This is a genomic window from Arthrobacter sp. NPDC057009 (assembly GCF_042673905.1).
Taxonomy (GTDB): Bacteria; Actinomycetota; Actinomycetes; order Actinomycetales; family Micrococcaceae; genus Arthrobacter.
Window position 1 is genome coordinate 1 of the sequence record NZ_JBHUSB010000009.1, and the last position, 55,775, is coordinate 55,775.

Annotated in this window: 54 protein-coding genes (1 of these 54 running past the window's edge); 28 read left to right on the top strand and 26 right to left on the bottom strand. The window is 66.7% G+C overall.

Annotated elements, in window-relative coordinates; all coding sequences use genetic code 11:
* On the top strand, positions 1-452 hold a 452-nt coding region (locus ACFTR6_RS11110), incomplete at its 5' end, for a DUF5134 domain-containing protein (protein WP_377957961.1).
* 179 nt (positions 453-631) lie between these two features.
* Here ACFTR6_RS11110 and ACFTR6_RS11115 read toward each other — a convergent pair.
* The gene (locus ACFTR6_RS11115) at positions 632-1,900 is read right to left on the bottom strand and encodes a response regulator transcription factor family protein (protein ID WP_076799332.1); all 1,269 of its coding nucleotides are present in this window, start codon (positions 1,898-1,900) and stop codon (positions 632-634) included.
* 192 nt (positions 1,901-2,092) lie between these two features.
* On the opposite strand from ACFTR6_RS11115, the gene tkt reads away from it, so the two are divergent.
* The 6 genes from tkt to ACFTR6_RS11145 all read left to right on the top strand — a co-directional run bounded on the left by tkt (position 2,093) and on the right by ACFTR6_RS11145 (position 8,462).
* Positions 2,093-4,249 (top strand): transketolase, encoded by a 2,157-nt coding sequence (tkt, locus tag ACFTR6_RS11120; protein WP_377957962.1) that lies wholly within the window; start codon positions 2,093-2,095, stop codon positions 4,247-4,249.
* A gap of 102 nt (positions 4,250-4,351) precedes the next feature.
* Complete coding sequence (gene tal, locus ACFTR6_RS11125) at positions 4,352-5,473, top strand: transaldolase (RefSeq protein WP_377957963.1); 1,122 nt, start codon at positions 4,352-4,354, stop codon at positions 5,471-5,473.
* A 123-nt stretch (positions 5,474-5,596) separates the two neighbouring features.
* Positions 5,597-6,316 (top strand): ribulose-phosphate 3-epimerase, encoded by a 720-nt coding sequence (rpe, locus tag ACFTR6_RS11130; protein WP_377957964.1) that lies wholly within the window; start codon positions 5,597-5,599, stop codon positions 6,314-6,316.
* Positions 6,317-6,325: 9 nt separating this feature from the next.
* The gene (locus tag ACFTR6_RS11135) at positions 6,326-6,799 is read left to right on the top strand and encodes a ribose-5-phosphate isomerase (RefSeq protein ID WP_377957965.1); all 474 of its coding nucleotides are present in this window, start codon (positions 6,326-6,328) and stop codon (positions 6,797-6,799) included.
* A gap of 1 nt (position 6,800) precedes the next feature.
* Positions 6,801-7,820, top strand: a complete 1,020-nt coding sequence (gene fbaA / locus ACFTR6_RS11140; RefSeq protein WP_377957966.1) for a class II fructose-bisphosphate aldolase — start codon at positions 6,801-6,803, stop codon at positions 7,818-7,820.
* A gap of 45 nt (positions 7,821-7,865) precedes the next feature.
* Complete coding sequence (locus ACFTR6_RS11145) at positions 7,866-8,462, top strand: ribose-5-phosphate isomerase (protein WP_377957967.1); 597 nt, start codon at positions 7,866-7,868, stop codon at positions 8,460-8,462.
* Here ACFTR6_RS11145 and ACFTR6_RS11150 read toward each other — a convergent pair.
* From ACFTR6_RS11150 to ACFTR6_RS11195, 10 genes are read right to left on the bottom strand one after another with little or no spacing between them, the layout of a single operon-like run.
* Positions 8,451-9,509 carry a proline racemase family protein gene (locus tag ACFTR6_RS11150; RefSeq protein ID WP_377957968.1) on the bottom strand — a complete coding sequence of 353 codons (1,059 nt, stop codon included), beginning with the start codon at positions 9,507-9,509 and terminating at the stop codon, positions 8,451-8,453. The genes ACFTR6_RS11145 and ACFTR6_RS11150 overlap by 12 nt on opposite strands.
* 20 nt (positions 9,510-9,529) lie before the next feature.
* Positions 9,530-10,291: an SDR family NAD(P)-dependent oxidoreductase gene (locus ACFTR6_RS11155; RefSeq protein WP_377957969.1), complete on the bottom strand. Its 762-nt coding sequence runs from the start codon at positions 10,289-10,291 to the stop codon at positions 9,530-9,532.
* Positions 10,288-11,061, bottom strand: a complete 774-nt coding sequence (locus ACFTR6_RS11160; RefSeq protein WP_377957970.1) for an SDR family NAD(P)-dependent oxidoreductase — start codon at positions 11,059-11,061, stop codon at positions 10,288-10,290. Before ACFTR6_RS11160 ends, ACFTR6_RS11155 begins: the two co-directional genes overlap by 4 nt.
* A 4-nt stretch (positions 11,062-11,065) precedes the next feature.
* On the bottom strand, positions 11,066-12,553 hold the full coding sequence (locus ACFTR6_RS11165; protein ID WP_377957971.1) for a gamma-aminobutyraldehyde dehydrogenase: 1,488 nt from the start codon (positions 12,551-12,553) through the stop codon (positions 11,066-11,068).
* Positions 12,554-12,597: 44 nt separating this feature from the next.
* Positions 12,598-13,674 carry a proline racemase family protein gene (locus ACFTR6_RS11170; protein WP_377957972.1) on the bottom strand — a complete coding sequence of 359 codons (1,077 nt, stop codon included), beginning with the start codon at positions 13,672-13,674 and terminating at the stop codon, positions 12,598-12,600.
* On the bottom strand, positions 13,671-14,585 hold the full coding sequence (locus tag ACFTR6_RS11175) for a dihydrodipicolinate synthase family protein (RefSeq protein ID WP_076799323.1): 915 nt from the start codon (positions 14,583-14,585) through the stop codon (positions 13,671-13,673). Before ACFTR6_RS11175 ends, ACFTR6_RS11170 begins: the two co-directional genes overlap by 4 nt.
* Before the next feature lie 59 nt (positions 14,586-14,644).
* Complete coding sequence (locus ACFTR6_RS11180; RefSeq protein ID WP_377957973.1) at positions 14,645-15,910, bottom strand: NAD(P)/FAD-dependent oxidoreductase; 1,266 nt, start codon at positions 15,908-15,910, stop codon at positions 14,645-14,647.
* A gap of 39 nt (positions 15,911-15,949) precedes the next feature.
* Positions 15,950-16,831 carry an amino acid ABC transporter ATP-binding protein gene (locus tag ACFTR6_RS11185; protein WP_377957974.1) on the bottom strand — a complete coding sequence of 294 codons (882 nt, stop codon included), beginning with the start codon at positions 16,829-16,831 and terminating at the stop codon, positions 15,950-15,952.
* Positions 16,828-17,625, bottom strand: coding sequence for an amino acid ABC transporter permease (locus tag ACFTR6_RS11190; RefSeq protein WP_377957975.1), 798 nt, complete (start codon positions 17,623-17,625; stop codon positions 16,828-16,830). Before ACFTR6_RS11190 ends, ACFTR6_RS11185 begins: the two co-directional genes overlap by 4 nt.
* 49 nt (positions 17,626-17,674) lie before the next feature.
* Positions 17,675-18,523: an ABC transporter substrate-binding protein gene (locus ACFTR6_RS11195; RefSeq protein ID WP_087873161.1), complete on the bottom strand. Its 849-nt coding sequence runs from the start codon at positions 18,521-18,523 to the stop codon at positions 17,675-17,677.
* A gap of 806 nt (positions 18,524-19,329) precedes the next feature.
* Here ACFTR6_RS11195 and ACFTR6_RS11200 point away from each other — a divergent pair.
* Positions 19,330-20,436 carry a DUF222 domain-containing protein gene (locus tag ACFTR6_RS11200; RefSeq protein ID WP_377957976.1) on the top strand — a complete coding sequence of 369 codons (1,107 nt, stop codon included), beginning with the start codon at positions 19,330-19,332 and terminating at the stop codon, positions 20,434-20,436.
* A gap of 84 nt (positions 20,437-20,520) precedes the next feature.
* On the opposite strand, the gene ACFTR6_RS11205 is transcribed toward ACFTR6_RS11200, so the two are convergent.
* The 3 genes from ACFTR6_RS11205 to ACFTR6_RS11215 all read right to left on the bottom strand — a co-directional run bounded on the left by ACFTR6_RS11205 (position 20,521) and on the right by ACFTR6_RS11215 (position 22,188).
* Positions 20,521-21,114, bottom strand: a complete 594-nt coding sequence (locus ACFTR6_RS11205; RefSeq protein WP_377957977.1) for a short chain dehydrogenase — start codon at positions 21,112-21,114, stop codon at positions 20,521-20,523.
* A gap of 6 nt (positions 21,115-21,120) precedes the next feature.
* Positions 21,121-21,789, bottom strand: a complete 669-nt coding sequence (locus ACFTR6_RS11210; RefSeq protein ID WP_377958084.1) for a GntR family transcriptional regulator — start codon at positions 21,787-21,789, stop codon at positions 21,121-21,123.
* A 192-nt stretch (positions 21,790-21,981) separates the two neighbouring features.
* Entirely contained in the window at positions 21,982-22,188 is a 207-nt protein-coding gene (locus tag ACFTR6_RS11215) for a hypothetical protein (protein WP_377957978.1), read from the bottom strand.
* 193 nt (positions 22,189-22,381) lie between these two features.
* Between ACFTR6_RS11215 and ACFTR6_RS11220 the strand changes: the two genes are divergently transcribed.
* Entirely contained in the window at positions 22,382-23,902 is a 1,521-nt protein-coding gene (locus ACFTR6_RS11220) for a CoA-acylating methylmalonate-semialdehyde dehydrogenase (RefSeq protein ID WP_377957979.1), read from the top strand.
* Between the two features lie 135 nt (positions 23,903-24,037).
* Here ACFTR6_RS11220 and ACFTR6_RS11225 read toward each other — a convergent pair whose 3' ends face one another.
* The gene (locus ACFTR6_RS11225; protein ID WP_377957980.1) at positions 24,038-25,585 is read right to left on the bottom strand and encodes a PucR family transcriptional regulator; all 1,548 of its coding nucleotides are present in this window, start codon (positions 25,583-25,585) and stop codon (positions 24,038-24,040) included.
* A 128-nt stretch (positions 25,586-25,713) separates the two neighbouring features.
* Here ACFTR6_RS11225 and ACFTR6_RS11230 point away from each other — a divergent pair, with 128 nt between their 5' ends.
* The gene (locus tag ACFTR6_RS11230) at positions 25,714-27,090 is read left to right on the top strand and encodes an aspartate aminotransferase family protein (RefSeq protein ID WP_377957981.1); all 1,377 of its coding nucleotides are present in this window, start codon (positions 25,714-25,716) and stop codon (positions 27,088-27,090) included.
* Between the two features lie 70 nt (positions 27,091-27,160).
* On the opposite strand, the gene ACFTR6_RS11235 is transcribed toward ACFTR6_RS11230, so the two are convergent.
* The 5 genes from ACFTR6_RS11235 to ACFTR6_RS11255 all read right to left on the bottom strand — a co-directional run bounded on the left by ACFTR6_RS11235 (position 27,161) and on the right by ACFTR6_RS11255 (position 29,718).
* Complete coding sequence (locus tag ACFTR6_RS11235) at positions 27,161-27,379, bottom strand: hypothetical protein (protein WP_076803631.1); 219 nt, start codon at positions 27,377-27,379, stop codon at positions 27,161-27,163.
* Between the two features lie 57 nt (positions 27,380-27,436).
* Positions 27,437-27,931, bottom strand: coding sequence for a MarR family winged helix-turn-helix transcriptional regulator (locus ACFTR6_RS11240; protein ID WP_377957982.1), 495 nt, complete (start codon positions 27,929-27,931; stop codon positions 27,437-27,439).
* Between the two features lie 30 nt (positions 27,932-27,961).
* Positions 27,962-29,050 carry a calcium:proton antiporter gene (locus ACFTR6_RS11245; protein ID WP_377957983.1) on the bottom strand — a complete coding sequence of 363 codons (1,089 nt, stop codon included), beginning with the start codon at positions 29,048-29,050 and terminating at the stop codon, positions 27,962-27,964.
* Positions 29,051-29,096: 46 nt separating this feature from the next.
* Positions 29,097-29,399 (bottom strand): DUF4193 domain-containing protein, encoded by a 303-nt coding sequence (locus ACFTR6_RS11250; RefSeq protein ID WP_076799312.1) that lies wholly within the window; start codon positions 29,397-29,399, stop codon positions 29,097-29,099.
* 109 nt (positions 29,400-29,508) lie between these two features.
* Positions 29,509-29,718, bottom strand: a complete 210-nt coding sequence (locus tag ACFTR6_RS11255; RefSeq protein WP_076799311.1) for a hypothetical protein — start codon at positions 29,716-29,718, stop codon at positions 29,509-29,511.
* Between the two features lie 276 nt (positions 29,719-29,994).
* Between ACFTR6_RS11255 and ACFTR6_RS11260 the strand changes: the two genes are divergently transcribed.
* A complete protein-coding gene (locus ACFTR6_RS11260; RefSeq protein WP_377957984.1) occupies positions 29,995-30,762 on the top strand; it encodes a lytic transglycosylase domain-containing protein in 768 nt (255 codons plus the stop codon).
* A gap of 46 nt (positions 30,763-30,808) precedes the next feature.
* Here the strand turns inward: ACFTR6_RS11260 and ACFTR6_RS11265 are convergent, their stop codons facing one another.
* Positions 30,809-32,098 carry an ammonium transporter gene (locus tag ACFTR6_RS11265; RefSeq protein WP_377957985.1) on the bottom strand — a complete coding sequence of 430 codons (1,290 nt, stop codon included), beginning with the start codon at positions 32,096-32,098 and terminating at the stop codon, positions 30,809-30,811.
* 273 nt (positions 32,099-32,371) lie between these two features.
* Between ACFTR6_RS11265 and glnT the strand changes: the two genes are divergently transcribed.
* From glnT to ACFTR6_RS11295, 6 genes are read left to right on the top strand one after another with little or no spacing between them, the layout of a single operon-like run.
* The gene (gene glnT, locus ACFTR6_RS11270) at positions 32,372-33,745 is read left to right on the top strand and encodes a type III glutamate--ammonia ligase (protein WP_377957986.1); all 1,374 of its coding nucleotides are present in this window, start codon (positions 32,372-32,374) and stop codon (positions 33,743-33,745) included.
* Between the two features lie 43 nt (positions 33,746-33,788).
* Complete coding sequence (locus ACFTR6_RS11275) at positions 33,789-34,697, top strand: glutamine amidotransferase (protein WP_377957987.1); 909 nt, start codon at positions 33,789-33,791, stop codon at positions 34,695-34,697.
* Entirely contained in the window at positions 34,685-35,416 is a 732-nt protein-coding gene (locus ACFTR6_RS11280; RefSeq protein WP_377957988.1) for a protein glxC, read from the top strand. Before ACFTR6_RS11275 ends, ACFTR6_RS11280 begins: the two co-directional genes overlap by 13 nt.
* Before the next feature lie 12 nt (positions 35,417-35,428).
* The gene (locus ACFTR6_RS11285) at positions 35,429-36,787 is read left to right on the top strand and encodes an FMN-binding glutamate synthase family protein (RefSeq protein ID WP_377957989.1); all 1,359 of its coding nucleotides are present in this window, start codon (positions 35,429-35,431) and stop codon (positions 36,785-36,787) included.
* Positions 36,787-38,106 (top strand): allantoate amidohydrolase, encoded by a 1,320-nt coding sequence (locus tag ACFTR6_RS11290; protein ID WP_377957990.1) that lies wholly within the window; start codon positions 36,787-36,789, stop codon positions 38,104-38,106. Before ACFTR6_RS11285 ends, ACFTR6_RS11290 begins: the two co-directional genes overlap by 1 nt.
* The gene (locus ACFTR6_RS11295; protein WP_377957991.1) at positions 38,106-38,726 is read left to right on the top strand and encodes a helix-turn-helix domain-containing protein; all 621 of its coding nucleotides are present in this window, start codon (positions 38,106-38,108) and stop codon (positions 38,724-38,726) included. The genes ACFTR6_RS11290 and ACFTR6_RS11295 overlap by 1 nt, the downstream gene beginning before the upstream one ends.
* An 11-nt stretch (positions 38,727-38,737) precedes the next feature.
* Here the strand turns inward: ACFTR6_RS11295 and ACFTR6_RS11300 are convergent, their stop codons facing one another.
* Complete coding sequence (locus ACFTR6_RS11300; protein WP_216639996.1) at positions 38,738-39,382, bottom strand: DNA alkylation repair protein; 645 nt, start codon at positions 39,380-39,382, stop codon at positions 38,738-38,740.
* Positions 39,383-39,569: 187 nt separating this feature from the next.
* Here ACFTR6_RS11300 and ACFTR6_RS11305 point away from each other — a divergent pair, with 187 nt between their 5' ends.
* The 4 genes from ACFTR6_RS11305 (at position 39,570) to ACFTR6_RS11320 (ending at position 44,092) form a co-directional block, all read left to right on the top strand.
* A complete protein-coding gene (locus ACFTR6_RS11305) occupies positions 39,570-40,328 on the top strand; it encodes an SDR family NAD(P)-dependent oxidoreductase (RefSeq protein WP_377957992.1) in 759 nt (252 codons plus the stop codon).
* 128 nt (positions 40,329-40,456) lie between these two features.
* Positions 40,457-41,548, top strand: coding sequence for an MFS transporter (locus ACFTR6_RS11310; protein ID WP_377957993.1), 1,092 nt, complete (start codon positions 40,457-40,459; stop codon positions 41,546-41,548).
* Between the two features lie 146 nt (positions 41,549-41,694).
* Complete coding sequence (locus ACFTR6_RS11315; protein WP_377957994.1) at positions 41,695-43,056, top strand: hemolysin family protein; 1,362 nt, start codon at positions 41,695-41,697, stop codon at positions 43,054-43,056.
* Entirely contained in the window at positions 43,049-44,092 is a 1,044-nt protein-coding gene (locus ACFTR6_RS11320; protein ID WP_076799298.1) for a hemolysin family protein, read from the top strand. Before ACFTR6_RS11315 ends, ACFTR6_RS11320 begins: the two co-directional genes overlap by 8 nt.
* 79 nt (positions 44,093-44,171) lie before the next feature.
* Here ACFTR6_RS11320 and ACFTR6_RS11325 read toward each other — a convergent pair whose 3' ends face one another.
* Positions 44,172-46,349 carry a fibronectin type III domain-containing protein gene (locus ACFTR6_RS11325; RefSeq protein WP_377957995.1) on the bottom strand — a complete coding sequence of 726 codons (2,178 nt, stop codon included), beginning with the start codon at positions 46,347-46,349 and terminating at the stop codon, positions 44,172-44,174.
* A 445-nt stretch (positions 46,350-46,794) separates the two neighbouring features.
* Positions 46,795-47,193: a DUF5997 family protein gene (locus tag ACFTR6_RS11330; protein ID WP_076799296.1), complete on the bottom strand. Its 399-nt coding sequence runs from the start codon at positions 47,191-47,193 to the stop codon at positions 46,795-46,797.
* Positions 47,194-47,256: 63 nt separating this feature from the next.
* Between ACFTR6_RS11330 and ACFTR6_RS11335 the strand changes: the two genes are divergently transcribed.
* A complete protein-coding gene (locus tag ACFTR6_RS11335; protein ID WP_377957996.1) occupies positions 47,257-48,000 on the top strand; it encodes a LysR family transcriptional regulator substrate-binding protein in 744 nt (247 codons plus the stop codon).
* Positions 48,001-48,112: 112 nt separating this feature from the next.
* Entirely contained in the window at positions 48,113-49,567 is a 1,455-nt protein-coding gene (locus ACFTR6_RS11340; protein WP_377957997.1) for an APC family permease, read from the top strand.
* A 2-nt stretch (positions 49,568-49,569) separates the two neighbouring features.
* Here the strand turns inward: ACFTR6_RS11340 and ACFTR6_RS11345 are convergent, their stop codons facing one another.
* The gene (locus ACFTR6_RS11345; protein ID WP_076799295.1) at positions 49,570-49,788 is read right to left on the bottom strand and encodes a hypothetical protein; all 219 of its coding nucleotides are present in this window, start codon (positions 49,786-49,788) and stop codon (positions 49,570-49,572) included.
* 295 nt (positions 49,789-50,083) lie between these two features.
* Here ACFTR6_RS11345 and ACFTR6_RS11350 point away from each other — a divergent pair, with 295 nt between their 5' ends.
* From ACFTR6_RS11350 to ACFTR6_RS11370, 5 genes are all read left to right on the top strand, one after another.
* Positions 50,084-50,587, top strand: a complete 504-nt coding sequence (locus tag ACFTR6_RS11350) for a LacI family DNA-binding transcriptional regulator (protein WP_076799294.1) — start codon at positions 50,084-50,086, stop codon at positions 50,585-50,587.
* 330 nt (positions 50,588-50,917) lie between these two features.
* Positions 50,918-51,826 carry an ABC transporter ATP-binding protein gene (locus ACFTR6_RS11355; protein WP_076803627.1) on the top strand — a complete coding sequence of 303 codons (909 nt, stop codon included), beginning with the start codon at positions 50,918-50,920 and terminating at the stop codon, positions 51,824-51,826.
* Positions 51,826-52,743, top strand: a complete 918-nt coding sequence (locus ACFTR6_RS11360) for an ABC transporter permease (RefSeq protein ID WP_377957998.1) — start codon at positions 51,826-51,828, stop codon at positions 52,741-52,743. The genes ACFTR6_RS11355 and ACFTR6_RS11360 overlap by 1 nt, the downstream gene beginning before the upstream one ends.
* A 28-nt stretch (positions 52,744-52,771) precedes the next feature.
* Positions 52,772-54,112 carry an LLM class flavin-dependent oxidoreductase gene (locus ACFTR6_RS11365; RefSeq protein ID WP_377957999.1) on the top strand — a complete coding sequence of 447 codons (1,341 nt, stop codon included), beginning with the start codon at positions 52,772-52,774 and terminating at the stop codon, positions 54,110-54,112.
* Positions 54,113-54,213: 101 nt separating this feature from the next.
* Positions 54,214-55,353 (top strand): GGDEF domain-containing protein, encoded by a 1,140-nt coding sequence (locus tag ACFTR6_RS11370; RefSeq protein WP_087873188.1) that lies wholly within the window; start codon positions 54,214-54,216, stop codon positions 55,351-55,353.
* Positions 55,354-55,585: 232 nt separating this feature from the next.
* On the opposite strand, the gene ACFTR6_RS11375 is transcribed toward ACFTR6_RS11370, so the two are convergent.
* Positions 55,586-55,775, bottom strand: the final stretch of a protein-coding gene (locus ACFTR6_RS11375) for an NlpC/P60 family protein (RefSeq protein WP_377958000.1). The gene runs 527 nt beyond the window's last position; the window shows 190 of its 717 coding nt (coding positions 528-717); its start codon lies off the right edge, out of view; its stop codon occupies positions 55,586-55,588.

Here is a 55,775-nt window from a genome sequence, read left to right on the forward strand (position 1 = left end):
CCGCCGCGCTCTGGTTCACCCTCCAGGCCGTCGCCCGCCCCGAATTCAAACTCCTCTGCGCCGGCAACCAAGGCAGACTCAAATGCGCCTACCACTCCCTCACCATGGCCGCCGCCGCCACCATGATCGCCCTCATGACCACCCACACCCCCACCACGGCAACCCCAACCGCAACCGGGACCACCGCGGCCAGCACCCACGCCACCCACAGCGCACATCACGGCACCGCCGACACCGCAACAACAACAACCGCCGCCCTGGGCAACACCCCCGCCATCGCCTTCACCCTCGTCTTCGCCGCCGCCGCAACCACCTTCCTCATCCTCATCCTCCGCCACCGCACCACCACAACCACCCACCACGGCCGCAAACACTCCACCCGCACCGAACACGCCCTCGAAGCCCTCGGCGCCACCACCATGGCCCTCATGTTCGCCACCATGACCACCTAACCCCACCACCACCTACCCAAAAGGGTCGTTTCCGGCCCAACGTCCAGCAGCAGTACGCGAAAGAGTTCCACCATGCACAACGCACTGACCGGCCAGCGGCAACGGCGCCAAACGCAGAAGTGCCCGGTCTCCCTTACGGAGCCGGGCACTTCAGCCGGGGGAGCGGACTTCCTGTCCGATCACCGGAATCCGTGGCTGTGCGCCAGCGCAATCGCCTCGGTGCGTGAACCGACGTCGAGCTTCCGGAACAGGTTCCGAACGTGGAACTTGACCGTGTTCTCGCTGATGCCCATGGTGGACGCGATGGTGCGGTTGCGGTGCCCGGCGGCCAGGTGCTGGAGCACTTCAAGTTCCCGGGCGGCGAGGTTCCATCCCGCGGCATCCCCGGCCGGGCGGGCCGGCAGGTCCAGCGGGAGCGAAACGAAGATGTCGGCACCCCAGCCCGGCATGACGTCCATCCGCAGATGTCCGTTGAGCGCCTGGACCCGGCGGTCCAGACGGCTGATGCTCGAGTCCTGGGTGGTGAGGGCGCCGCCGCCGTCGTCACGTACGTTGATCAGCAGGTTCTCGCCGTCGCAGTCCCAATGCGTCCGGATCCTGCTGACCTCGGGCTGTTCCATCATGGCCAGCACCAACCCGCGGACCACAGCGCGCGCCGCGTGGGCTACTTCGCCGGGAAGGGCCCGTCCGTTCAGCGGCGGTTCGATGAACTGGACCTCAGTTCCGCTGAAGCTGGTGAGCGGCCGCAGGTCCTCCCGCAGCCGTTCAAAGGCTTTAGCCACGGGCTCTTCCACAAGGTCCGTGGTGCGGTCGCTGAGGGTGCGGAGCCCCACCAGCGCCTTGGCCGTGAGGTCGGTGACCGTCGCGCGGGCGGCGCCGTCCGCCAGGGAGGACGAGCGCAGGGCCGCCAGCAGGGTCTCCAACGTGGTGGAGTGCAGGTCAGTCAGTTCTGCCGTCACGCGCACGCGTTCAGCCGAGGCCGCCCGCGATTCCGCCAGGTACGACGGCGACGCATCGGCCACCTTTTCCTGGATCCGGCGGGCCGTAATGCCCCACAGGTACGTCAGCAGTTCCAGCCCGGGGTTGTCCAGTGGATCTTCCGGGCGGGGATCGGTGAGGACCAGGATGGCCTGGCTGGGGCCGTGTTTCATGGCCAGTGCGGGCCGGGGCCGGCCAGCGAGCACGGCTTCGCCGAACCACGGCGTCTCATCCGAAAGGCCGGCGCGAAGCTCGTCGAGCTCCGCGATGGACACCTTGGAGATGATGTCTTCCTGGCCTGCCTTCTTCTGCGGGCGGCCCGTGCAGTCTTCGGTGAAGATGACCAGCGCGCTGCATCCCAGATGCGGCAGCGCCGCGTCGCGCAGGCGTTCCGCAATCTGGGCGAGGGGGGCATCAGCCAATGCTGCCACGGATTGCAGAAGAGGCCACGGCAGGTCTGAAAGGGACATAGTGAATTCCTTCTGGACTGGTGAGCGGCCGCGCTTCCTCGCACAGCCACCGGGCGAAACATCCGCCCATCCGAAAGTATAGCCAAAAACCGTCAGAAAACAGTGTTACCCCTACCCATTTGTTTCGGAATTATGGGTAGCAACCAGAGACCGGCCGCTATTGGCCGATGACCGTATCAAAGGAGATATACCGTGAATCCGACTGCAACCGCGACACGTATCGCTGAGAGCACCATTGATTCAACACTCGACTGGACGGCCGAGGACCAGCGTGCGGTGGACACCGCCCGGGTTCTGGCCGCGGACGCCGTGGAGAAGGTCGGCAACGGTCACCCCGGCACGGCGATGAGCCTGGCTCCGGCCGCGTACCTGCTGTTCCAGAAGCTGATGCGGCATGACCCGCGCGACGCCGACTGGATCGGCCGTGACCGCTTCATCCTGTCCCCCGGCCACTCCTCGCTGACCCTGTACGTCCAGTTGTTCCTCTCCGGCTATGGCCTGGAACTGAAGGACCTGGAAGCGTTGCGCACCTGGGGTTCGCTGACCCCGGGCCACCCGGAATACAAGCACACCGCCGGGGTTGAAATCACCACCGGCCCGCTGGGCCAGGGCCTGGCCTCCTCGGTCGGTTTCGCCTACTCCCAGCGCCGCCAGCGCGGCCTGTTCGACGCCGATGCTCCCGCCGGCGAGAGCCCGTTCGACCACACCATCTGGGTCATCGCCTCCGACGGCGACATCCAGGAAGGCGTCACCTCCGAGGCTTCCTCCCTGGCCGGGCACCAGGAACTGGGCAACCTCGTGGTCATCTACGACGAGAACCACATCTCCATCGAGGACGACACCGACATCGCCTTCACTGAAGACGTCCTGAAGCGCTACGAGTCCTACGGCTGGCACACCCAGCGCGTTGACTGGACCAGGACCGGCGAATACGTCGAAGACATCCAGGCGCTCTACTCCGCGCTGTTGGCTGCCAAGGCTGAGACCTCCAGGCCGTCCATCATCTCGCTGCGTACCATCATCGGCTACCCGGCCCCCAAGAAGCAGAACACCGGCAAGATCCACGGCTCCGCCCTCGGCGGCGACGAAGTTGCAGCCCTGAAGGAAGTCCTCGGCTTCGACCCTGCCAAGTCCTTCGAGGTTGACCAGGAAGTCCTGGCCCACGCCCGCCAGGTGGTGGAGCGCGGCGCAGCCGCCCGCTCGGAATGGGAAGAGTCGTTCGCGGCCTGGCAGTCCGCCAACCCGGAGGCTGCGGCCCTGCTCGAGCGCGTCGAAGCCCGTGAACTCCCGGCCGGACTCGAAGCCGTCCTGCCGGCCTTCGAGGCCGGCAAGGACGTCTCCACCCGTGCCGCCTCCGGCAAGGTCCTGAACGCCATCGGCCCGGTCATGCCGGAACTCTGGGGCGGCTCCTGCGACCTCGCCGAGTCGAACAACACCACGATCGAGGGTTCGCCGTCGTTCATCCCGGCCTCCCGCTCCACGGAAGCCTGGAAGGGCAACCCGTACGGCCGGGTCCTGCACTTCGGTATCCGTGAGCACGCAGCCGCGTCGATCGTGAACGGCATCAGCCTGCACGGCAAGACCCGTGCGTTCTCCGGCACGTTCCTGATCTTCAGCGATTACCAGAAGCCGGCCATCCGCCTCTCTGCACTCATGGGTGTCCCGTCCATCTATGTGTGGTCGCACGACTCCATCGGCCTCGGCGAGGACGGCCCCACCCACCAGCCGGTGGAACAGCTCGCCACTCTGCGTGCGATTCCGGGTCTGGACGTCGTCCGCCCGGCCGACGCCAACGAGGTTGGCATCGCGTGGAAGACCATCCTGGAGAACACTGAAAACCCGGCCGGCATCGTCCTGACCCGCCAGAACGTTCCGGTCTTCGCCCGCGGCGAGGGCGCTGCCGAGGGTGACACCTTCGCATCGACCGCCGGCGTCGCCAAGGGCGGTTACGTGCTGGCCGAGGCAGCCAGGGACGGCAAAACCGTTGACCCGCAGGTCATCCTGATCGCCACCGGTTCCGAGGTCGCACTCGCCGTCCAGGCCCGCGAGACGCTGCAGGCCGAAGGCATCGCCGCCCGTGTGGTCTCCATGCCGTGCGTTGAGTGGTTCAACAAGCAGGATGCTGAGTACCGCGAGGCTGTCCTGCCCGCAGCGGTCACCGCCCGTGTCTCCGTTGAGGCCGGCCTTGCGCTTGGCTGGAAGGAGTTCGTCGGCGACGCCGGCCGCTCCATCAGCCTCGAGCACTTCGGCGCCTCGGCCGACTACAAGCGGCTGTTCCAGGAGTTCGGCATCACGGCAGAAGCTGTTACTGCCGCCGCCAAGGAATCCCTCGCCGCCGCGGCCAACTAACCGCGCCTGTGGCCGTCGCTGCGGAACACCCCTCCCTTTCCCCGGGGTGTTCCGCGGCGCCGGCTGCGGACCCTGATCATTTTTCGAAGGAAGAAACAAGCCATGACCAACGCAACACCCACCGCACAGCTTTCCGAGGCAGGCCTGTCCATCTGGCTCGATGACCTATCCCGCGAGCGGCTCGCCAGCGGCAGCCTGCAGAAGCTCATCGACCAGAAGAACGTGGTCGGCGTAACCACCAACCCGTCCATCTTCCAGGCCGCGATCACCTCCGGCACGGACTACGACGCCAAGATCGCCGAACTTGCCGCGCAGGGCGCCGGCGTGGAGGAGACGATCTTCGAAATCACGACGACGGATGTCGCCGACGCGTGCGACCTCTTCGCCCCGATCGCCGCCGCCACCAACGGCGTCGACGGCCGCGTCTCCATCGAGGTGGATCCCCGCCTGGCCTGGGACACCGAAGGCACCATCGCCGAAGCCAAGAACCTCTTCAAGAAGGTCGACAAGGACAACGTCCTGATCAAGATCCCGGCCACCCTTGAGGGCCTGGACGCCATTACGGCGGTGCTGGCCGAGGGCATCAGCGTCAACGTGACCCTGATCTTCTCCCTCGACCGCTACCGGGCTGTCATCAACGCCTTCCAGTCCGGTCTGGAGCAGGCCAAGGAAAACGGCCACGACCTGTCCAAGATCCACTCCGTCGCCTCGTTCTTCGTCTCCCGCGTGGACACCGAAATCGACAAGCGCCTCGACGTGATCGGCACCCCCGCGGCCAAGGCACTCAAGGGCAAGGCCGGCGTCGCCAACGCCCGTCTGGCCTACCAGGTCTACGAAAAGCTGTTCTCCACGGACCGCTGGGCAGTCCTTGCCGAAGCCGGCGCCCGCCCCCAGCGCCCGCTCTGGGCCTCCACCGGTGTGAAGGACCCGGCCTACCCGGACACCCTCTACGTCACCGAGCTCGTGGCCGCCGGCGTCGTGAACACCATGCCGGAGAAGACCCTGGACGCCACCTTCGACCACGGCGTGGTGACCGGCGACACCTTGACCGGTACGTACTCCGAAGCGAACACAGTCCTCACGGCCCTTGAGCACCTCGGCGTGTCCTACAACAACGTCGTTGCGCTGCTCGAGTCCGAGGGCCTGGAAAAGTTCGTGGCCAGCTGGAAGGAACTCCTGGCCGACGTCGAAGGCGCCCTCGCCGCCGCACGGACGGCTTCCTAGCCGCCGCACGGCATCCCAGCCGCCGGCTGACCGCCATCCGTTTCGAGGGCGTGGGGACCCGATGGGTCCCCACGCCCTCGTCACCCTGCTCACTGACAGCCTGACCACCGAAAGGCAGACATCATGTCCACCTCACCCCTGAATTGCTGCATCAACCCCAGCATCCTCTCCGCGGACTTCGTTAACCTCGAAGCCGAGCTGGCCCGCATCAGCAACGCCGACGCCGTGCACGTGGATGTCATGGACAACCACTTCGTGCCCAACCTGACCATTGGCCTGCCCGTGGTGGAACGGATCCAGAAGGTCAGTCCCGTGCCGCTGGACGCCCACCTGATGATTTCCAATGTGGACCGCTGGGCACCGCAGTTCGCCGACGCCGGCCTGGCCTCCGTGACTTTCCACGTCGAGGCGTCCGACGCCCCCATCAAACTGGCCCGCGAACTCCGCGCCCGCGGGTCCAAGGCCGGCATGGCACTGCGCCCCGCCACCCCCGTGGAGCCCTACCTGGACATGCTCCCGGAACTGGACATGCTGCTGATCATGACCGTCGAACCCGGCTTCGGCGGCCAGGCATTCCTGGACGTCACCCTGCCCAAGATCCGCCGCGCCCGGGCCGCCGTCGACGGCTCCGGCGTGAACGTCGCCATCCAGGTCGACGGCGGCATCACCGAAGAAACCATCGTCCGCGCCGCTGAGGCCGGCGCCAACGTCTTCGTCGCCGGATCGTCCGTGTACGGCAAGCCGTCACCGGCCGACGCCATCGAATCCCTCCGCACCAACGGCCAGCTCGCCTTCGCCCCGGCAGGACAGCGCGCCAACGACGTCGTATTCCAACAAGCCTAAGGACCACTCATGCGCGTTCACATCGCAACCGACCACGCCGGCATGGAGCTCAGCTCCCACCTCATCACCGCGCTGTCAGCCAGCGGCTACGAGATGGTGGACCATGGTCCCGCCGTCTACGACGCCGAGGACGACTACCCGTCATTCTGCATCAACGCCGCCTCCGCCGTCGTGGCCGACCAGGCTGCCGGCGTGGACGCCCTGGGCATTGTGCTGGGCGGCTCGGGCAACGGCGAGCAGATCGCCGCGAACAAGGTCAAGGGCGTGCGCGCAGCGCTGGCATGGAACCTGGACACGGCCAAACTGGCCCGCCAGCACAACAACGCCAACGTGGTCGCCGTGGGCGGGCGCCAGCACACCGTTGAGGAAGCCACCGAACTGATCGAGGCCTTCCTGGCCGAACCGTTCACCAAGGAAGTGCGCCATGAACGCCGCATCGGCAAGATCGCCACCTTCGAAACCAGCGGCGAGGTCGTCGAGTAACATGCCCATTGCAACCCCAGAGATCTATGCCGACATGATCGACCGTGCCAAGAAGGGCGGCTTCGCGTTCCCGGCGGTCAACGTCACTTCTTCCCAGACCCTGAACGCTGCCCTGCGCGGGTTCGCTGAGGCCGAGTCGGACGGCATCGTGCAGGTCTCCACCGGCGGCGCCGCGTACTGGTCCGGTGCGTCCACGAAGGACATGGTGGCCGGTTCGCTGGGCTTCGCCGCGTTCGCCCGCGAGGTGGCCAAGAACTACAACGTCAACATCGCCCTGCACACCGACCACTGCCCGAAGGACAAGCTGGACGGGTTCGTGCTGCCGGTGCTGGCCGCCTCTGAGGCCGAGGTCAAGGCCGGCCGCAACCCGCTTTTCAACTCCCACATGTGGGACGGCTCCGCCGAGACGCTGCAGGAGAACCTGCGCATCGCCCGTGAACTGCTGGACCGGACCGCCGCAGCCAAGATCATCCTCGAGGTGGAGATCGGCACCGTCGGCGGCGAGGAAGACGGCGTTGAGAATGAGATCAACGAGAAGCTCTACACCACGGTGGAAGACGCCCTGGCCACCGTCGACGCCCTGGGTGCGGGGGAGAACGGCCGGTACATCACGGCCCTGACCTTCGGCAACGTGCATGGTGTGTACAAGCCGGGCGGGGTGAAGCTGCGTCCGGAGATCCTGAAGGACATCCAGGCCCAGGTCGGCGCCAAGATCGGCAAGGAGAACCCGTTCGACCTCGTCTTCCACGGCGGATCGGGTTCCTCGGACCAGGAGATCGCGGACGCCGTGTCCTACGGCACCATCAAGATGAACATCGACACCGACACCCAGTACGCGTACACCCGTCCGGTGGCGGACCACATGTTCCGCAACTACGACGGCGTCCTCAAGGTCGACGGCGAGGTAGGCAACAAGAAGACCTACGACCCCCGCGTCTGGGGCGCCTCCGCCGAAGCCGGCCTCGCCGCCCGCATCGTCGAAGCAACCCAGCAGCTCGGCTCCGCCGGCCAGAGCTTCTAAAGGCCACAGCTTCTAAATTTACGAGAACAGTTTGAAGGCGATCACATGACCAACGAACCATCATCAACGATTGAACGCGGAGCCGGGACGACCTACCGGGTCCACATCGGTACCGATCACGCAGGCCTCGAACTGAGCCGCTCGTTGCAGCAGGAACTGGCCAGCCTGGGGTTTGACGTGGTGGACCACGGGCCGCTGGAGTACGACGCCCAGGATGACTACCCGGGATTCTGCATCAGCGCAGCCGAGGGCGTCGCCCGCGACCTCAGCCACAACCGGCCAGTCCTCGGCATTGTCATTGGCGGCTCCGGCAACGGCGAACAGATCGCGGCGAACAAAGTCCGGGGCATTCGCGCCGCCCTGGTCTGGAACGAGTCAACTGCACGGCTGGCGCGGCAGCACAACGACGCGAACGTCATAGCCATTGGCGCCCGCGAACACACCGTGGAGGAATGCCGCAACCTGGCGCTCCTGTTCCTGCAGGAGCCCTTCACGCAGGACTCCCGGCACAAGCGCCGCATTGCACAGATCGCGGACTACGAAACCTGCGCCACTCCGCTGGCATGCGATATCAGCCGGAGCGACGCACTGGCACGCATGGACCGGAACGTGGGAACGGCAGAGCGCGTTCTAGCTGGCTGATACCCGGTGGTGGGACCCCTCCGGTTCCCAGGGCTTGCCCACCACAAAGCCCTCCTGGAACGGGTCCGAAGGGTCGAGGACGAGCTGGTTGAATGACGTGATCCAGGCGCGCCCGGAGATGCTGGGAACCACCGCGCTGTAAGGGCCCACGGATGTGGTGTTCTCGATCCTGGCGTCGAACTGGCTGCCGATCAGGGACTCGTGCCGGAACAGCTGTCCCGGCACGAGTTCGCCCCGGGCATGCAGCAGTGCCAGCCTGGCGGACGTTCCTGTTCCGCAGGGTGAGCGGTCCAGGCGGCCCGGCGACACGATCACGGCGTTGCGGGATCTGACGATCTCTTCGCCGTCCGGACCTTCCTCACGCATCAGGGGTCCGGTGAATGACGTGTTGGTGATGCCGGGAATCCGAGGGTCGTCGGGGTGGGAGACCTCCAGCTGTTCGGCTGCGGCTTTCTTGATGCGCTGCCCGAGGTCGTACAGCACCGCTTCCTGGCTGACGTCCAGGGAAATTCCGATGGACCCGGCGTCCACGAAGGCGAACGTCATGCCCCCGTAAGCGACGTCGACGGCCACCCTTCCGAGTCCCGGCACGTCGATTTTGGCGTCCTGGTGGTAAACGAAGGCCGGCTGGTTGACCAGCTTCACCCGGTTCACCTTGCCGTCGGCACATGCAGCCTCGATCCGGATCAGGCCGGCGGGGGATTCCAGGACCAACCGGGTGACCGGTTCCGTCATCGCCAGCATCCCCGTTTCCAGGAGGACTGTCGCCACGCACATGGTGTTCGAGCCGGACATCGCCGGGTACTCGGTGGATTCGAGGATGATGTAGCCGAAGTCGGCGTCGGGGTTGTTGGACGGCAGGACCACGTTCGCGTTGTGCCATACCGCGCCGCGCGGCTCGCAGAGGAGCAGCTTGCGCAGATGGTCGAGATGTTCGGAGAAGTGAAGCATCTTGTCGAACATCGTCTGCCCTGGCACCGGGCCGACACCGCCGACCACAACCTTGCCGGACTCACCTTCGGCGTGTGCGTCCACGACGTTGAGCATGCGACTGAACCTCACGCCGGTTACCGCACGTAGTCGGCGCCGGTGATGTCGATGGTTGCCCCGGTGGTGTGCCGGGAGCGGCCGGAGGCCAGGAAGGCGATCACCTCGGCGACGTCCTCGGCTGGGGTGACTTCCCCCAGGGGGAGCCCGGCGAGCACGGAGGGGTCCGTGGCAAGGTCCCCGGCGATGTCGGTCGCGACCCAGCCCGGGGCGACGGCGTAGGCGAGGATGTTGTCCTTGCCGTAGCCGCGGGCAATGCCCTTGGTGAGGGCGAGCAGCCCGCCCTTCGCCGCGCCGTAGGCGAGGTGTCCGGCGTCGTCACCCCGGTGCGCCGAGCGGCTGGTGACGTTCACGATGATCCCGCCGCGCCGCTCCCGGAACCCGAGGATGGCTTCCCTGCAGAGGTCGGCAGGGGCCAGCAGGTTCAGCTCGTAGTTGGCCTGCCAGCCCTGCTGCCAGGCGCCGTCGTCGTTGATGTCCGACGGCAGCCAGGCACCGGCGTTGTTGACCAGGATGTCGACGCCGTTCCGCCAGTCTGCTGCCTCGGCCCAGACCCTGCGTCTTTCGTCGGGGTTGCGCAGGTCGCCCTGCACGAGCTTCACGCGCGCCCCGAGCCTGTCCGCCGTGGCCTGCGCGGAGTCCTTGTCGTTGCCGTAGTGCAGCACCACGTGGGCGCCTTCCCGGTGCAGTGCCTCGGCGGTTGCCCGGCCGATGCCGCGCGAGGCGCCGGTGACCAGGACCGTTTTCCCGGCCAGCATGCCCGCCGCTGTCTCCGCGCTCACGCGACGGCCTGCGCGCCGGTGATTTCGATAACGGAGCCGCAGATGTAAGGGGCTTCGTCTGAGGCGAGGAACGCCACGAGTGCGGCGATTTCCTCGGGTTTGCCGATCCGCCCCAACGGGACGAGCGCGTCGAGGTCGGCCACGGTGCGGCCGCTGCGGGCGAGCCCGGCTTCGAGCATGGGCGTGTGCACCTCGCCAGGCGCGACGGCGTTGACCCGGATGTTGTTCGGCGCATAGTCGCGGGCGAGGTTTTTGGTGAACGCGACGACGGCGGCCTTGGACACGTTGTAGGCGATGTGCCCGGGTGCCGGGTACAGACCCCACTGGGAGGCGGTGTTCACGATGGCACCGCCTCCCGGTTCGATCATGTGCGGCAGGACGGCCCGGCACAGGTGGAACAGCGCGTCGACGTTCACGGCGAAGGAGAGGTCCCAGTCGTCCTCCGTCAGGGAGAGCAAATCTCCGCGGCGGTTGACGCCGGCGTTGTTGACGAGGACGTCGAGCCGGCCGCGCGTATCAATGATCCGCTGGACTGCGGCCTCCGAAGCCTCGGGGTCCAGGAGGTCGAAGACCAGCGGCTCGGCCGAGAGGCCCTCGCCGGCCAAGGCATCAGCGACTTCCTTGGCCGCTGCCTCGTTGGCGTCGGCCACGCAGACGTGCGCGCCTTCGGCGGCGAGGCGGCGGGCGATGGCGGAGCCGATGCCGCCGCCCGCTCCGGTGACCAGGGCTGTCTTGCCCTCAAAGCGGCCGGTAAGTCCCGTCGTCGTCATTCTCTTAACCCTCCAGCGAGAAAACAGTCCGGTGCCAGGGCTTGGCCTGCTCGCCGGTGAGGTCGAACATGACGTGTTTGACCACGGTGTATTCGTCGAAGGAGTAGGTGGACATGTCCTTGCCGAAACCGGACTGCTTGAAGCCGCCGTGGGGCATTTCGCTGATGATCGGGATGTGGTCGTTGACCCAGACGGCGCCGGCGCGGATCTCGCGGGTGGCACGCAGGGCGCGGTAGACGTCCTTGGTCCAGGCCGAGGCGGCAAGGCCGTACGGGGTGTCGTTGGCGAGGTCGATGGCTTCGTCGTCGGTGTCGAACGGCGTGACGGCCAGGACGGGGCCGAAGACTTCGTCGCGGAAGATTTCACTGTCGGGGGTGGCGTCGGCAACCAGAGTGGGGCGGTAGTAGGAGCCGTCGGCCAGGTCGCCGTCGTGCTCTTTGTCGGGGGTGCCGCCGCCGATGACGCGGGCGTAGCCGCGGGCACGGTCCACCATGCCGGCCACGGTTTCCTGGTGTCTGCGGGAGACGAGGGGGCCCAGGTCGGTGGCGGGGTCGTCGGTGGGACCGAGTTTGACCCTTGAGTAGAGTCCGGCGACGCCCTCGATGAACTTCTCGTAGAGGGAACGGTGGACGATGGCGCGGGTCGCGGCGGTGCAGTCCTGGCCGGTGTTGATCAGGGATCCGGCGACGGCGCCGTGGATCGCGGCCTCGAGGTCGGCGTCGTCGAACACAACGAAGGGTGCTTTGCCGCCGAGTTCGAGGTGGACGCGTTTGGCGGTGGTGGCGGCAGCGTCCAGGACGGTGCGGCCCACGGTGGTGGAGCCGGTGAAGGAGAGCATGTCCACGTCGGGGTGACGGAGGAGTTCGGCGCCGACGGTGGAGCCGCGGCCGGTGATGACGTTGATGACACCGTCCGGAACACCGGCGTCGGTGGCGGTCTGGGCGAAGAGGAGGGTGGTGAGCGGGGTGATTTCGGCGGGTTTGAGGACGATGGTGTTGCCGGCGGCGATGGCGGGCAGGATCTTCCATGCGGCCATCTGCAGCGGATAGTTCCAGGGTGAGATGGAGCCGATCACGCCGATCGCTTCACGGCGGATGGAGGAGGTGTGGTCGGCGGAGTATTCGCCGGTGGCCTTGCCTTCGAGGTTGCGGGCGGCGCCGGCGAAGAAGGCGATGTTGTCGATGGTGCCGGGGACGTCGAATTCGCGGGTGAGGCGGATGGGCTTGCCGGCCTGGCGGGACTCGAGCCGGGCGAACTCTTCAGCGCGTTCCTCCATGAGCGCCGCGAACTTGGTGAGCGAGGCGGAGCGTTCGGCCGGGGTGGCCCGGGACCAGTCGGGGAACGCGTCCCGGGCGGCCTGCACGGCCTGGTTGACGTCGTCGCTGCCGGCGAGCGTGATCGTTTCGATGACGGTTCCGTTGGACGGGTCGATGACGTCCACGGTTTCCCCGGTGGTGCCCTCGACGAGCTTGCCGTTAATGAACTGGCTCACAAACTCCTGCTTTCAGTTGGTTGGAAGATTTAAGAACCCGGCTTTTAGGAACCCGGTGCCCAGATGTCGCCCACGGTGTAGCCGGTGGGGAAGGGATCGGTGGGGTCCAGGATCCATTGGCTGTGCCCGGTGACCCAGCCCCGCCCCGTGACGGTGGGGAGGACGGCCTCGCGGCCGCCGACCGTCGTCGTGCCGGTGAGGCGGCCGATGAATTCGCTGCCGATGATGCTGTGGTGCGAGAAGTCCTCGCCGATCCCGAGCTGGCCGCGGGCGTGGAGTGCGGCCATCCGGGCGGACGTGCCGGTGCCGCAGGGGGAGCGGTCCAGCGCCCCGGTCCAGGTGGAGGGGTCGGACGGGACGAGTTTGCCGTTGGAGAGGACCACGGTGTTGCGGTCCTGCCTCCCCGGCGCCCGGTCGCCGGTGTGGAGCATGACCAGGTTGACCCCGGAGATGAGCGGGTTGTCCGGGTGGCTTACCTGGATCTGTTCCAGCGCGGACATCTTGATCAGCGCACCGGCGCGGGCGAGTTCCTTGCCGTTGTCCGGGTGCAGTTCCAGCCCGACGTCGGCCACGCGGGCCTGGGCGAAGAACTGGCCGCCGAACACGACGTCGACCGGCACCGTGCCCAGTTCGGGCACCTGGAGCGGGAAGTCGAGTTCGACGACGAACGCCGGGACGTTCACGACGGTCACCGAGAGGACTTTGCCCTCGTGCACCTTCGCCACGGCCTGCACGGTCCCGACCGCGGTGTCGATCGTGACCGTTGTTTCCGGTCCGCGGACGGGGACGATGCCGGCTTCCAGGACCGCGGTGACGGCGCAGATGGTGTTGGATCCGGACATGGGGGTGAAGCCGCCCTGCTCCAGAACCACGATGCCGAAATCGGAGCCTTCGTTCACCGCAGGCAGGATGATCACCGAGCACAGGCCGGGGTAGCCGCGCGGCTCATGGAGCATGAGCCTGCGCAGCCAGTCCAGGTGTTCCTTGCAGTACTGCAGCCGCTCCACCATCGTCTCGCCCCTGACGAGCCCGGCGGCGTTGGTCAGGATCCGTCCGGGTTCTCCTTCCGCGTGCACCTCGATGGCATCCAGGGCGAGCCTGCCGGTGGAGCGGGTGCTCATGCTGCTACTGCCGGGAGGACGCCGGCGTTCTGCAGGATCGCGGCGAACCGTTCGCGCTCCTGGGCGGGCAGGGGCAGGATCGGCAGCCGCGGCGGGCCAACCGGCTGGCCGATGAGTTCCAGGCCGGCCTTGATGCCTGCGACGTAATTGACGGACTCGAGGAAGTCGCTGATGGCCCACAGGTGCTTCCAGAGTTCGCGGGCGCGGTCCAGGTCCTTCTGCTCGGCCAGGGCTTCCCAGAATTCGACGGCGAGTTCCGGGACCACGCCGGCGGTGCCCCAGACGGAGGCTTCGGCGCCGGAGGCGATGCCGAAGAACGTCAGGGTGTCCCAGCCGTTGAAGGCCTTGATGCTGTTCGTGTGGTTGGCGAGCAGTTCTGCCAGGCCCACGGCGTCGTCGGAGGTGTTCTTGATGTAGTCCACGCCCTCGATCTGGCCGAGTTCGGCGAGCTCAGCGGCGGTGAGGCGGATGCCGGTGGCGCCCGGGACGTTGTAGTACACGATGGGCAGCGTGATGGATCCGGCGACGGCGGACAGGAAGGCCTTCAGGGTGGTGAAGTCCAGCGGGTCGTAGAACGGCGGGACGAGCATGATCGCGTCGGCGCCGGTGGTTTCGGCGTGCTGGGCGAGGTCGATCGCGGCCTGGGTGGAGAGTGCGCCGATGCCGGCGATGACGGGGATCCGGCCATCGGCGCCCTTGACGTAGAGCTCGATCACGCGGCGGTACTCGTCAGCGGAGAGGGTGGTGAATTCGCCGGTGGTTCCGGTGGGGACGATGCCGTGGATCCCGGCAGTAACCAGGCGTTCCACCTGGTGCTGCAGCGCGGCTTCGTCGATGGCGGTTCCGTCCTCGGTGAACGGGGTGGTGACGGCGGCGAGGATGCCGCGGAGGTCCTTCTTGGTGCGTGACATGGTGTTCCTTTCGGGAAGTGTTTAGGCCTCGTGATTGCGGGCCAAAAGTGGGTAGCGGTTTAGCGGGCTGTGAGCAGCTGTTGGCGTTGGACGCCGCGGAAGCGGTCGGCCCTGAAAGGCTGAAGGGTGGGTGCCGTGCGGCCCCGGATGATCAGGTCGGTGAGGGCGGCAGCGGTACCTGGGGCGAGGGTGATGCCCATCATGCCGTGGCCGGTGGAAACATACGTGTTTTGCAGGTGTCCGAGTTGACCTATGACAGGGAGCCCATCTGGTGTCATTGGCCGCATGCCGGCCATCGGCGTCGGCTTTGCGGCGGGGGGCTCCCAATTGCGGAAGTACTTCACGGGCGCACGCAGGATCGCATCCACCCGGACCTGGTTGATCTTCTCGTCCAATCCGCCGAACTCCATGGTGCCGGCCAGGCGGAGGCGTTCGTTGAACGGGGTCACGGCGACCTTGGCGTCCCATAGATTCACTGCGCTCCGCAGGCCCAGCGCAGGAACCTCAACGCTGTAACCTTTTCCTGGACGCACGGGGAGCGCCACCCCAAACTGCTTCGACAGGTGGCCGCTCCAGGCACCGGCAGCAAGGACAAAGTTGTCAGCGGTATAGCGGTTTCCGCCACTGTGCACTGCGGTGACCCGATCCCCATTGCGCTCAACCGCATCGATCGGCGAATCCTCAACGATCCGGACACCCATCGCCACTAGCCGCTTGTGCAGTGCCGCGGCCATGGCTCCGGGATCGACGTGCCGCTCCTGCGGGAAATAGATTCCACCAAGCACGCCGTCGGTGAGCAGCGGTTCCTGCTCATGCACTGCGTCCCGGTCCAGCACCTTCGGCTCGCGTCCGTACTGCGACGCCAGATCCAGGTTGTCGATGTGGTGGTCGAAGTTGTCCTGCTCCATGAACGCCATGAGCAGTCCGTCTGTGTGCATCTCGAAGTCCATGCCGTCGGCGCGGTACTCGTCAAAGATCTGGAGGGTGTCGGCGGCGAGGCGGAGATGACCCTCAAATCCTGCACGCTGGTCACGGGCGTTGGACTTGCGCCACATGCCGAGCATGAACCGTATAAAGGAAGGATCAAGGGAGGGGCGGATGTAGAGCGGGCTGTCCGGGCGGAGCATCCACTTCATGGATTTGAGTACGACGCCGGGCCCCGGCACGGGTGCTGATTCCGCTGGGCAGATCCAGCCTGCGTTGACCTTCGAAGCACCCAGGCCCGTGGCCCGGGCATCAATGACGGTAACGGTCTCGCCCTCCCGGGCGAGGTGGTAGGCCTGCGTCAGGCCGATGACGCCGCCGCCAACTACAACGGTGTGCACAGTGTTTCCTTTCTCGGTCCGCTATTTAACCCAGTCGGGCTAGAAGCGGACGGCATCCACGAACTTCTTGAGGTCTTCGTTGTCGCATTTGTCGAATGCTGCTTCCGGGGTGGCGTTGACGGCGATCTCGCCGTTGTGGAAGAACACCACTCGGTCGGCGGCCTTGGAGGCGAAGGCCATGTCATGGGTTACGAGGGCCACCGCGATGCCGTCTTCCTCCTTCAGGCGGCGCAGGACGTCCAGGACCTCGGCCGCGACGGGCGGATCAAGGGCGGAGGTGATCTCGTCGCAGAGCAGGAGCTTCGGCTTCATCATCAGGGCCCGGGCGATCGCGACTCGCTGCCGTTCACCGCCGGAGAGCTGGGTGGGCTTGCTGAGGATGTGGTGTGCCATACCCACTTCGGCGAGAGCGGACTCGGCGCGGTCCCGCGATTCTTTGGCTCCGGCGCCGCGAACCTTGCGCGGTGCCAGGACCAGGTTGTCCAGCACGTTCATGTGCGGCCACAGGGTGTAGGTCTGGAAGACCATGCCGACTTCCGAACGGACGTTTTCCCATTCCTTGGTGCGCTGCTGTTCAGCGAACACGGTCTGGCCGTCCACGACGATCTGTCCCTCATCGGGGTCCGTGAGACCGGCGAGGGCGCGCAGCAGGGTGGACTTGCCGGAACCGCTTTTGCCGATGATGACGGTGATGTCGCCCTTGTTCATCTGGAAGTCGACGTTGCGGAGGATCTTCCGTTCGCCGAAGCTCTTCTGGAGGCCGCGGGCCTCCACCAGGGCCTGCCCGCTGCCGGCGCGGCCCGCGATCTGCTCCAGAGTTGTCACCGGGGTGCCCTTCTGTTCGCTTCCATCATTGTCCTTCTGCCGGCGGCTGGAAAGCTGCGTGCCTTCTGTTGGCTGGCTGAGTGCGTGGTGGCTCATACCGGCACCGCCGTCCGCGGGTCTGTGGTCCGTGGGCCCGGGGTACCGGAGCCTGCTGTTCCGGAGCCCTGCGTCCGGGAGCCTGGCATCATGCGGGCCAGAAGTTTCCGGGGCGGCGGGGCGCCCATGCCGGAGCTGTTCTGCATCCGGCGTTCCAGCGCGCTGGTTGCCAGGGACACCGGGAAGGCGATCGCAAAGTAGACAAATGCCGCGAGGGTGAAAACTTCCAGCGAGCGGTACGTCTGGGAGGAGATGGTGTTCGAGATGAACATCAGGTCCGCGACGGCGATGGTGGAGACGAGCGCCGTGTCCTTGAACAGTGAGATGTTCAGGGACAGGATCACCGGCAGCTGCTGGCGCAGGGCCTGCGGCACGATGATGTAGCGAAGCTGCTGGAAGCGGCTCAGCTGCAGCATCCGTCCGGCCTCGACCTGTTCCACGGGCACCGACTGGAATCCGCTGCGGTAGGCCTCGGCCATGAAAGCAGTGAGGTTTGCCGTCAGCGCGATGACCGCCGAGACCTCGCCGGGAAGGGTGACCCCGGTCAGCGCCGGCATGGCGTAGAAGATCCAGAACAGCTGGACCAGCAGCGGCGTGCAGCGGAAGACCTCGATGTAGGCCTGGGCGGCCCAACGGATGACCTCAATCTTGGACATGCGCCCCACGGCCACGGGGACAGCGAGGACCATGCTGATGGCGATGGTGATGAGTGTTATCTGGACGGTGATTCCGAGGCCCTGCATCATTGCAGGGAATGCCCGCGCAATCACGTCCCAGTCGAAGTTGTAGTTCATGATGTCTTGGCTCCTTACCCGGCGACTTGCCCGGTGACTTCTTGAGAGGTCACTTCTTCTTCAGGTCGCCGAGGTTGTCCACCTCGAAGTAGTTGACCTTGGCGTAGGCCTGGGTGAGCTTGCCGCTCTTCTGCGCGCGCTCGATGGCGATGTTCACGATCTGCATGGAACGGGCGTCGATGCCGGCCGGTACACCGTAGGCAGCTGTGCCCGAGTAGATCTCCGGATCCGGCACCACAATCTTCAGTGTCTTGTCCGCCTGGGCCTGGGATTCAGCGGTTGGGAGGTCGGTGAATTCTGCGACCGCCCGGCCTGCCTGGATGGCGGAGATGGCGTTCGAGTAGGAATCCATGGGCATGATCTTGGAGGTCAGGCCCTTCAGCGTGGCCTCCGGGGCTGCGCCCTGTGCAGTTGCGATCTGGCCGCCGCTTTGGAGGATCTGCTCAGAGGTCGTGTGCGGCGAGTTGGCCTTCACCACGAACACGCCGGGGTACTCGTAGACGGGGTTCGTGAAGGAGATCGCCAGTGACCGCTCCACGGTGTAGTCCAGGTTTGCTGCGAAGTCGTAGCGGTTGGCCTGCAGGCCGGCCACGATGTTCTTCCACTCCGCCGCAACCGGCACCAGCTTCACACCGAGCTGCTTTGCCAGTTCCTCCAGCGGAATGAGGTTTGGGCCGCCCAGCGTGCCGTCAGCCTGCTGGACAGTCATCGGGGGAGCGATTGCAACGCCTACGCGAAGCTCGCCGCGCTTCTTGATTTCCTCGATGAATGTGCCCTGCGCCGATCCGGTGGAGGCCGAGGCGCTGTTGCCGCGGAAGCCGCTGCCGAAGAAGCCTGCGGCTGCGGACAGTATGGCGATGGCGAGGACAGCAAGGACGATCTTGCTTGTTTTGGTCATGGTTTAAACCCTCTTTTACGGGAATGGGGTTACCGGGCTGGCAGCGGCATCAAGGGGCCATCCGCAGCTCGAAGGAATTTTGTGGCCGGCGGCGTTGGGCGCTGCCGGTGGGGGAGGTAAGGGCGGCCTGAGCGAATCCCGCCGTTGTGGTTTGGTTGTTTTATTGTCAAACAATCTGCGTGCTGGTTCAACAGTAGCGCTGTGACCCCGACCACGTCCAGTGGTTTTTTCGAGGGGTCTGGGTTAGCAGGAAATATTGCGGAAATCTGGGTCCCGCTATTTCCCGGGGCGGCGTCACAAAGGTGGTGAGATTGCGGGCAAATGTAAATTCCGCGTTGCCGGCCGGCCGGTCCCTCACAGCCGGCCGTTAAATGTCAGACCCTCGCCCTAGTCTGAAAGTGTCAGGCAGGCGATAGTCCCGCACAGTTCGGGGCAAGGATTCCGGGAAGGGGCAGGCGTGGAAGACCAGGTATTCGTGGCGGATGACGATGCGTGGGTTCCGGCTGTCGACTTCACGGACAAGGAGGATTCGCCGTTGGTTGGCACGGTGAGCTTGCCGCTTCCATCCTTCCTCTCTGCCGACGATGCGCTCAGCGTGGTGGAATCGACCGACAGGCTCATTGCCTGGGCAACAGCACAGAAAATGAGTGCCCTGGCCCGGGTCGAAGAAGCGATCGGTGAAGAATCTCCCCGGCGGAAAGAGAACCAACCGGTGCGGTTCGCCGGGGACGAGGCCCATGCCCTGGCCGTCTCCGAAGTGTCCACGGCCTGCGCTCTGACGGAAGCCACGGCCGCGCGCTTGCTGCATGATGCCGGGGATCTTCCAGTGGGGAGTCCTCGAGGCGGTCGAGGCCGGGGAGATCTCCGAGGTGCACGCCCGGATCATTCTCGACCAGGTCCGCTCCCTCCCGGCCGGGCAGGCCGAAAAATTCGCCACGATGGCCCTGCAGCGCACGCTGACGCGGCATGGCAGACGTCGCACGCCATCCGAAATGCGGGCATGCCTGCGCCGGCTGCGCGAGCGACTTCACCCTGAAAGCCTCATTGCCCGCAAGGAAGCCGCCCAGCGTGAGCGCGGCGTTTGGTTCAGGGCCGAGCCGGACGGCATGTGCACGCTTTCCGCGTTTCTTCCGGCGGAAGTCGGGATGGCCATTTTCAACGGACTCGACCGTGACGCCCGGCAGGCCAGCGCGCGGGCCGCGGAGCTCGGAGGTGCTCCTGCGCCGCATCCTGCGTCAGATTCCAGCACGCTGTCGGAGCTCAGGGCGGATGCGCTCGCTTACCGGCTTTTTGGTGGACCTGACACAGTTTTTGGTGGATCTGATGACCCAGGATCCTCAGCATTCCGCGCCGAGGTCGTGGTGACTATCCCTGTCGGGTCCGTCCTGGGCGCCAGGATCGTGCCCGGCGGCGATGTACTTGGCGCCGAATCAGCTGAACCCGCCGAATCCGGTATGGCTGAACTCGAAGGGTATGGCCCCATCGATGCTGCAACGGCCTGCCGCTTGGCGGCCATCGCGCCTACATGGCAGCGGCTTTTCACGGATTTCACTACGAGCCAGGCCCTCGGCATGGGCCGCACCGTCTACCGCCCACCGAAGGCGCTTCGCCGGTACCTGCATTGCCGTGACGGGACCTGCCGGTTCCCGGGCTGCACGCGCCGGGCCATCGTCTGCGAACCGGATCACACCATCGAGTGGCAGGATGGCGGTACTACCGATGCCGGCAACCTGGCTATGCTCTGCCGAAAGCACCACGCGCTGAAGTCCATCGGCGCGTGGAGCTACAGGCAGTTGTCTCCAAGCGGGGACCTTGAGTGGCAGTCACCCCTGGGCCGGAACTGCAGGACTGAACCGGCGGACGTCGGCAGGGCAGCGTATCCGTTCCAGCAGCCGGAGCCCCCGCCGTTTTAGGCGGCGGGGGTTCCGGGCGCCACTCAGCCCGGGTGCCTCGCGTCAAGGCGCCCCGGGGGCGGTGCCGCCTGTGTTTGTAGGTGCTTAGTCCAGCGCGAAGACCTGCCCGGTCTGGATGCCCTCCACCGACTTCACATAGGCGCGTCCCACCTCGTCAGCGGGCACCTGCGAGAATCCGGGGAAGAACTCGTGATAGCCGGAAGCCTCGGCCAGGACCGTGGGGCTGACGGCGTTGATGCGGATGCCCCTCGGCAACTCGGCGGCGGCCGCCATCACGAACGACTCCAGCGCGCCGTTGGCCAGTGAGGCCGCGGCTCCGGTCAGGATGGGCTCGCGGGCGAGGACACCGCTGGTCAGCGTGAAGGAGCCGCCGTCGGAGATGTACTCGGCGCCAAGCTGCACCAGGTTGACCTGGCCGAGGACCTTATCCTCGAAGCCGGCCCTGAAGTCCTTGTCCGTGAGCTCGGAGAGCGGCTTGAAGGGAACCGACCCCGTGCAGGAGATGACGGCATCCACCGTGCCCACCTGGTCGAACATGCGCCGGATCGAATCGGGTTCGGCCAGGTCCACGCTGACGTCGCTCGAGCGGGAGGCTTCGATGACCTCGTGCCGTCCCTTGAGTGCTGCGGCCGCTGCGGAACCGAGCAGGCCATTTGCGCCGACAATGAGAATCTTCATGGGCAGTTACTCCTTCTGCTTGTTCTGTGCGTCCAGCAGCGCGATGAGTTCCTTCGCGCTGTCGATGGTGTGTTCGGTGAAGGCCTTCCGGATGACCTCAAGGTCCTTGGTCCGAATGGCCTTCACGAGCTTCTCGTGCACGCGGTGGGCGCGGACGGGGTCCGCGCGGGTGGCCTGGTCCTGGGCGAGGATGATGGTGACGTGGGCTTCGGTGACGGGCCAAAGACGCAGCAGCAGCGCGTTCTCGGACGCGGCCCAGAGCTTGCGGTGGAAGGCCACGTGGCTTTCGTGCCGCACAACCGGGTCGGGATCCATCTCCACGCGGCTGTACTCGGCCCAGCTTTCCTCAACCATGCGCATCCGGCGCCCGGTTTCGTCTTCGATGATCGCGGTGGCCGCGAGCATGTCCAGGGCCATGCGGGTGTTGGCCAGATCCATGATGGCCGCCGTGTCGAGGGAGGCTACGCGGAGTCCGCGGTAGGGCTCCTGCACCAGGAGGCCTTCCTGTGCCATCTGGTTGAGTGCCTCGCGGACGGTGGGCCGGCTGACATTGAGCCACTCGGACAGCTGCACTTCGGTGAGCTTCTCCCCGGGCTTGATGGTGCCCAGCACCACCGCCCGGCGAATCTCGTTGACCACGCCGTCCCGGCGGGAAACAGAAGCCACGGGCGACATTCTCACAGGCAGGGACATCGACTCGGGTGACAGGTGCGTTTCCGCCATGCGCTTCCCCAATTGCTAGGTTTTTGATCTGCCTTGTTTGTGCAGATTGTCTGACAAAGTCTAGCCGTTCCATGCGCACACGTAAATGGCTGGGGGACTTTTGCACCAGGACTGGGCCGGATCCCAGCCGGACAGGGGGGTCCGTCAGGCGGCCTGGCTCGGCAGCCAGAGGGAGGGGAAGCCGCCGACCGCCGGCATGACGCTTCCCTGCCCCACGAACCTTGGGGTCTGGGCGGGGGTGGCGGGTTCGGCCTGCAGCGGGTACCACCAGCCGGTCCGGGGGCAATGTTCTCCGGTGCGGACAGCGGCAGGATCCTGGGTGGAGGCGGGCTGGGCGGTGCGGGGTTTCATGGGGAACTCCTGTGTGGAAGTGCTGGTGCCACTCAATCTAGAACCGGGGATCCCGCCGTCGGGCGTGTACAAGTGTCGATCCGGAGGCAGCGCGCTTGACAAATGTCGCGCCTTCGCCGGTCTGCCGCCCGACTACGGTGGCTAGCAAGCCGCTACGGCGCCCCTGCCACCCATCCCGAAAGCGAGAAGAAGCGTGTCCGAAAACAGCGTGTCCGAAAACCAGGAACTTCCCGTGCTGTCCCACTGGATCGGCGGAGAAGAAGCCCTCTCGTCCGGTGACCGCACCGCGCCGGTCTTCGATCCCGCCCGGGGCATCGAGACCAAGCGGGTTGCGCTGGCCAACGCCGCCGACATCGAGGCTGCCGTCTCATCCGCGCAGAAGGCCTTTCCGGCCTGGCGCGACCTGTCCATCACCAAGCGCCAGCAGATCATCTTCCGCTTCCGCGAACTCCTGAACGAGCGCAAGGGCGAGCTCGCCCAGATCATCACGGCCGAGCACGGCAAGGTGGTCTCCGACGCGCTGGGTGAAATCACCCGCGGCCTTGAGGTTGTGGAGCTGGCCACCGGCTTCCCGCACCTGATCAAGGGCGAGCACTCCGAGAACGTCTCCAGCGGCGTGGACGTCTACTCCACCAAGTCGCCGCTGGGCGTTGTGGGCATCATCAGCCCGTTCAACTTCCCGGCCATGGTGCCGCTGTGGTTCCTGCCGATCGCCATCGCCGCCGGCAACGCCGTGGTCCTCAAGCCCAGCGAAAAGGACCCGACGGCGGCCAACTGGCTCGCCGAGCTGTTCACCGAGGCAGGGCTGCCCGACGGCGTCTTCAACGTCCTGCACGGCGACAAGGAAGCCGTCGACGGCCTCCTGGAACACCCCGACGTCAAGGCCATCTCCTTCGTCGGTTCCACCCCGATCGCCCAGTACATCTACGAGACCGCTGCCCGCAATGGCAAGCGCGTCCAGGCGCTCGGCGGGGCCAAGAACCACATGCTGGTCCTGCCCGACGCCGATCTCGACCTGACCGCCGACGCCGCCATCAACGCCGGATTCGGTTCCGCCGGTGAACGCTGCATGGCCATCAGCGTCGTGGTCGCCGTCGAGCCCGTCGCCGACGAACTGATCGAAAAGATCACCTCCCGGATGGCCACGCTGCGCATCGGTGACGGCCGCCGCAATTGCGACATGGGCCCGCTGGTCACCAGGCAGCACCGCGACAAGGTGGCCTCCTACATCGACGTCGCCATCGAGGACGGCGCCAAGGTGGTGGTGGACGGCCGCGGCATCAACGTCGACGGCGACGAGAACGGCTTCTGGCTCGGCCCCACCCTGATCGACGACGTTCCGGTCACCTCCCGCGTCTACACCGAGGAGATTTTCGGTCCGGTGCTTGCCGTGGTCCGCGTCCGCAGTTACGAAGAGGGCCTGGACCTGATCAACTCCGGCGCGTTCGGCAACGGCACCGCGATCTTCACCAACGACGGCGGCGCGGCCCGCCGCTTCCAAAACGAAGTCGAGGTGGGCATGGTCGGCATCAACGTCCCCATCCCGGTGCCCGTGGCCTACTACTCCTTCGGCGGCTTCAAGGACTCCATCTTCGGCAGCTCCAAGGCCTACGGCCTGCAGGGCTTCCAGTTCTTCACCCGCGAAAAGGCCATCACCTCCCGCTGGCTCGACCCCAGCCACGGCGGCATCAACCTCGGCTTCCCGCAGAACTGATAGAGCGAACGGGAAAACCCCGCAGGATGTGAGAGAGCGTTGGGGGAAAACCCGCATAAAGTGAGTGAGCGTCGGGAAGGGTGCCGCCCCTCCTGACGCTCTATCACTTATTACCGGTTTCCCCCTGACCCTCTATCACTTATTACCGGTTCCCGCCTGTCGCTCCTCCAGGAACTGCACCGCGGCGAACAGCTCCAGCCGGTCGCGCATGCCGTCCAGGTTCAGGCCCAGGATCCGCCCGGCGGCGTCCACCCGGTTCCGCAGGGTGTGGCGGTGGACGCCGAGGCGCCGGGCGGTCTTGTCCCACACGCAGTCGTTCGCAAACCATTCCCGCACTGTTGCCAGCAGCTCCGTTTGCTCCGCCGCGTCATGGGCGATGAGCGGCTGCAGGAGCCCCCGGGCCACAGGCCCGGCCTTTTCCTCGCGCAGCAAACCCAGCATCCCGCCGTCGGACAGTTCGGAAAACTCGACGGCGCCCCTCCCCAGTTCTGTGGCGCGCCGCAGCGCCCGGCTGGCTTCCTCAAGAGCGCCGGGAAGAGCCTCCATGGCGGTCTCGGAGGAGATGCCGCAGGCGCCGTGCCGCTGCAGCAGTTCCACGACCTTGTCCTGGTGCTGCCGCCCGGCCAGGACCACCAAAAGGTCACCGCGCAGGGCGTAGAACACGGCGCCCCGGTGGTCATCGGCGAGCAGTTCCAGTGCCTCGAGCAGGTTCGGCGCCGGATTCTCGTGCCGTGAAGCGGTCACGAGCAACGGCTCCCGCGGCAGCTGGCCCCACACCTGCCTCGCCGTTCTGACCGCGACGTCGGTGCTGCCTGCCAGCAGCTGCTCGAAGACGCCCGCGCGCAGGTGCCGGCGGGCGGTGTCGAGGGTGCGGGCCTGTTCGAGTGCCAGGCTGGCGAGGCCGATCACGCTGTTGACGATGTCCGTCCTGGCCGGGTCCAGCGGCTCGATGGCACCCAGCACCAGGGCACCGCGAAGGCTGCCCTTCCGGCCGAGGGTCTGCAGCGTCACCGACTGGCCGGCGATCTCCAGGTGCGAGGCGGACCGCGTCCCCAGGTCCAGGGCATGACGGACCTTCGCTGTGACTTCGCCGGCGATATCGGAAGGAACCGGCCGATTCCTGGGCATCCGGACATAGTTGCCGGCAGCATCGTAGAGCGCCACCCAGCTGTGCAGCTGGCGTTCCAGCTCGCCGAGAATCGAGGTCAGCCCGTCAGGGCGGAGGGCTGCGCGGGAGATGGCCCGCTGTGCCTGCAGCGACCATTCCGCGCGGGCGTGCTCCTCCTTGGCCAGGTAATCAGCCACCATGCGGATGATCGCGATGAACGGCGTCCTGTCCGGGACCTCCAGCAACGGCAGCCCGTGGTTCCGGCAGGCTTCCTCCAGCGCCGGCGGCAGTGTCCCGTGGATAACCTGTGTGGCGAAGCCGAGGCCCGCGATGCCGTGCCCCACCAGGCGCTCCACGTACTCCTCATACCCCTTGCGGAACTCTCCCTCCACCGGGAACTGGGTCCCGTCGGTGAGCAGCAGCTGTCCGGCGTCGAGGAACGGCGTGGGGTCCTCCAGATCGGAGCTGTGGACCCAGCCGACCGGCTCGTCCAGCTGGGCGGATCCGGCGTCGGGCACGACGAGGCGGAGCTTCAGCGCGCGGCTGCGGAGGAGGACGTTTAGGCTTGGCGGCATGCCGGACCCCCAGGGATGTGAAAACGTCGAACAGGATGGGACCGATTGTACAAAGGTATATGGGGTTGCGGCGGCGGGGAACCGGATGATGAAGGAACTTCCTAATCCTTCCACCGAGAGGAACCGTCATGGTCGCCAGCCAGGCAACCCTGGACTCCGCAGTCACCAACGCCGCAGTCACCAGCGCAGCCGTCAGCCGCGGCACCATCAGCAACGCCGACGTCGTCGCCCTGGACCGGGCGAATGTCTTCCACTCCTGGTCGGCACAGAAGTCCCTCAACCCGATGGCGATCGCCGGCGGGTCCGGCAGCACCGTCTGGGACCACGACGGCAACACCTACCTGGACTTCTCCAGCCAGCTGGTCAACACCAACATCGGCCACCAGCACCCCAAGGTCATCGCGGCCATCGCCCAGCAGGCAACCAGCCTGGCCACCGTGGCCCCGGCCCACGCCAACCACGTCCGGGCCACGGCAGCGGCCAGGATCCTGTCCCACGCCCCCGCCAACATGGAGAAGGTCTTCTTCACCAACGGCGGCGCCGACGCGAATGAAAACGCCATCCGCATGGCCCGGCTGCACACCGGCCGCGACAAGGTCATCTCCCGCTACCGCTCCTACCACGGCAACACGGGCTCCGCGATCGTGGCCACAGGAGACTGGCGCCGCATCCCCAACGAATACGCCCGCGGCCACGTTCACGTCTTTGGTCCGTACCTCTACCGCTCCGAGTTCTGGGCCGAAACCCCGGAGCAGGAAACCGAGCGCGCCCTGCACCACCTGCGCCGCGTCATCCAGGCCGAAGGTCCGCAGTCCGTTGCCGCGGTCCTGCTCGAAACCGTCCCCGGCACGGCCGGCATCCTGGTTCCCACGCCCGGCTACCTCGAAGGCGTCCGCGCACTGTGCGACGAGTACGGCATCGTGATGATCCTGGACGAGGTCATGGCCGGCTTCGGGCGCACCGGCGACTGGTTCGCCCTCGACGCGTTCAACGTCACCCCGGACCTCATCACCTTCGCCAAGGGTGTGAACTCCGGCTACGTCCCCGTGGGCGGCGTCATCATCTCCGGCGACATCGCAGCCACCTTTGACGAGCGCGTGTTCCCCGGGGGTCTCACGTACTCCGGCCACCCCCTCGCCGCAGCCTCGGTCGTGGCATCCATCGAGGCCTTCGAGGAGGAGGACATCGTGGGCAATGCGGCCCGGATCGGCCGGGACCACCTCGGACCGGGCCTGCGTGCGCTCGCAGAGCGGCATGACGTGATCGGCGATGTCCGCGGCCGCGGCGTCTTCTGGGCGCTGGAGCTGGTCCAGGACCGCGCCACCCGCGAGCCGGTCTCTGCCGACGGCATGGGCCGCCTCAAGGCCGAGCTCCTGCGCCGGGGCCTGCTGCCCTTCATCGCCGACAACCGCATCCACGTCGTCCCGCCCGCCGTCGTGACGCCCGCGGAAGTGGCCACTGCCCTGGACATCTACGACCAGGCGCTCACCGCCGTCGGCCTCTAGCCAGGGGAAAACAGGGGAAAGTACGACGCCGGGCGGTCACCTTTGAGGTGACCGCCCGGCGAAAGTGACGCTAAAGGGGTTTGTTCCCATCGGCCTCGGCTTCGGGATCCGCCGCGTCCCCGTAGTGGGTGGCAGCACCCAGCCCGGCTACCTGCTGGTCCGCGTTGGTCTGGCCCGGCGGCAACCGCTTATTGTCGGAGTCTTCGGTCTCCTGCTCGGCGCCGGGCACCACATCCTCCCGCAGGTGCCGGTCGCCGGGCAGGTCGGGGTTCTCTTCGTAGTCCGTCATGCACTCAGCGAAGCAGGTGCGGCGGAGGTGCCGCAAGGGGTGGCGCCAGGAGGGGGATCAGGCGGTTGCCTGGTCTTCCGCGTCGGGGTCGGCCGGGAGGGTGTGGTCCACCTGGGCGGTTTCGATGAGCTGCGTCATGGCAACGTGGATGTCCTCCGCCTGGGCGCGGCTGAGGCCGAGCTTGGCCAGCATGGTGCCGGGGACGCCCATGGCCTTGTCCCGGAGCGCGGTGCCTTCGGGCGTCAGGCCCACCGCGAGGGACCGTTCATCCCCGGGAACGCGGCGACGGGTGACGTACCCCAGGGCTTCGAGCCGCTTGAGCAGCGGGGACAGGGTGGCCGGGACCAGGAGGAGGGCGTCGCTGATTTCCTTGACGGAACGCGGGCTCTTTTCCCACAGCGCAAGCATCACCAGATACTGCGGGTGGGTCAGGTTCAGTTCCTGCAGCACCGGCCGGTAGGCACTGATGACGGTGCGCGAGGCGACAGCGAGAGCGAAACAGAGCTGCCGCTCGAGCAGGAGGTCTTCGTCGCTCCCTGAGGGGGAAGTCATGAAGCCATGATATCGAAGTGCAAAATCCAGCTACGGGAACATGGCCAGCAAGAGGAACGCGGCGAACAGCACCAGGTGGATGGCTCCCTGCAACCGGGTGGCCCGGCCGGGCACCACCGTGAGTGTTCCGACGATGACGGTCAGCAGGAACAGGACGATCTGCGTGCCGCCGAGGCCCAGCGTCAGCGGGCCCTCCAGCCAGATGCTGGCGACGGCGATGGCCGGAATCGTGAGGCCGATGCTGGCAATTGCCGAGCCGTAGGCCAGGTTGAGGCTGATCTGGATTCTGTTCCGCGACGCTGCCCGGGTGGCGGCGAGTCCCTCTGGCAGCAGGACCAGGAGCGCGATGACCACGCCCACGAAGGACTCAGGGATCCCGGCACGGGTGACGCCCGCCTCGATGACCGGCGATACGGTTTTGGCCAGTCCGACGACGGCGACCAGTGCCGCGCAGAGCAGCGCCAGGCTGATGTAGGTGGCCCGGTTGGTGGGGGCGGGGCCGTGCAGGTCGTCCTCGCCGTCGCCGGGGGACACCACGGGCAGGAAAAAGTGGCGGTGGCGGACGGTCTGCGTCAGCACGAACACGCCGTAGAGGGACAGCGACGCCACGGCGGCGAAGCCCAGCTGCAGGGGAGAAAACTCAGGTCCGGGCCGCGATGTCGTGAAGGTCGGCAGGACCAGTGTCAGGGTGGCGAGGGTGGTGACCACGGCGAGGGCGGCACCTGCTCCCTCCGGGTTGAACCGCGGAATGCCGTACCTGCGGGCGCCCACCAGGAGGGCGATCCCCACGATGCCGTTGGCCGTGATCATGACGGCGGCGAAGACGGTGTCCCGTGCCAGCGAATGGCTGCCCTCACCACCGGACGCGATCAGCGTGACGATCAGGGCCACCTCGATGACTGTCACCGCAACTGCCAGCACGAGGGACCCGAAGGGCTCGCCGACGCGCTGGGCGACTACTTCCGCGTGGTGCACCGCCGCCAGGACGGCGCCCACCAGGACCACCGCGATGACGGTGGCCAGCACCGGGCCGGGGGAAACTCCCCAGGTCACGGCCAGCACGATCAGGCCGACGACGGGAACGACGGCGGTCCAGGACGATCGGAGCCGGGCCAGCACAGCGCTATCTTCTCAGTGCTGGCCCTGCAGTGCTAGAGCTTCGGTATTAGCCTTCGCACTCCGAGCAGTACTTCTTGCCGTCCTTTTCGCGCGCGAGCTGGCTGCGGTGGTGGACCAGGAAGCAGGACATGCAGGTGAACTCATCTTCCTGCACCGGAACAACCTGGATCAGCAGCTCTTCGTGCGACAGGTCGGCACCGGGAAGGTCGATGCCTTCGGCGGTGTCGGCTTCCTCCACGTCAAGCAGGGCCGTCTGGGACCCGCCCTGCCGGGACTGGATGGCCTCCAGGGATTCGTTGGCCGGCTGGTCCTCTTGGGTCACGCGGGGGGCGTCGTAGTCAGTTGCCATGGTTTTAACTCCTTCGGCTGAGCGCCGGACGGCGCACATTCGCAGGACTCAACGAGCGGGCGCCGCCAGGTATTCCCGGTAACCGGGGACGGGTTAAGGTCCCCAAAGTCTAGAGGATGACTTCGCGGGTCATGCCGAATGGAACCTCTTCGGACAGCGCGGCGGTGTAGCTCCCGGGCCTGTTGCGGGTAACGACGATCCCGTGCGTTCGGGTGAGCATGGCCGCCTCCTGAAGGCACTTGACGGCAGCATCCAGCCGTTCGTCGAGGACCTTGCGGTTGTCTACCTGGATGTCGATCGTTTGGGTGGTGCTGGGCATGGGTGTCCTTTGGGCAGTTCAAAATTTGGGCTTTATCAGAAATGTGGGCCGCGCGCGGAAATGGCGGCAGGCCGCTCCGGGATCACTGCGTACGCAGCTGCGCCGGGCGCCAATATGTTCAGCCGGTAGGCCGCTGATGCACCGCCCCCACGGGGCTCTGATGAAGCCGGTCCACGCATACTGTCTCGCGTGCATCTTGTTCGGTGCCTGCATAAAAGTAGAACGGCGGACCCGGCACTTTGTCAACGTTTAGGGGCTCCCGGGTTAGGCTGTTCCGTGCTTCGTCTGAAACGCCTTGCGGTCCTCAGCCTTGTCGCGTTCGGCGCCATCACGGCGTCCGCGTTCTGGCTTATCGGCGCGACCGGTGCGGGGACCTCCGGCGCAGGGAACCGTGCGGGCCAGCCGGCGCCCCCGCAATCGGCGGGCAAGTTCGTGCCGCTCGCAAACGGCAGCCAGCATGCCGTGAACATCACCAGGACTGTGGACCCTGGCTGGCTGGCGCGGACCGCAGCGCAAACAGGCATTCCTGACCGGGCGCTCCGCGCGTATGTTGCCGGGGCCGGCATGGCGAACGCTGCGGTACCGGGGTGCAGAATCGGCTGGAACACGGTGGCCGCCGTCGGGTTTGTCGAGTCCGCCCACGGCGCCCTGGGCGGCGGCCGTCTGACCACATCGGGGAAAGTGACGCGCCCGATCGTCGGCCCCGGACTTAACGGCGATGGCTTTGCCGCCATTGCCGACACCGACGGCGGCTCGCTCGATGGCGATACCCTTTGGGACCGCGCCGTGGGGCCCATGCAGTTCATTCCCTCCACGTGGAAGCTGGCGGGCAAGGACGCCAACGGGGACGGGGTGGCGGACCCGCACAACATCGACGACGCCGCTCTCAGCGCGGCAGGCTATCTTTGCGCCGGCGGCCGCGACCTCACCACCGCCCAGGGGTGGAGCGACGCCATCTGGTCCTACAACCAGTCCGAGGCATACCTGAGCCAGGTGGGCGGCAAGGCTGTTGAATACGCGGAGCAGGCCGGGCCTACCAAGTAGACCCGGCCTGCTCACGAAGATGTTCCCTTTTCCGGAGCGGTGCGGTTCAGCCCCGGTGCGGGGAGCCCAGTTCCACGGGTTCCTCATCCATCAGGTAGGCGGACTCGGAGTGGGCCGCGATGTCGATGCCGCGGAGTTCGGCCGCTTCGTCGATGCGGAGGCCGACGGCGATGTTGAGGACCTTGGCGATGACCCAGGTGACGGCAAAGGAGTAGGCAAGGGTGGCCAAAGTTGCGACCGTCTGGGTGCCGAGCAGGTCAAAGCCTCCGCCGTAGAAGAGCCCGTTGATCTTGTTCGGAGCGGCGTCCGTGGCGAAGAGCCCGATCAGCAGGGTTCCGATGATGCCGCCGACGAGGTGCACGCCGACGACGTCGAGCGAGTCGTCGAAGCCAAGGCGGAACTTCAGTTCGATGGCCAGGGAGCAGACGGCCCCGGCGATCACTCCGATGGCCAGTGCCCCGAGCGGGCTCACCGCACCGCATGCCGGGGTGATGGCCACGAGGGCCGAAATCAGTCCGGACGCCGCCCCCATACTGCTGGCGCTGCCGAGCCGGATGCGTTCCACGAGGGTCCAGGCAAGCAGGCCGGCGGCGCCGGCCACGGCTGTGTTCAGGAAAACCACCGACGCCGAATGCCCGGCTGTGAGGGCGGAACCGGCGTTGAAGCCGAACCAGCCGGCCCACAGCAGTCCTGCTCCCACCAGCACCAGCGGGCGGCTGTGCGGCCTGACGTGCTCGCTCCTGGGCCAGCCGGCGCTGCGTCCCAGGACCAGTGCGAGTGCGAGGGCTGCGATTCCGGCGTTCATGTGCACGGCGGTTCCGCCGGCGAAGTCGATTGCCTTGAGGTTGTTGACGATCCAGCCGCCGGTGACTGAGCCGTCAGCGGAGCTGAAAGCGAAAACCCAGTGGGCCACCGGGAAGTAGACCAGTGCGGCCCACAGGGCCGCGAAGGTCATCCAGGCGCCGAACTTCATCCTGCCGGCCGCGGCACCGGCGATGATGGCGGTGGTGATCCCGGCAAAGAACAGCTGGAAGGCGGCGAACAGCGCCGGCGGTATCGCGGCGTCGGGATCCTCGGCCAGCAGCTGGCCCAGGCCGAGGTACTCGGTGGCATCGCCGATCAGGCCGGCTCCGCCAAGGGAATTGCCGAAGACCATCGAGTAGCCGAACACCGCCCAAAGGACGGCGACGACGCTGACGCCGCCGAAACACATCATCATCATGTTCAGGATCCGCCGGGATCCCACCATGCCCCCGTAAAACAGGGCAAGTGCCGGGATCATCATGCAGACCAGGGCGCTCGCGGCGAGAATCCAGGCAACATCTCCAGAATTCATGGAAACTCCAATCGGGGACGGAAAGAGGCGTGTGGTGCCCGGTTCCTGAGGGTGGACACATCTTTGAGGGTGAACACAGGCCAGTGACGTGAAACCATGATTCCCCGCAGTGAACGGCTGCGGGTTTCGCCGGCGTTAATTTCGCGTTGCGATCGGTACCTTCACCCGTCTTGCAGATTTAACAAACCGAGCGGGCTTTTGTAACATCGCTTTGGCTACTGTGGTTCAACAACGTTCACTGTAGGTAACACCGAACCGAACAGGACAGTTCCGATGACAAGCCTCGCAACACCTGAAGTAGCAACGGAGCCCGCCATTTCATTGGAAGCGGGCCGGATCGCTCTCGCCGACATCGCCAAGGCCCATGATGTCCGCTTCCTGCTGGCCACCTTCGTGGACATGACCGGCAAACCGTGCGCCAAGCTGGTGCCCGTCGAAGCCGCCGATGAGCTCGAGGCCGGCGCCATGGGCTTCGCCGGCTACGCGGCCGGCCTCATCGGCCAGAAGCCGCAGGATTCCGACCTCATTGCCGTTCCCGACCTCGCGTCCTTCACCCCCGTGCCGTTCATCAAGGAAGGGCTCGCACTGATCCACTGTGATCCCTACGTCGACGGCAAGCCGTGGCCCTACGCGCCGCGCGTCATCCTCAAGAACACCCTCGCCCGCCTGGCGGAGAAGGGAATGCAGGCAAAGATCGGCGCCGAGGTGGAATACTTCCTCGTCAACAAGAACACCGACGGCACCCTCAGCACCGCCGATACCCGCGACGACTCACCCCGTCCCTGCTACGACGCCCGCGGCGTCACCCGCATGTACGAGCACCTCACGTCCATCTCCACGGCCATGAACAGCCTGGGCTGGGGCAACTACGCCAGTGACCACGAGGACGCCGCCGGTCAGTTCGAGCAAAACTTCAACTATGCGGACGCGCTGACTACTGCGGACCGCGTGGTCTCCCTGCGCTACATCCTGAACATCCTGGCTGAGCAGCGCGGCATGACGGCCACCTTCATGCCCAAGCCCTTCACCGACCGCACCGGCACGGGCCTGCACTTCCACCTGTCGCTGTGGTCAGGGGCTGACGCCCTCTTCCCCGGGAACGACGGCGACCGCGGCCTTGGGCTGTCAGCCCTCGCCTACTCCTTCATTGGCGGCCTGCTCGAACACGCCCCGGCCCTGCAGGCGTTCCTCGCTCCCACAGTGAACTCGTACAAGCGCACCGGTGCCACCACCAGCTCTTCCGGCGCAACGTGGTCGCCCCGAAAGGCCTCCTTCGGCGGCAACGACCGGACCCACATGGTCCGCGTGCCGGATGAAAAGCGGATCGAGCTGCGCTCCGGGGACGGCTCGGCCAACCCCTACCTCGCCATCGCCACCGCCATCGAGGCCGGCCTGGACGGCATCGCCAGGGAGACGGACCCGGGAGCACCCTCCGGCCCGGGTGAAGCGCGGCCCGACGCCCACCTGCTGCCGGCAACGCTGCTCCACGCCGTCGAAGCCCTGCGGCGGGATCCCGTGATCCTCTCCAGCCTCAGTGGGGATGAGGCGATCGGCAAGTACTACGCCGACGCCAAGGAGGAGGAGTTCCTCACCTGGCACAACCAGGTGAGCGACTGGGAAATCCGGACCTACCTGACCTCGATCTGAGCTCCATCCCAAAACAGAACCAGCCCTAGCAAAGGACCCTGAAATGTGCGGAATCGCCGCGCTGCAGCTGCGCAACCCCCTGCTGCACCCCCGGATGGGCAGCCTCCTGTCCTCGATGATGTGCCAAATCGTGGACCGGGGCCCGGACTCCGCCGGCCTCGCCGTCTACGACACCCCAGGCCTCGTTTCCGGCAACACCTCCACGCTCAGCCTGCTGGGCAAGGACCAGGGCATGCCGGCAGCCGGGATCGCCGCGGCGCTGGAGAACCTGCTGCCCGCCTCCGCAGGGACAACTGTGAAAGTGGTGGGCGATACGACCTTCGTCAGTTCCGCCGTCGACACCGGGCTGCTTGCTAAGGCAGTGCGCGAAACCCTCCCGGAGTCCACCATCATCGGCCGCGGTGAACACGTGGCCGTCATGAAAAGCGTGGGCCATCCGATGGAGATCGCCGCGGAGCACGGGCTGGAGGCCATGTCCGGCAGCCAGGGCCTGTCCCATACCAGGATGGCAACGGAGTCGGCCGTCACGGCCGGCGGTTCGCACCCGTTCTCCGTTGCCGACGACCTGTGCCTGGTCCATAACGGCTCCTTCTCCAACCACGCCACCATCCGCCGGGACCTGCTGCGCGAAGGCGTGGTGTTCGACTCGGACAACGACACCGAAGTGGGCGCCCGCTACATCGCGTCCCGCCTGAAGCAGGGCGACACCCTGGAGGAGGCCCTGACCAGCCTCGGCAAGGTGTTCGACGGCTTCTACACGCTCGTCGTCACCACCGCCGACAGCATGGCAGTGGTCCGCGACCCCATCGCCTGCAAGCCGGCCATCATCGCCGAAACGGACGATTACGTGGCCATGGCTTCCGAATACCGCGCCCTGGCATCCCTGCCCGGCATCGCAACAGCCCGCATCTTTGAACCGGAACCCGGAAAGGTCTACACATGGTCACTCTGATCGAAACCCAGACGCAGGATTACCCGACGGCCACCGATGAGCTTCCCGCGCTCGTGGACCTTGCCGACAGCCCCGTCCGTGACCTCAACCAGGCTCTGCACGAGGCACTCGACGGGCAGTCCTGGACTGTCGAGAACCCGGGCGGCAAGCACAGCCTCGCCGTCGGCATCGATGCCGCGGTGTGCGTCACGATCAACGGCCATGCCGGCTACTACGCCGCCGGGATGCACCAGAAAGGGGAGGTGACCATCAACGGCAACGCCGGCGTCGGACTCGCGGAGAACATCATGTCCGGAAAGGTCCATGTAAAAGGGGATGCCTCCCAGTCGGCGGCGGCCACCGGGCACGGCGGGCTCGTGGTGATCGACGGCAATGCCGGAGCCCGCTGCGGGATCTCCATGAAGGGCGTGGACATCGTGGTGGGCGGCAACATCGGCCACATGTCAGCCTTCATGGCCCAGGCCGGCCGGCTTGTGGTCTGCGGCGATGCCGGGGACGCCCTCGGCGACTCCATTTACGAAGCCCGCATCTACGTGAAGGGCACCGTCGCTTCCCTGGGCGCTGACTGCATCGAGAAGCCGATGAAGGCCGAGCACCTGGAGGAGCTCGCCGGGCTGCTCGCCGCCGCCGACCGCACCGACAACCCTGCCGACTTCAAGCGCTACGGCTCGGCCCGGAACCTTTACCACTTCAGCGTCCACAACTCGACGTCTTACTAGAAGGACAACGCCATGACCATCACCTCCCTGGGCGCCCCATCACCCCTCCCCGCACAGCAGGTTGAAGAACTGGGCCTGCGCGAATCAGCCACATTCGACCGCGCCACCATCGCCGACATCCAGCGGGCCGCCGCCACCGGCGTCTACGACATCCGCGGCTGGGGAGCCAAGCGCAAGGTCCCGCACTTCGATGACCTGCTGTTCCTCGGAGCCTCCATGTCGCGCTACCCGCTGGAGGGGTACCGCGAAAAGTGCGATACCGACGTCGTCCTCGGTGACCGCTACGCCTCAAGGCCGCTGCACCTGCAGACCCCGGTGACCATCGCCGGCATGAGCTTCGGGGCCCTGTCCGCCAACGCCAAGGAGGCCCTGGGCCGCGGTGCCAGCGAGGTGGGCACCTCCACCACCACCGGCGACGGTGGCATGACCCCGGAGGAGCGCGGGCAGTCCAAGCACCTCGTGTACCAGTACCTGCCCTCGCGCTACGGCATGAACCCGGATGACCTCCGGAAGGCCGACGCGATCGAAGTGGTCCTCGGCCAGGGCGCCAAGCCCGGCGGCGGCGGCATGCTGCTTGGACAGAAGATCACCGAGCGCGTGGCCGGCATGCGCACCCTGCCGGTGGGAATCGACCAGCGCTCCGCCAGCCGCCACCCGGACTGGACCGGACCTGACGACCTGGAGATCAAGATCGGCGAGCTCCGCGAGATCACCGACTGGAAGACGCCCATCTACGTCAAGATCGGCGCGTCCCGTCCCTACTACGACACCGCCCTTGCCGTGAAAGCCGGTGCCGACGTCGTCGTCGTCGATGGCATGCAGGGCGGCACCGCCGCCACCCAGCAGGTGTTCATCGAAAACGTCGGCATCCCCACCCTCGCGGCCATTCCGCAGGCGGTGCAGGCACTGCAGGAACTCGGCCTGCACCGCAAGGTCCAGCTCATCGTCTCCGGCGGCATCCGCACCGGGGCCGACGTTGCCAAGGCCATGGCCCTTGGCGCCGATGCGGTGGCCATCGGCACGGCGGCGCTGATCGCGCTGGGCGACAACGACCCCCGGTACGCGGCCGAATACGCCGCCATGGGATCGGCGGCCGGCTTCTACGACGACTTCCAGGACGGCCAGGACCCCGCCGGGATCACCACGCAGGACCCGGAGCTCTCCTCCCGGCTTGACCCGGTCGCGGGCGGGCGGCGCCTCGCCAACTACCTGCGGGTCCTGACCATGGAGGCCCAGACCATCGCCCGGGCCTGCGGCAAGTCACACCTGCGCAACCTCGAGCCGGAGGACCTGGTGGCCCTGACCATCGAGGCGTCGGCCATGGCCCGGGTCCCCCTCGCAGGCACCAGCTGGATCCCCGGGGCGAAGTAATGCCGGAATCACCCGAACCTGTCGTGGCGGGCGCCGGCCGCGCCGGCGCCGCCACGGCTACCGATACCGTAGCCGGGCTTCTGCGGGACATTTCCGACGTCGGAACGGACGTCCGCCGCGGCGGCTACTCCCGGCCGGTCTTCTCCTCCGCGGAGACCGGGCTCCGGGCCTGGTTTGTGGAGCAGGCCGAACGGCGCGGGCTGGATGTCCACACTGACGGGAACGGCATCATCTGGGCCTGGTGGGACACGGCAACAGGCTCCCGCCGGGACGCCGTCGTTACCGGCAGCCACCTGGACTCGGTGCCCGGCGGCGGAGAATATGACGGGCCGCTCGGCGTCGCGTCCGCGCTCGTCGCCGTCGACATCCTGAAAGGCCGGGGGTTCCGTCCCCGCCGGCCGCTGGTCATTGCCGTCTTCCCGGAGGAGGAGGGCTCCCGCTTCGGCGTCGCCTGCCTGGGCTCACGCCTGCTCACCGGCGCGCTGGATCCGAACAAGGCCCGCAACCTGAAGGACGCGGACGGCAACACGTACGCCGACGTGGCCGCAGCTAACGGACAGGACCCCCGGTTCATCGGTGCCGACCACAGGACCCTCAGCCAGCTGGGCCTGTTCGTGGAACTGCACGTCGAGCAGGGCAGGGGACTGGCCGACCTCGGCCGGCCGGTGGCCATCGGCTCCTCGATCCTGGGTCACGGCCGGTGGAAACTGTCCGTGCACGGACAGGGAAACCACGCCGGAACCACGCTCATGAAGGACCGCCGGGATCCCATGATTGCCGCAGCCAAGATCATGATCGGCATCAGGGACACTGCCGCGAAATACCGGGATGCGCGGGCGACGGTGGGCCGGCTCCAGCCCGTTCCCGGTGGCACCAACGTCATCGCCTCCCGGGCGGACATGTGGATCGACGTCCGGCATCCCCGTGACGAGGTCACCGCTGCCCTGGTGGAATCGATCCACCTCAACGCCCAGGTGATGGCGGCGGAAGAAGACTGCACCGTGACGTTCGGCGTCGAATCCCTCAGCCCCACGGTGCACTTCGACGCCGGCCTGCGCGACCAGCTCCAGGCCCTGCTTCCGGCGGCACCGGTCCTGGACACCGGGGCGGGGCACGACTCCGGGGTGCTCGCCAGCCACATTCCCACCGCCATGCTGTTCGTGCGGAACCCCACTGGCATCTCCCACTCGCCCGAGGAACTGGTGGACGACGCCGACGCGGAGGCGGGTGCGGCGGCGCTGGCGGAGGCCCTTGCGGGCCTGCTGGGAACGGCCCGGGCGCTCGGATCCGGTCTGCAGGCTCCGCCTATGATGGCTTGATGACGGATCAGGCTGGCGAAGCGCGGGGCACGGCCGCGGAGAATACCGACGACGGCGTGACCGGCAAGCTCGAGCGGATCATTGCCGGCCAGGTCCGCCACTACCGGACGGCGAACGGGCTCTCCGCGTCAGAGCTGGCGTCACGGACCGGCATGTCCAAGGCGATGATCTCCAAGATTGAAACCGCCAGCACGTCCTGCTCCCTCACCACCCTGCAGCGCCTGGCGGACGGGCTGAAGATTCCGGTCACCGCGCTGTTCCGCGGCGCGGATACGGACCGGGACGCCACCTTCACCAAGAGCGGCCAGGGCAGCCTGACGGTGCGCAGCGGAACCCAGCACGGGCACGAGTACCGGGTGCTGGGGACCCTGAAGGGGCGGACCGACGCCATCGAGCCCACGCTGGTGACACTGACCGACGCGTCCGACGTCTTCCCGCTCTTCCAGCACCCCGGCACCGAGTTCATCTACATGCTCGACGGCAGGATGGTCTACGGCCACGGAGCGTACGAATACACGATGGAACCCGGCGATTCCCTGCTCCTGGACGGCGAAGGCCCGCACGGTCCGCTGGAGCTGCTGGACCTGCCCATCCGGTTTCTGGCCATTGCCGCGAAGTAGGGTTAGAAGCCTTAGGCCCCGCCCCGCCGGCTCACCATCTCATGGATCCAGGCGGGGGCAAAGGGAGACGTGCAGTTGGGCGGGGTGGGGTAGTCCTTCAGGACTTCCAGCCGTTCGCCGATATCGATGGCCCGGGCACGGTGCTCGGCATGCTCGATGCCGATCTGCGCCAGGGTATGGTTCATCGCCCACTGCAGGCGGTCCGGGGCGTCCTTCATCTCGGCCTCGATCGTGTCCAGCAGGCCCGGCAGGTCGAGCCCCTCGGGCTTCTTTGCGACCCGCTCCGTGGTCAGGGCCCAGCCGGCACTCGCGACCACGTGGTCCGGGTCGTCGGTCCAGGCGACGCGCAATTCTTCGGCGTGCGGGCTCTTCTTCACCACGTAGTTCACCAGCCAGTCATGCACCTTGGGCGAACGCGCCTGCCGCAGTATGGCGTCCAGTTCCTGCGCGCCGAACGCCTTGGGGCGGCAGATCAGCAACGCCAGCAGGCGGGCCGCGGTGTCATCCGTGGCCCACAAGCCGATGGCTAGGTCGTGCTGGGTCTTGAGCCGCTTCGCGACGGCGCGCAGTTTGGACAGGTTTACACCGTGGTCGTCGCCGCGCTTCCGGTTTGCCTCACGCATCCCCGGATCCTCGAGCGCGGCCAGTTCGGCCATCACCGCCTGGATTGTTGTGTCAGTCACCACTGCTCCTGCTCGCCGGCTGCCTCCAGCCGTATTCTATGACCACTGGAGCTGTCGTTCACACAATGAACGGACTGTTTAGTTAATGAACGCAACGCTAAAGTGGTCCGAGACACATCACCACGTCGCGGCACTTTTAGCTGGAACTGGAGGACAAAGCATGGAGCTGGAAGGCAAAATCGCCCTGGTCACCGGCGGCGGGCAGGGCATAGGACGCGGGATCGTTGACCGGTTCCTGGAAGAGGGGGCGCAGGTCGCCGTCGTTCAGCGCCGGGAACTGGGGGAGGACCTGCTGCGGCATCGGGGCGTTCTCGGTATCCAGGCCGACCTTGGTGACCCCGCAGCCATCAGGGCGGCTGCCGATCACGCCGCCGGGCATTTCGGCGGCATCGACATCCTGGTGAACAACGCCGGCATCATGTTTGAGCGCAGCGTCGCAGACATCACGGTGGACGAATGGGACCTGATGATGGCGGTGAACATGCGTGCGCCGCTGTTCCTGGCCCAGGCTGCCCTGCCGCACATGCAGCGGCGGGGCGGCGGAAGCATCATCAACATCGGATCCATCGAAGGTCTTTCGGCGAATCCACTCCACGCCGCCTACTGTGCGTCCAAGGCCGGCATCCACGGAATGACACGCGCCATGGCAGTGGACCTGGGCAAGGACGGCATCCGCTGCAATGCCATTGCCCCTGGGTGGATCGCGTCTGAGCTGAGCGAAAACTACCTTGAGTCACAGCCGGATGCGGCCGGCGCACGGGAGGCGCTGGACCGCCTGCACCCCGTGGGGCGGGTGGGCCGCCCCACGGACGTCGGGGACCTGGCTGTCTTCCTGGCCAGTGGCCGGTCGGGCTTCCTGACCGGAGAGGTTGTGGTGCTCGACGGCGGCAGGACGGCAAAGCTGCCGCTGCCGTTTTAGGGATCGCCGCCGGCAGGGGACCCGCCGGGGATGGACTATGGTCAAAGCAACACATCCAGAAAGGCGGTCCCTGCCGGCCCATGAGCGCGTCCGGATACCTTGCGGCTTCGATACCCCCGAGGATGGCCATGGCCGGTTCGGCCGTCGCGATCCCCATCCTCGCCGTGCAGCAGATGAACGATGTGGGGATCGGCGGTGCGCTGGTGGCCGTGTCCCTCGGCCCCAGTGTCCTTGCCGCGCCGCTCGCCGGTGCCGCACTGGACCGGGCCAGGCGCCCCGCCCTGCTTGTGGCCGTTTCCGGAGTGCTCACCGCCATGGCCTTTGCCGTAACCGCGTTCCTCGGCCAGCTCCCGCTGCCGCTGGTGTTCACCTGCCTGGCCGTGGCGGGCGCTGTCTCGCCCTTCTACATGGGCGGACTTTCCAGCTTCGTCGCCGATGTCATCCCTGGCGGCCGCCGGGCGTTTGCCTACGACGCCCTTTCCTACAACGTCTCGGCGGTGGCGGGCCCGGCCTTTGTTGCCATCCTGGCGCTGTTCCTGCCCGCCCCGGCCTCGCTCGCGGTGCTGGCCGCCATCGCCGCTGCAGGGGCAGTGAGCGTCAGCTTCATCGCCCTGAGACCGCACTCGGCTCCCCGGGTTTCACCGTGGCAGACGGTCGTGGCAGGGCTGCACTGGATCTCCAGCCACCGCCCCCTGACCGTGGTCACCGCCGCCTCCACGCTGAGCCAGCTTGGCCAGGGCGGCCTCGCGATCGCCGCCGTCGCCCTTTCCATCGAACGGATCGGTTCGCCCAGCGACGGCGCACTCGTGGTGACGTCGTTCGCCGTCGGAAGCCTGCTGGGTGCGTTGTACGAGACAGTGCGTCCCACGCAGGCCCGGCCCCACGCCGTCATGACGGCCGGTTTCTTCGCCACCGGGCTGCTGACCGTCGGCGCCGCCGTCGAGATCGGGACGGCCTGGACCGTCGTCGCAATCGGCCTGTCGGGCGTCTTCACGGCGTCCACTGCCGCCGCGATGCTCTTCCTCCGCAACTATCTGAGCCCGCCGCACCTCCGGTCCCAAATATTCACCGTCGGCGCCGGTCTTCGCGCCAGTGCCTCGGCCGGTGGCGCAGCCCTGGCCGCCTCTGCCACCGGATTCGGCGGCGCGCTGAGCCTGGCCGTCGTCGGAATCGTCTGGGTTGCATCGGCAGCCCTGATGGCCGCGTATCCGAAGGCCTAGCTGTTCGCTCCTGGCGATGGAGCAACGGGGCAGCAATAAACACCCGATATAGTGGAATGCACTATGGACGACCCTCCTTCACATATGCCCTGGCCCCTCATCCTCTTGACCGGCACGCCGGTTAGCACGGGAGAGGGGCGCCCTCAATGAATGAATGGATCATGATCGGGATCGGCCTGATCCTGACAGTCGGCACCGGATTCTTCGTCGCATCCGAGTTTGCCCTGGTCAATCTTGACCGCAACGACCTGGAAGCGCGCCAGGCCCGGGGTGAGAAACGCCTTGCCCCCACCATCAAAGCCCTGAAAATCACCTCGACGCACCTGTCCGGTGCGCAGCTGGGCATCACCCTCACCACCCTCCTGACGGGCTATACCTTTGAGCCGGCCATCAGCAGGCTGCTGAGCGGACCGCTGGTGGCGGCCGGACTCCCGGAAGGCTTCGTGCCCGGGGTGGGTGCCGTCGTCGCGATTTTCATCGCCACCATCTTCTCGATGGTGATCGGTGAGCTGGTTCCGAAGAACTTCGCGCTCGCGCTGCCGCTGGCTACCGCCAAGGTGGTAGTCCCGTTTCAGACCCTGTTCACCACGGTGTTCAAGCCCATCATCCTCCTGTTCAACAATACGGCGAACGCCATTATCAGGTCCTTCGGCATCGAACCCAAGGAGGAACTCTCGGGCGCCCGCAGCGCCGAGGAACTGAGCTCGCTGGTCCGCCGCTCCGCTGTGGAAGGCGTTCTCGACCTGGACCACGCGGCCCTGCTGCACCGGACGCTGCGCTTCTCCGAGCACAGCGCCGGCGACGTTATGACCCCCCGTGTAAGGATGACCGCAGTGAACACGGAGGACACGGCCGAGCAGGTCATCGCACTGGCCAGCACCACCGGCTACTCGCGGTTTCCGGTCATCGGCCGCGACCGGGACGACGTGCTCGGCGTGCTCCATGTCAAGCAGGCGTTCGCCGTCGCCCTCGAGGAACGCGCCAGGGTCCTGGCTGCCGACCTGATGATCGAACCGCTCATGGTCCCCGAATCCATGGGCGTCGACTCCCTTCTGGTGCTGCTCCGCAAGCAGGGCCTGCAGGTGGCCATCGTCTCCGACGAGCACGGCGGAACGGCCGGCATCGTCACCCTGGAGGACCTGGTGGAGGAGATCGTCGGTGAACTGGAGGACGAGCACGACCGTGCCCGGGTGGGCGTGGTCAGGACCGGCCGGTCCGTCACCTTCGACGCTTCGCTGCGCCCGGACGAGCTCCTGGACCGCACCGGCATCGCCGTCCCCGACGGCGAGGACTATGACACCGTGGCCGGTTTCGTCGCTGACCAGCTGGACCGCATGCCGGAACTCGGCGACGAGGTGGCCATCGACGGCGGCACGCTCCGCGTTGAGCGGGTGGCCGGCACCCACGTTGAGCGCCTCAAATTCACACCGGAGGAGACGGCAGAGCCGCCCAAGAGCGCGCATGACCGGATCATCGACAGCCTGACCCAGGAGTTGACCCATGAGTGAGTACCTTCCGGGCATCATCTGGCTTGCCGTCCTGCTGGTGGTCAACGCGTTCTTCGTCGGTGCCGAGTTCGCCGTCATCTCCGCACGGCGGTCCCAGATCGAGCCTAAGGCGGAGGCCGGCAGCAAGGCGGCGAAAACCACCCTGTGGGCCATGGAGCATGCCACGCTCATGCTGGCCACCAGCCAGCTGGGCATCACGGTCTGCTCGCTGGTGATCCTGAACGTTTCCGAGCCGGCCATCCACCACCTGCTGGAAATCCCGCTGGGCCTGACATCCCTGTCGGGGGAGGCGATCGGAGTCATCGCCTTCGTGGCGGCGCTGCTGCTGGTGACCTTCCTGCACGTGGTCCTTGGCGAGATGGTTCCCAAGAACATCTCGTTCTCGGTTCCCACCCGCGCGGCGCTCATCCTTGCGCCGCCGCTGGTGATGGTTGCGCGGGTTTTCAAACCGGTCATCTGGGGCCTGAACGGCATTGCCAACTCAATCCTCCGCCTGTTCCGGGTGGAACCCAAGGACGAGGCGACCAGCGCCTACACCCTGGACGAGGTGGCCACCATCGTGGAACAGTCCACGAGGGAAGGTGTCCTGACGGACAACACAGGTGCCCTCAGCGCTGCCTTCGAGTTCACGGCTAAGACCGTGGCCGATGTTGAGGTTCCGATCGGCCAGATGGTGCTGTTGCCGGCGTCGTCGACGCCGGCGGATATCCAGCGGGCGGTCGCCGAGCACGGCTACTCCCGTTACATTCTGACCGACGACGACGGCGACCCCTCCGGTTATCTTCACCTGAAGGACGTCATGGACCTCACCACGGCGGAGAAGTTCAGCCGGCCGGTGCCCGAGAAGCGCATCCGCCGGCTGGCCTCGACGTTCCGCGGCAGCGAACTGGAGGACGCCCTGGCCACCATGCGCCGGACCGGCGCCCACGTGGCCCGCGTCTTCGATGCGCGAGGGAACACCACCGGCGTGCTATTCCTCGAGGACATCATCGAGGAACTGGTGGGCGAGGTGCAGGACGCCACCAGCAGTTCATAAGGATCCCAAGCACACCGAAGTCCGGTGGCTGACGGCTGATGCCGCCGGCCACCGGACTTCTGTGGTTAAGGCTGGGTCTTTACTTGTTGGTTACCGTCAGCGGGCCGGCCATGCCGCCTACCGTCGACTCAACCCAGACGCTGCCCGGGTTGCTGGTGCCGGCAGCTCCGTTGCGGAGCCGCATGCTCCAAACGCCGCCGGTGGCCGGTGCCGCAGCGGCGGTAACGGCCGCCGTTCCCAGAATCCTGCCGGTCGCGTTGTTCTGGCGGATGGTGATGGTGCCGCCAACCACAGAGCTGGTGCCGCTGACCCGGAAGTCGCCGCTCTTCCACGTGGCGCTGCTGATGGTCACGCGGTCCGGAACAGGAACCACCTTGACGTCGTCCGTCCGGGTCTGGCCGCCAGCGGTCACCGTCAGCCGGAAGGTGAGCGGGTTGTTGGTCATCGGCGTCCGGAAGACCGGAAGGCTGAACGTGGGCTTGAGGGTGCTGCTTCCGCTCAGCGTGACCTTGTCAGGATCGGTCGGGCTGGTCAGGACCTGTGCCCACTGGTAGGTTGCGCCTGCCGTGGTGGAACCGGCGCCGTCCAGGGTGACCGTGGTGGCGGTGGTGCGGCGGACAACGTTCTGGTCCGGTCCGGCCAGGGCGACGAGGGCGCCCTGGACAGTGACGGCCTGGGTCATTTCCGAAACGGGACCCATGCCGTTGGTGTTGGAAGCGCGCACGGTGAACTGGTATTCGGTATCGCCGTTGAGTCCGCCGTAGACCAGTGTGGTGACGTCACCGGTCGTCGTCTTGGGTTCACCGAAAGCAACTCCTCCGGTGTAGGCCTGGATCGTGTAGCCGGTGATGGTGAGTCCGGTTGCGCCCGGATCGGGTGCGTTCCAGGACAGGGTGGCCGTGCCTTGGCCCACCACGGGTGCGGTGGTGAAGGTCGGGGCAGCCGGTACCGGATCATTCGTCACGGTGAAGACCCGCTCGGTGACGGCGGAGACGTTGCCGGATGGATCGAATGCCACGAACTTCAGGGTGGTCGTGGCAGCGATGTCCATCGGGCCCTCGTAGTGGATTGCCTCGTCTGAAAGCACTCCACCGGAAAGCACCGGCTCCGTGCCGTCAATGGTGTAGTAGATGTCGCTGCCCGTCTCGCTGGCGGTCAGGGTGACGGTCTGCGCCACAGCGGAAGTGCCGCCGTCCGGGGACGCCGACACAGTCGGTGCCTCGGTATCCGTGACCGGGATCGCATGGGCGGCCGGGAAGGTCTCACCGACGCTGCTGACGCCCACGACGTAGACGTCGTATTCCTCATCGGCGGAAAGCCCCGTGATGGTTGTGCCGGTGGCCCCGGCGCCGGAGATGCGCTTGCCGATTTCCACCCGCTCGTTGCCGGTCACGGTCTTGCCCACGGCCACGGCGCGGTAGCCGGTGATGGCGGGAGTGCCGGGGATGGCCTCGGCGGGTTTCCAGTTCAGCTTAATGCCGTCCGCGGTGTTGGCAGCGGTGATGCCGGACGGCGCCGGAGGGCCAGACTGCAGCGGGCCGTTGGGGCAGCCGCCCATGCCCGGGCCGCCGGGCTCGCCGTACTCGGCGATGGTCAGGCCCTGGCGGTTGTCATCTGCGTCGGCGAACTCCCAGGCCATGGAGCGTGCTCCGGCGGCGTTGGCGGCCAGCTCAGCCGCTGCCGTCTCGTCGAAAACGTAGGTGGCGGTGAAGGTGGTTCCTTCGATGGTCATGCCGGATGAATAGCCGCCCTTGTCCGATGGTGTGAGCGGCCCGGGCAGGGCGCGCACGTCGCGGCGGGCAACGCTGGTGTCGTCCAGGGCGGGCTCAATGATCCGCTGTTCCATCTGGGCAGGGTTGACGCCGTTGCCCAGGTAACCCTTCACCGTGACGGTGTTGCCTTCGCGGGTGGAGGATCCTGTCACGTAGGTGTCCTGCACCTTGGTTTCGCCGGCGGACGTACCGCCGAACTTTATGGAGACGACGTCTCCGGGGAGGATGTCCGGGGTGACATTCAGGCCGGTTCCGGCTCCCCAGCAGACGCCGCCGGGGTGGTTGATTTCGAAGGCGACGTCGCCGGCTGCGACTTCAGACTGGGCGGATCCTACGACCTTTCCACCCCGGGAAACCTCCACGGTTGCAGTCTCACCGATGCGGTCCTGGTAACCCTCGATGGTGATGAAGTCGCGGTCGGGGAAGACCACGATGTTGTCCGGGAAAGTAGGGACAGCCGCGCTCGCGGCCGGAATGGCGAACATGGAGGTTGAGCAAATGACGGCAGAGGCCGTGGCAAAGACGGCGGCCCTCCGTGTGGCGGGAAGACAAGAAGTGTGCGCTCCCGGCTCGTTCCGAGCTGATTTCATGATGACCTCATCGATCCGAGGTGCGCGACCTTCACGCACAACCACAGGATTGATAGGTGCCCTTGGAGAAATGTTGCACGCTTCAGGCCGGATAAGTGGCCGGATCAGCGCCTATGGGAACACCTTTTGGTCCCCCTACCTGGAGGGCCCCTGAGGGGATAGCCGACGGTTTGCCCACGTCAGTGCCCGTGCGGCCATCAGCGGGAGGTGCGCCCCCTTACGGCAGCACGAACCCCCACGCACCCCCAGCCCGGGGGGATCGGAATTCCGGGTTTCCCCAAGGCCACGGCCCGGAAACCGGGCCGTGGCCGGTTTATGCGGCGGGACCGGCCGGTCTCCCTTAGCCCTGGCGCGCCTTCTTTGCTGCCTTCCTGGCAGCCTCTTCCTTGACCCGCTGGGCCTCGGCGCGGACGGCGGCGTGCGTTGCCCGCTCGGCAACCAGCCATGCAGGGGGAGCCTGCAGCAGCGCGGTGATTTCCGCCGTCGTCAGTGCCTCTTCTACGCCGCCGCGGGCGAGTCCGCTGATGGAGATGTTGAGTTTCTGGGCGACCACCGGACGGGGGTGCGGGCCGTTGCGGCGCAGTTCGGCCAGCCACTCCGGCGGGTTGGACTGCAGCTCGGCGAACTCCGCGCGGGTGATGGTTGAATCCTGGAACTCCTGGGGTGTCGCAGGCAGGTAGATGCCAAGCTTCTTGGCAGCGGTGGCCGGCTTCATGGACTGGGAGTTAGCAGAGGTCATGCATTAAGGGTATCCGGCTGCACCGCGTCCCCTGACCAGGATGCCTGGCAGTAGTGTGAAGGTGTGCCCGCTGAAGACGAACCCACCCTGGACCCGGCCGCCCCGGACTCCCCGCCGCGCGAGCTCCGCTTCGCCTACGTTGCCGGCGTAACGCCGGGCAAGTGGATCCGGCGCTGGCAGGAGCGGATGCCGCACGTTCCCGTGCGCTCGTTCATGTCCGACGGCGGCAGCCAGCTTTCCGTCCTGCGTGACGGTTCGGCGGACCTCAGCTTTGTCCGACTCCCGGTGGAGCGCGAAGGCCTCAACGTCATCCCGCTGTATGAGGAACAGCCCGTGGTTGTGGCGCCCAAGGGACATGAAATCAGCGTGTTCGAGGACGTGGCGCTGGAGGACCTTGCCGAGGAAACGTTCCTCGACGCTGACGAACTGGGCGGGGCGGAAATCGCCCTGCAGGTGGTGGCGTCCGGCGCGGGCCTGTTGATACTTCCGATGTCCGTAGCGCGGCATTTCAACGTCAAAGACACCGTGGCCCGCCGCCTCACGGGGGCGCCGGGGACACAGATCGCACTCGCCTGGCCCAGCGACGCCACGGACGACGTGATCGAGGAGTTCATCGGCATTGTCCGCGGCCGCACGGCGCAGAGCTCGCGGCAGCCCTCCGCCCGGCAGGAGAAACCCAAGAAGGCGCCTAAGCCGGACCGCCGCGGCGCCGGGACCGGCGGGCAGAAACCCAAAGTCGCCCAGCGCTACGCCCCCAATCCGGACAAGGGGCGGGGCCGCGGCTCGCGGAAGAAGGGCAGGCGGTAACTGCGCTGGCCGGTGTTGCCAAAGCGGGTTGGCGGGGTCACAGTGAAGTGAGTTACGCCCGCGGCCGTACGTCCGGCCGCGCCCCAGGTACGGCACCGCTGTGGAGGTCAACATGAGCAAGACGTCCGATGAAGTGTACGACGCAACCCCGGAAGGCGACGCGCCCGAGCTCAAGCGGGTCCTCGGACCAAAGCTCCTGCTCCTCTTCATCGTTGGCGACATCCTCGGTGCGGGCGTGTACGCAGTCACCGGGACCATGGCCGGCACGGTGGGAGGCATCGTATGGCTCCCTTTCCTGCTGGCCTTCGTCGTTGCGACGCTGACCGCATTTTCCTACCTTGAGCTGGTAACGCAATACCCGCAGGCAGCCGGCGCCGCGCTCTACACCCACAAGGCGTTCGGTATCCACTTCGTCACCTTCCTGGTGGCGTTCGCCGTTGTCTGCTCCGGCATCACCAGCGCGTCGACGTCGGCGAACGTGCTCGCCCAGAACTTCTTCGGCGGCCTGGAGATCAACGGTTGGATCGACGCCCCCGGGCAGGGGGCCATCACCGCGGTTGCGCTCGGCTTCATGCTCCTGCTGGCAGTGATCAACCTGCGCGGCGTAGGCGAGAGCGTGAAATTCAACGTGGTGCTCACTCTGGTGGAGATGACCGCACTGTGCATCGTGATCGGGGTGGGCTTCTACGCGATGGCGCAGGGCGGAGGAAACCTCGAAGAGATCACTGTCTTCACAGACGGACAGGACAAGGGCCTGTTCCTTGCTGTCACCGCGGCCACGTCCATCGCCTTCTTCGCCATGGTGGGCTTCGAGGACTCGGTGAACATGGTCGAGGAAACCCACCATCCCGAGCGGATCTTTCCGCGGACCATGCTCACCGGCCTGGGTATCGCGGTGATCCTCTACATGCTGGTGGCCATCTCCGTGGTCACCGTGCTCACACCCACCGAACTCGCGGGAATCAGGGAAGCCGAGGGCGCTGCACTCCTCGAGGTGGTGCACAAGGGCTCGCCGGACTTCCCGATCGACAGGATCTTCCCGTTCCTGGCGGTGTTCGCCGTGGCCAACACCGCTCTCATCAACATGCTCATGGCCAGCCGGCTGATCTACGGCATGGCCCGCCAGGACGTCCTGCCGCGGCCGCTGGGCAAGGTGCTGCCCGGCCGGCGGACTCCGTGGGCCGGCATCGCGTTCTCCACGGTCCTCGCGCTGGGGCTGATCTGGTACGTCACCAGCGATCCCGAGAGCAACATCGTGGCGAACCTTTCCGGCACCACCGCTTTCCTGCTGCTGTGCGTGTTCACCGTGGTGAACGTGGCGTGTCTTGTTCTTCGCCGGAGGAGGGACCCCAATAGGGAGGTGTTCTTCACCTCGCCGGGGCAGCTGCCGCTCGTCGCTGCGCTTCTTTGTGCCTTCCTCGCCGGTCCGTGGGTCGGCCGGAGCGCCATCCAGTACCAGATCGCCGGTGGACTGATGGCAATTGGCGTCCTTTTGTGGCTGGTCACATGGCTGGTCAACAGGAGGACCAACCGCGCGGCGGGCTCGGGAGCGGACGAGACCGCATGATGTCAGGCGGAACCAGCCCGGGATGATCCGCGGCCGCTGCCAGGACCAGAACCAGGCCGCCGGAAATCGCGGAGATGGGCCAGCAGCGCCTGCTCAGGGCGTCCGGGGTTTTCGCCGAGATGCCGCAACAGCGCCATCCGAACCTCCGAGTCGGTGGCCTCGTCATTGAGGACATGGGTGATCACACCCATGATCTGGTGCCGAAGGCCTTCCTCCTGCATGCGACCACGCTCCTTTGCTCCCGGGGGCAGTCTGCCGCCGGTCCGTTATGAATAACCCGGAGCCAGCCGGAGCTGCGGCACGTGCGGCGGCCAACCTGGGGGGTCCCACCCCTGCCGGTGCCTGGCGCAGCTGCGGCATCCCACCAATTCGGGTGGGACAGGCCCCTGAGGACGCTGCTTTCCAAGGTTTTCTGAAGTCACTCGGCGCAGCATGAACACAGCGGGGAAGGTGCCGGGACGCACCACTTCCACAACCGGAAACTGTGGAGAATCGATAGGAGAAACAGTGAGGAGCATGTCCAGCCCCACCATCCGGGACGTTGCGCAACGGGCCGGGGTCTCACTGACTACGGTGTCCTACGTGCTGTCCGGCAGGAGCGGAGGCACCACCCGGATCAGTGCGTCCACGCAGGAACGGGTCATGGCCGCCGTCGACGACCTCGGCTACGTGCCCAACCAGGCGGCGCGGGGAATGCGCCGCGGCAGGACGGACGTGGTGGCCATCGCCATTGAGGACCTTGAATGGCCGGCCGACCGGGCACTGGCCATGGCCGCTGCCGCGATACTTCCCCGGCACGGCTACCAGCCGGTCATCCTGCTTGGCCGGTCGTGGCGGCAGTTCATGCTGGCCGGCGGTGCCGACGGCGTCATCGTGGGCGTCCTGCCCTCCAGCGAGGAAGAGGACCGCGCCATCGCCGAACTGGCCAGGCGCGGCATCGCGCAGGTGGTTATCTCCGAATCGGTGCACGCCGAACAGGCCGTCGCGCTGCTCATGGACCGCATGGCGGCAGCCGCGTAACAATCAGCCCTGCCCTGCGCGCGCCACCTGCAGGTACAGGGCGCAGGGCAGGGTGGTGCCGGCCTGTCATTGTCCGTAGCCGGCCGCAACATCGGCGCCCTTCGCGGTGCGCGTCTGTCGCCATGCGTCACCCGGTGTCGCCGGAAGACGCCCGCCATTACGCCCTGTTTACTTTGAAGTCCCTGCGCGTCCCGGCGTTGCCGGCCGCGGCCCCGGCTGGCAGGTTACGCCCCGTTTCCCCTCGTGACCGCCCCCTTCAGGCGGTGGTTTAACTCTGCTCTCATGGTGGACACCAAACGCCTTGAACGACCTGCTGAAGGGAAGCACACCATGACCTCCGGAACCGGGCCGATACCGAAAATCAGCCTTCAAAACATCACCAAGAAGTTCACGGTGCGGCCCAGCAAGGACAACCCGGAAGGGTCGGTGCTGACCGCACTGGACGGCATCTCCCTCGATGTCTCCGCCGGTGAGTTCATCACCCTGGTGGGCCCCAGCGGATCCGGGAAGACCACCCTCCTGGACCTCCTGGCAGGACTGACCAAACCGGACACCGGCCAGGTGCTGGTGGACGGACGGGCAGTCGCCGGCCCGGGCAGGGACCGCGCCGTCGTCTTCCAGCAGTATGCGCTGTTCCCGTGGCGCACGGCGGCGGCCAACGTATCCTTCGGCCTGGAAGGCGTGGGCAGCGACGGGAAGCGCTACACCCGAAAGGAGCGGGCCGGGAAGGCGCGCGAATACCTGGAGCTTGTGGGCCTCGGCGGATTTGAGGACAGGTACCCCCATGAGCTGTCCGGCGGCATGAAGCAGCGCGTGGCCATTGCCCGCAGCCTGGCCTATGAGCCGGACATCCTGCTGATGGATGAGCCGTTTGCCGCGCTGGATGCCCAGACCCGCGAGCAGCTCCAGACCGAGCTGCTGCGCATTTGGGCCACCACGGGCAAGACCATCATCTTCATTACCCATGGCATCGACGAGGCCGTGTACCTCGGCCAGCGCGTCGCCGTGCTCAGCTCCCGGCCGGGACGGCTGAAGGAAATCGTGGACATCGACCTCGGGGACCGCTCCGGTGACGAGGACGTCCGCTCCAACCCGGCCTTCGTGGAACACCGGCACGAGGTCTGGTCGCTGCTGCATGACGAGGTACGCCGGGCCCAGGAGGCCGGGCACGCAAAGATCCAGCCCGATGGAACGGCGCCGGACGAAACCAGGACCATCACCACCGGAAAGGCAGCCTGATGAGCACGCCAACACTGACGAAGGAAACGGAAGTCCGCACCGGTCCCGAGCAGGCCGCCGGGAAGGAAACGGCGCCGGCCACGCCGGCGTTGCGTCCGGGACCCGCCCGGACTCCGGCGGCCAGGCTGCGCCTGTACGCCGTGCAGGGCGGCAAAGCCGTGTGGGGTGCCGGGGCGATCATCCTGTTTCTGCTGCTGTGGGAACTGGGGCCCACCTACCTCGCGCCGGCATCGACGAGGGTGTTCCTTCCGCCCCTGCACGAGGTGCTTGAGGCGCTGGGCGCCCTTATTGCAAACGGGCAGCTGCAAAACCACCTCGCGGCCAGCCTGAGCCGCTCTGCGAGCGGCTTCGGCATCGCCGTGGTGTCCGCCGTCGCACTTGGACTGCTCGTGGCCTGGTACGGGGCCCTTGACCGCTTCCTCAACCCGCTGCTGGAGGTTTTCCGGAACACAGCGGCGCTGGCACTGCTCCCGGTGTTCACGCTGCTGCTGGGCATCGGGGAGACGTCCAAAATCACCATCGTTGCCTACGCCGCGTTCTTCCCGGTGCTGCTGAACACCATCGCGGGCGTCCGCACCGTGGACCCGCTGCTCATCCGGGCGGCCCGCTCACTGGGGCTGTCCAACTTCCAGCTCTTCCAGAAGGTCATCCTTCCCTCGGCCGTACCCACCATTTTCACGGGCATCCGGATGGCCGGCACCTCCTCCATCCTCGTCCTGATCGCGGCCGAGATGGTCGGTGCCAAGGCCGGCCTTGGCTACCTGATCGTGAATTCCCAGATGAGCTTCCTCATCCCGGACATGTATGCGGGCATCCTGACGGTGTCCCTGCTCGGCCTGCTGGTCAACTACCTGCTGGTCGCCGTCGAACGCCATTTCTCCCGCTGGCGGACCGCCGTCGGCTCCCGGACCGCCTGACCGCCCTCCAAACCCAAGGAACCTGACCATGCCTGAACGCCAACTCCACCTGAACGCCTTCCTGATGAGCACCGGACACCATGAGGCGTCCTGGCGGCTGCCCGGGAACGACAGCTTCGCCGGTACCAAGGTGGCCCACTTTCAGCAGCTCGCGCGAACCGCCGAACGCGGCACGTTCGACTCGATCTTCTTCGCCGACTCTCCCGTACTGCACGGGGACGTGCGCCAGCGCCCTTACGGCACGCTGGAGCCGACAGTCCTGCTCAGCGCCATCGCCGCCGTGACCAGGCGCATCGGGCTCATCGGCACCGCCTCCACCACCTACAACGACCCCTACAACCTGGCCCGCAGGTTCGCCTCCCTGGACCACATCAGCGGCGGCCGGGCCGGCTGGAACGTGGTGACCACGGCCGGCGAGGCCGCCGCCCGGAACTTCTCGCTGGAGGACCAGCCCGCCCACTGGCGCCGCTATGAGCGCGCCGCCGAGTTCCTCGATGCAGCCCGGAAGCTCTGGGACAGCTGGGAAGACGACGCCGCGGTGGGGGACAAGGCCGCCGGAGTCTGGGCGGACAGCTCCCGCGTCCACACCGTCGGCCACACCGGCCGGTACTTCCGGATCCAGGGCCCGCTGGATGTGCCGCGTTCGCCGCAGGGGCACCCCGTCATCGTGCAGGCCGGCTCCTCCGAGGACGGCAAGGACTTCGCCGCCCGCTACGCCGAGGCTGTCTTTACGGCGCAGCAGACGCTGGCCGAGGCCCAGCGCTTCTACGCCGACCTCAAGCGGAAGACAGCGGCAGCGGGGCGGAACCCGGAGCACATCAAGATCCTTCCCGGCATTGTCCCGGTCATCGGCTCCACCGAGCGCGAAGCACGGCAGCTGGAAAAGCAGCTTGATGAGCTCATTCACCCCGAACACGCGCGCAAGCAGCTGGCCGGCGTCCTTCGGGTCGCGCCGGAATCCCTCCCGCTGGATGCACAGCTGCCCGAGGACCTCCCCTCGGAGGACGCGATCGAAGGCGCCAAGAGCCGGTACACGCTCATCGTCGAACTCGCCCGGCGGGAACGGCTCACGGTCCGGCAGCTCATCGGCCGGCTGGGCGGGGGCCGCGGGCACCGCACCTTCTCGGGAACGCCCGAGCAGGTGGCGGACGCCATCCAGGAGTGGTTTGAAAAGGGGGCGGCCGACGGCTTCAACATCATGCCGCCGGTGCTGCCTTCGGGCCTGGACGCCTTCGTGGACCACGTCATTCCGATCCTGCGGTCGCGCGGGCTGTTCCGGCAGCAGTACACGGGGCACACGCTGCGCGAGCACTACGGACTGCCACGTCCCGTGAACGGGTTTGCGCAGGCGGTGCCCGCCGGAGTCTAGGCCTCCTGCTGGTCCGGAAGGGCTTCCGGGCCAGCAGGCCGCCACGATGGCTCCGGGGTGCCATACTGGTGTGCATTGGATCGGGATTCTAGGGGGCCGGAATGATCCTGGACACGGCGACACTTCGGATCGCCTTTGCCGCGATGGCCCTGATTCTGGCCCTGCTCTTCTACTTTTCAACCTACCGCAGCACGCGCTCGCCCTACAGCGCCTGGTGGTGCGCCGCCCTGCTCCTGTTCCTCCTCGGCGCGACGTTCTTCCTCATGAACGGAACGCCGCAGCAGGTCTGGGCCAACCCCGTGGGCAACGTCATGCTGGTTTCCGGTGCGGCGTGCGTTTGGGCAGGTGCGCGCTCCCTCCGGAACCTCAAACCCAGCCCGTGGCTGTCCGCGGCCCTGCCGCTCCTCGCCGGGGTTGCTGCCGCCGTCGACAACCCCGGCTCCAACGTCTGGGCTGGGGGAGCGGTGTTCCTGGGGTCCATGGCGGCGCTCATCGGCCTGGCTTCGCATGAACTGTGGCGGCTGGAACCGGGCTATTCCCGGGTCAGGATCCCCATGGCCATCGCGGCGGGCGGTGTGGCGGTCTTCTACTTCTGCCGGCTGCTTGCTTTCCTGATCAACGGGCAGGACGGCGCCGTCTTCGTCACGTTCTTCGGGTCCGCGGTGACCACCATGGTGACTATGGTGCTGTTGGTGGTGGTTTCGTTCAGCATGGCGGGGCTCAGCACCGAGCAGCAGACGCGGGCGCTGCGGACCGTTGCCACGCAGGACGGCCTGACAGGCCTCCTTAACCGCGGCGCCTTCCTGGAGGCGGCGGCCGAGGAGCTGGCGCGAAGCAAAGCGGCCAATGGCGGGGGCTCGCTGATCCTGGCGGACCTTGACCATTTCAAGGCGGTGAACGACACCTTCGGCCATGCGGCGGGTGACCTCGCGCTGCAGGCCTTTGCCGAGGCGTGCAGTGCAGCGGTCCGGTCCACGGACCTTGCCGGGCGCTACGGCGGTGAGGAGTTCATCCTCCTGCTTCCCGGTGCCGGACCCAAGAGTGCTGAGATCATTGCGGGGGAAATCAGCAGGAGGCTGGCAGGCCAGCACATCCCGGAACTGCTGCGGATGCCGACCGTCAGCTACGGTATCTCCACCTACAACGCGAAAACCGCGGACCTCGACGAAGTCATCGCGGCCGCGGATGTTGCCCTGTACGAAGCCAAGTCCCAGGGGCGGAACCGTACTGTCCGGGGGTGAACCGGAACCGCTGAGGCTGAGGTGCAGCACGCTGCGGCTGGCAGGCCCCGGATCCGGAATGCATGGGGGACAATCCGGACCCGGCGACCTTGACTCGCAGCCGGAGACCGCGGTCTTTCATCAGGCATAGCCAGTGTGTCCCGCGATCCTTGTAGAAAGGTGGGAGCACCTTGGGGGGACAGCTGTGTTCCGCCGCCCCCAAGGCAGCGGAACACAGCGGTTTTTGCCTCTGCTAGGCCGCGCGCACGAACGTGACGGGACCGGTGGCGGTGAGCCAGGACAGCGGGTGGGCCATGGTGGCGTTGATGCCGTTCATGCCGCCGCTGATGACCTTGCCGCCACCCGCATAGATGGCCACGTGGCCGGACTGGACCACCATGTCACCGGGCTGCGGGGTGGAGACCACCTTGCCGTGGTTCAGG

What these genes read in the sequence shown, in the direction of transcription:
- ACFTR6_RS11305 (WP_377957992.1), top strand. Translation starts at nt 39,570, where the DNA reads ATGGAGCTGGAAGGCAAAATCGCCCTGGTCACCGGCGGCGGGCAGGGC.
- ACFTR6_RS11195 (WP_087873161.1), bottom strand. Translation starts at nt 18,523, where the DNA reads ATGACCAAAACAAGCAAGATCGTCCTTGCTGTCCTCGCCATCGCCATA.
- ACFTR6_RS11370 (WP_087873188.1), top strand. Translation starts at nt 54,214, where the DNA reads ATGATCCTGGACACGGCGACACTTCGGATCGCCTTTGCCGCGATGGCC.
- ACFTR6_RS11235 (WP_076803631.1), bottom strand. Translation starts at nt 27,379, where the DNA reads ATGACGGACTACGAAGAGAACCCCGACCTGCCCGGCGACCGGCACCTG.
- ACFTR6_RS11330 (WP_076799296.1), bottom strand. Translation starts at nt 47,193, where the DNA reads ATGACCTCTGCTAACTCCCAGTCCATGAAGCCGGCCACCGCTGCCAAG.
- ACFTR6_RS11275 (WP_377957987.1), top strand. Translation starts at nt 33,789, where the DNA reads ATGTGCGGAATCGCCGCGCTGCAGCTGCGCAACCCCCTGCTGCACCCC.
- ACFTR6_RS11340 (WP_377957997.1), top strand. Translation starts at nt 48,113, where the DNA reads ATGAGCAAGACGTCCGATGAAGTGTACGACGCAACCCCGGAAGGCGAC.
- ACFTR6_RS11285 (WP_377957989.1), top strand. Translation starts at nt 35,429, where the DNA reads ATGACCATCACCTCCCTGGGCGCCCCATCACCCCTCCCCGCACAGCAG.
- ACFTR6_RS11350 (WP_076799294.1), top strand. Translation starts at nt 50,084, where the DNA reads ATGTCCAGCCCCACCATCCGGGACGTTGCGCAACGGGCCGGGGTCTCA.
- ACFTR6_RS11265 (WP_377957985.1), bottom strand. Translation starts at nt 32,098, where the DNA reads ATGAATTCTGGAGATGTTGCCTGGATTCTCGCCGCGAGCGCCCTGGTC.
- ACFTR6_RS11225 (WP_377957980.1), bottom strand. Translation starts at nt 25,585, where the DNA reads ATGCCGCCAAGCCTAAACGTCCTCCTCCGCAGCCGCGCGCTGAAGCTC.
- ACFTR6_RS11205 (WP_377957977.1), bottom strand. Translation starts at nt 21,114, where the DNA reads ATGAAGATTCTCATTGTCGGCGCAAATGGCCTGCTCGGTTCCGCAGCG.
- ACFTR6_RS11200 (WP_377957976.1), top strand. Translation starts at nt 19,330, where the DNA reads ATGATGCCGGGGATCTTCCAGTGGGGAGTCCTCGAGGCGGTCGAGGCC.
- ACFTR6_RS11280 (WP_377957988.1), top strand. Translation starts at nt 34,685, where the DNA reads ATGGTCACTCTGATCGAAACCCAGACGCAGGATTACCCGACGGCCACC.
- ACFTR6_RS11365 (WP_377957999.1), top strand. Translation starts at nt 52,772, where the DNA reads ATGCCTGAACGCCAACTCCACCTGAACGCCTTCCTGATGAGCACCGGA.
- ACFTR6_RS11310 (WP_377957993.1), top strand. Translation starts at nt 40,457, where the DNA reads ATGGCCGGTTCGGCCGTCGCGATCCCCATCCTCGCCGTGCAGCAGATG.
- ACFTR6_RS11255 (WP_076799311.1), bottom strand. Translation starts at nt 29,718, where the DNA reads ATGCCCAGCACCACCCAAACGATCGACATCCAGGTAGACAACCGCAAG.
- ACFTR6_RS11325 (WP_377957995.1), bottom strand. Translation starts at nt 46,349, where the DNA reads ATGTTCGCCATTCCGGCCGCGAGCGCGGCTGTCCCTACTTTCCCGGAC.
- ACFTR6_RS11160 (WP_377957970.1), bottom strand. Translation starts at nt 11,061, where the DNA reads ATGACGACGACGGGACTTACCGGCCGCTTTGAGGGCAAGACAGCCCTG.
- fbaA (WP_377957966.1), top strand. Translation starts at nt 6,801, where the DNA reads ATGCCCATTGCAACCCCAGAGATCTATGCCGACATGATCGACCGTGCC.
- ACFTR6_RS11250 (WP_076799312.1), bottom strand. Translation starts at nt 29,399, where the DNA reads ATGGCAACTGACTACGACGCCCCCCGCGTGACCCAAGAGGACCAGCCG.
- ACFTR6_RS11190 (WP_377957975.1), bottom strand. Translation starts at nt 17,625, where the DNA reads ATGAACTACAACTTCGACTGGGACGTGATTGCGCGGGCATTCCCTGCA.
- ACFTR6_RS11240 (WP_377957982.1), bottom strand. Translation starts at nt 27,931, where the DNA reads ATGACTTCCCCCTCAGGGAGCGACGAAGACCTCCTGCTCGAGCGGCAG.
- ACFTR6_RS11315 (WP_377957994.1), top strand. Translation starts at nt 41,695, where the DNA reads ATGAATGAATGGATCATGATCGGGATCGGCCTGATCCTGACAGTCGGC.
- ACFTR6_RS11295 (WP_377957991.1), top strand. Translation starts at nt 38,106, where the DNA reads ATGACGGATCAGGCTGGCGAAGCGCGGGGCACGGCCGCGGAGAATACC.
- ACFTR6_RS11145 (WP_377957967.1), top strand. Translation starts at nt 7,866, where the DNA reads ATGACCAACGAACCATCATCAACGATTGAACGCGGAGCCGGGACGACC.
- ACFTR6_RS11135 (WP_377957965.1), top strand. Translation starts at nt 6,326, where the DNA reads ATGCGCGTTCACATCGCAACCGACCACGCCGGCATGGAGCTCAGCTCC.
- ACFTR6_RS11345 (WP_076799295.1), bottom strand. Translation starts at nt 49,788, where the DNA reads ATGCAGGAGGAAGGCCTTCGGCACCAGATCATGGGTGTGATCACCCAT.
- ACFTR6_RS11210 (WP_377958084.1), bottom strand. Translation starts at nt 21,789, where the DNA reads ATGTCGCCCGTGGCTTCTGTTTCCCGCCGGGACGGCGTGGTCAACGAG.
- ACFTR6_RS11300 (WP_216639996.1), bottom strand. Translation starts at nt 39,382, where the DNA reads ATGGCCGAACTGGCCGCGCTCGAGGATCCGGGGATGCGTGAGGCAAAC.
- ACFTR6_RS11290 (WP_377957990.1), top strand. Translation starts at nt 36,787, where the DNA reads ATGCCGGAATCACCCGAACCTGTCGTGGCGGGCGCCGGCCGCGCCGGC.
- tal (WP_377957963.1), top strand. Translation starts at nt 4,352, where the DNA reads ATGACCAACGCAACACCCACCGCACAGCTTTCCGAGGCAGGCCTGTCC.
- ACFTR6_RS11215 (WP_377957978.1), bottom strand. Translation starts at nt 22,188, where the DNA reads ATGAAACCCCGCACCGCCCAGCCCGCCTCCACCCAGGATCCTGCCGCT.
- ACFTR6_RS11230 (WP_377957981.1), top strand. Translation starts at nt 25,714, where the DNA reads ATGGTCGCCAGCCAGGCAACCCTGGACTCCGCAGTCACCAACGCCGCA.
- ACFTR6_RS11360 (WP_377957998.1), top strand. Translation starts at nt 51,826, where the DNA reads ATGAGCACGCCAACACTGACGAAGGAAACGGAAGTCCGCACCGGTCCC.
- glnT (WP_377957986.1), top strand. Translation starts at nt 32,372, where the DNA reads ATGACAAGCCTCGCAACACCTGAAGTAGCAACGGAGCCCGCCATTTCA.
- ACFTR6_RS11170 (WP_377957972.1), bottom strand. Translation starts at nt 13,674, where the DNA reads ATGAGCACCCGCTCCACCGGCAGGCTCGCCCTGGATGCCATCGAGGTG.
- rpe (WP_377957964.1), top strand. Translation starts at nt 5,597, where the DNA reads ATGTCCACCTCACCCCTGAATTGCTGCATCAACCCCAGCATCCTCTCC.
- ACFTR6_RS11175 (WP_076799323.1), bottom strand. Translation starts at nt 14,585, where the DNA reads ATGTCACGCACCAAGAAGGACCTCCGCGGCATCCTCGCCGCCGTCACC.
- ACFTR6_RS11320 (WP_076799298.1), top strand. Translation starts at nt 43,049, where the DNA reads ATGAGTGAGTACCTTCCGGGCATCATCTGGCTTGCCGTCCTGCTGGTG.
- ACFTR6_RS11115 (WP_076799332.1), bottom strand. Translation starts at nt 1,900, where the DNA reads ATGTCCCTTTCAGACCTGCCGTGGCCTCTTCTGCAATCCGTGGCAGCA.
- ACFTR6_RS11150 (WP_377957968.1), bottom strand. Translation starts at nt 9,509, where the DNA reads ATGCTCAACGTCGTGGACGCACACGCCGAAGGTGAGTCCGGCAAGGTT.
- ACFTR6_RS11355 (WP_076803627.1), top strand. Translation starts at nt 50,918, where the DNA reads ATGACCTCCGGAACCGGGCCGATACCGAAAATCAGCCTTCAAAACATC.
- ACFTR6_RS11185 (WP_377957974.1), bottom strand. Translation starts at nt 16,831, where the DNA reads ATGAGCCACCACGCACTCAGCCAGCCAACAGAAGGCACGCAGCTTTCC.